At 34.3% G+C, this 41,913-nt stretch carries 33 protein-coding genes and 1 pseudogene (1 of these 34 cut by a window edge); 18 read left to right on the plus strand and 16 right to left on the minus strand.

The window, feature by feature from the left end:
• Nucleotides 1-1,956: the beginning of a glutamate synthase large subunit gene (gene gltB, locus Q5N74_RS14910; protein ID WP_304389748.1), read on the minus strand. Its footprint begins 2,559 nt before the window's first position; 1,956 of the gene's 4,515 nt are visible here — the first part of the coding sequence; its start codon is at nucleotides 1,954-1,956; its stop codon lies beyond the left edge, outside the window.
• 460 nt (nucleotides 1,957-2,416) lie between these two features.
• Here gltB and Q5N74_RS14915 point away from each other — a divergent pair, with 460 nt between their 5' ends.
• The 5 genes from Q5N74_RS14915 (at nucleotide 2,417) to Q5N74_RS14935 (ending at nucleotide 6,995) form a co-directional block, all read left to right on the plus strand.
• Nucleotides 2,417-3,427, plus strand: coding sequence for an outer membrane beta-barrel protein (locus tag Q5N74_RS14915; protein WP_304389749.1), 1,011 nt, complete (start codon nucleotides 2,417-2,419; stop codon nucleotides 3,425-3,427).
• 105 nt (nucleotides 3,428-3,532) lie between these two features.
• Nucleotides 3,533-4,816 carry an ammonium transporter gene (locus Q5N74_RS14920; protein ID WP_304389750.1) on the plus strand — a complete coding sequence of 428 codons (1,284 nt, stop codon included), beginning with the start codon at nucleotides 3,533-3,535 and terminating at the stop codon, nucleotides 4,814-4,816.
• 106 nt (nucleotides 4,817-4,922) lie between these two features.
• A complete protein-coding gene (locus tag Q5N74_RS14925) occupies nucleotides 4,923-5,261 on the plus strand; it encodes a P-II family nitrogen regulator (protein ID WP_304389751.1) in 339 nt (112 codons plus the stop codon).
• A 23-nt stretch (nucleotides 5,262-5,284) separates the two neighbouring features.
• The gene (locus Q5N74_RS14930; RefSeq protein ID WP_304389752.1) at nucleotides 5,285-6,508 is read left to right on the plus strand and encodes an ammonium transporter; all 1,224 of its coding nucleotides are present in this window, start codon (nucleotides 5,285-5,287) and stop codon (nucleotides 6,506-6,508) included.
• A gap of 148 nt (nucleotides 6,509-6,656) precedes the next feature.
• Entirely contained in the window at nucleotides 6,657-6,995 is a 339-nt protein-coding gene (locus tag Q5N74_RS14935; RefSeq protein WP_304389753.1) for a P-II family nitrogen regulator, read from the plus strand.
• 100 nt (nucleotides 6,996-7,095) lie between these two features.
• Here the strand turns inward: Q5N74_RS14935 and Q5N74_RS14940 are convergent, their stop codons facing one another.
• Nucleotides 7,096-9,684 carry a phosphoenolpyruvate carboxylase gene (locus tag Q5N74_RS14940; protein WP_304389754.1) on the minus strand — a complete coding sequence of 863 codons (2,589 nt, stop codon included), beginning with the start codon at nucleotides 9,682-9,684 and terminating at the stop codon, nucleotides 7,096-7,098.
• A gap of 561 nt (nucleotides 9,685-10,245) precedes the next feature.
• Here Q5N74_RS14940 and nadA point away from each other — a divergent pair.
• On the plus strand, nucleotides 10,246-11,172 hold the full coding sequence (nadA, locus tag Q5N74_RS14945; RefSeq protein WP_304389755.1) for a quinolinate synthase NadA: 927 nt from the start codon (nucleotides 10,246-10,248) through the stop codon (nucleotides 11,170-11,172).
• Between the two features lie 2 nt (nucleotides 11,173-11,174).
• Nucleotides 11,175-12,734: an L-aspartate oxidase gene (nadB, locus tag Q5N74_RS14950; RefSeq protein ID WP_304389756.1), complete on the plus strand. Its 1,560-nt coding sequence runs from the start codon at nucleotides 11,175-11,177 to the stop codon at nucleotides 12,732-12,734.
• On the opposite strand, the gene Q5N74_RS14955 is transcribed toward nadB, so the two are convergent.
• Together Q5N74_RS14955 and Q5N74_RS14960 are read right to left on the minus strand one after the other, a co-directional pair.
• Nucleotides 12,731-15,121 carry a 7TM diverse intracellular signaling domain-containing protein gene (locus tag Q5N74_RS14955; RefSeq protein WP_304389758.1) on the minus strand — a complete coding sequence of 797 codons (2,391 nt, stop codon included), beginning with the start codon at nucleotides 15,119-15,121 and terminating at the stop codon, nucleotides 12,731-12,733. The two genes, nadB and Q5N74_RS14955, sit on opposite strands and share 4 nt — an antisense overlap.
• 153 nt (nucleotides 15,122-15,274) lie before the next feature.
• Nucleotides 15,275-15,607, minus strand: a complete 333-nt coding sequence (locus tag Q5N74_RS14960; protein ID WP_304389759.1) for a single-stranded DNA-binding protein — start codon at nucleotides 15,605-15,607, stop codon at nucleotides 15,275-15,277.
• Between the two features lie 182 nt (nucleotides 15,608-15,789).
• Between Q5N74_RS14960 and Q5N74_RS14965 the strand changes: the two genes are divergently transcribed.
• Entirely contained in the window at nucleotides 15,790-16,140 is a 351-nt protein-coding gene (locus Q5N74_RS14965) for a hypothetical protein (RefSeq protein ID WP_304389760.1), read from the plus strand.
• Here Q5N74_RS14965 and Q5N74_RS14970 read toward each other — a convergent pair.
• Nucleotides 16,137-16,607: a CBS domain-containing protein gene (locus Q5N74_RS14970; protein WP_304389761.1), complete on the minus strand. Its 471-nt coding sequence runs from the start codon at nucleotides 16,605-16,607 to the stop codon at nucleotides 16,137-16,139. The two genes, Q5N74_RS14965 and Q5N74_RS14970, sit on opposite strands and share 4 nt — an antisense overlap.
• A 194-nt stretch (nucleotides 16,608-16,801) precedes the next feature.
• Between Q5N74_RS14970 and Q5N74_RS14975 the strand changes: the two genes are divergently transcribed.
• Entirely contained in the window at nucleotides 16,802-17,515 is a 714-nt protein-coding gene (locus tag Q5N74_RS14975; RefSeq protein WP_304389762.1) for a hypothetical protein, read from the plus strand.
• A gap of 75 nt (nucleotides 17,516-17,590) precedes the next feature.
• Here the strand turns inward: Q5N74_RS14975 and Q5N74_RS14980 are convergent, their stop codons facing one another.
• A complete protein-coding gene (locus Q5N74_RS14980) occupies nucleotides 17,591-18,103 on the minus strand; it encodes a hypothetical protein (protein WP_304389764.1) in 513 nt (170 codons plus the stop codon).
• A 161-nt stretch (nucleotides 18,104-18,264) separates the two neighbouring features.
• On the opposite strand from Q5N74_RS14980, the gene Q5N74_RS14985 reads away from it, so the two are divergent.
• From Q5N74_RS14985 to Q5N74_RS15000, 4 genes are all read left to right on the plus strand, one after another.
• On the plus strand, nucleotides 18,265-19,236 hold the full coding sequence (locus Q5N74_RS14985) for an NAD-dependent epimerase/dehydratase family protein (RefSeq protein WP_304389765.1): 972 nt from the start codon (nucleotides 18,265-18,267) through the stop codon (nucleotides 19,234-19,236).
• A 36-nt stretch (nucleotides 19,237-19,272) separates the two neighbouring features.
• Nucleotides 19,273-19,863, plus strand: a complete 591-nt coding sequence (locus Q5N74_RS14990) for a HupE/UreJ family protein (RefSeq protein ID WP_304389767.1) — start codon at nucleotides 19,273-19,275, stop codon at nucleotides 19,861-19,863.
• A 344-nt stretch (nucleotides 19,864-20,207) separates the two neighbouring features.
• The gene (locus Q5N74_RS14995) at nucleotides 20,208-20,639 is read left to right on the plus strand and encodes a dCMP deaminase family protein (protein WP_304389769.1); all 432 of its coding nucleotides are present in this window, start codon (nucleotides 20,208-20,210) and stop codon (nucleotides 20,637-20,639) included.
• The gene (locus Q5N74_RS15000) at nucleotides 20,639-22,231 is read left to right on the plus strand and encodes a S41 family peptidase (RefSeq protein ID WP_304389771.1); all 1,593 of its coding nucleotides are present in this window, start codon (nucleotides 20,639-20,641) and stop codon (nucleotides 22,229-22,231) included. Before Q5N74_RS14995 ends, Q5N74_RS15000 begins: the two co-directional genes overlap by 1 nt.
• A gap of 10 nt (nucleotides 22,232-22,241) precedes the next feature.
• Here the strand turns inward: Q5N74_RS15000 and Q5N74_RS15005 are convergent.
• From Q5N74_RS15005 to Q5N74_RS15015, 3 genes and pseudogenes are all read right to left on the minus strand, one after another.
• Nucleotides 22,242-22,850 (minus strand): annotated as a pseudogene (locus Q5N74_RS15005) (NAD(P)-binding domain-containing protein).
• On the minus strand, nucleotides 22,850-23,053 hold the full coding sequence (locus Q5N74_RS15010; RefSeq protein WP_304389772.1) for a hypothetical protein: 204 nt from the start codon (nucleotides 23,051-23,053) through the stop codon (nucleotides 22,850-22,852). The pseudogene Q5N74_RS15005 and the gene Q5N74_RS15010 overlap by 1 nt, the downstream one beginning before the upstream one ends.
• Nucleotides 23,054-23,064: 11 nt before the next feature.
• Complete coding sequence (locus Q5N74_RS15015) at nucleotides 23,065-23,652, minus strand: MarC family protein (protein WP_304389773.1); 588 nt, start codon at nucleotides 23,650-23,652, stop codon at nucleotides 23,065-23,067.
• A gap of 108 nt (nucleotides 23,653-23,760) precedes the next feature.
• Between Q5N74_RS15015 and Q5N74_RS15020 the strand changes: the two genes are divergently transcribed.
• The 3 genes from Q5N74_RS15020 (at nucleotide 23,761) to Q5N74_RS15030 (ending at nucleotide 28,295) form a co-directional block, all read left to right on the plus strand.
• Nucleotides 23,761-24,327: a DUF3109 family protein gene (locus Q5N74_RS15020; RefSeq protein ID WP_304389774.1), complete on the plus strand. Its 567-nt coding sequence runs from the start codon at nucleotides 23,761-23,763 to the stop codon at nucleotides 24,325-24,327.
• Between the two features lie 288 nt (nucleotides 24,328-24,615).
• Nucleotides 24,616-25,596 (plus strand): ribonucleotide-diphosphate reductase subunit beta, encoded by a 981-nt coding sequence (locus tag Q5N74_RS15025; RefSeq protein WP_304389775.1) that lies wholly within the window; start codon nucleotides 24,616-24,618, stop codon nucleotides 25,594-25,596.
• A gap of 221 nt (nucleotides 25,597-25,817) precedes the next feature.
• Nucleotides 25,818-28,295, plus strand: coding sequence for a ribonucleoside-diphosphate reductase subunit alpha (locus Q5N74_RS15030; RefSeq protein ID WP_304389776.1), 2,478 nt, complete (start codon nucleotides 25,818-25,820; stop codon nucleotides 28,293-28,295).
• 78 nt (nucleotides 28,296-28,373) lie between these two features.
• On the opposite strand, the gene Q5N74_RS15035 is transcribed toward Q5N74_RS15030, so the two are convergent.
• From Q5N74_RS15035 to Q5N74_RS15045, 3 genes are all read right to left on the minus strand, one after another.
• Complete coding sequence (locus tag Q5N74_RS15035) at nucleotides 28,374-28,655, minus strand: pyrimidine/purine nucleoside phosphorylase (RefSeq protein ID WP_304389777.1); 282 nt, start codon at nucleotides 28,653-28,655, stop codon at nucleotides 28,374-28,376.
• A gap of 100 nt (nucleotides 28,656-28,755) precedes the next feature.
• Nucleotides 28,756-31,065, minus strand: a complete 2,310-nt coding sequence (locus Q5N74_RS15040) for an inorganic phosphate transporter (protein WP_304389779.1) — start codon at nucleotides 31,063-31,065, stop codon at nucleotides 28,756-28,758.
• A gap of 74 nt (nucleotides 31,066-31,139) precedes the next feature.
• The gene (locus tag Q5N74_RS15045; protein ID WP_304389780.1) at nucleotides 31,140-32,333 is read right to left on the minus strand and encodes a porin; all 1,194 of its coding nucleotides are present in this window, start codon (nucleotides 32,331-32,333) and stop codon (nucleotides 31,140-31,142) included.
• Between the two features lie 385 nt (nucleotides 32,334-32,718).
• Between Q5N74_RS15045 and Q5N74_RS15050 the strand changes: the two genes are divergently transcribed.
• Nucleotides 32,719-33,054, plus strand: a complete 336-nt coding sequence (locus Q5N74_RS15050; protein WP_304389781.1) for a nicotinic acid mononucleotide adenyltransferase — start codon at nucleotides 32,719-32,721, stop codon at nucleotides 33,052-33,054.
• An 81-nt stretch (nucleotides 33,055-33,135) separates the two neighbouring features.
• On the opposite strand, the gene Q5N74_RS15055 is transcribed toward Q5N74_RS15050, so the two are convergent.
• From Q5N74_RS15055 to Q5N74_RS15065, 3 genes are all read right to left on the minus strand, one after another.
• Complete coding sequence (locus Q5N74_RS15055; protein ID WP_304389782.1) at nucleotides 33,136-34,248, minus strand: hypothetical protein; 1,113 nt, start codon at nucleotides 34,246-34,248, stop codon at nucleotides 33,136-33,138.
• Nucleotides 34,249-34,451: 203 nt separating this feature from the next.
• The gene (locus Q5N74_RS15060) at nucleotides 34,452-37,229 is read right to left on the minus strand and encodes a TonB-dependent receptor (RefSeq protein WP_304389784.1); all 2,778 of its coding nucleotides are present in this window, start codon (nucleotides 37,227-37,229) and stop codon (nucleotides 34,452-34,454) included.
• Between the two features lie 332 nt (nucleotides 37,230-37,561).
• Nucleotides 37,562-37,930 carry a carboxypeptidase-like regulatory domain-containing protein gene (locus Q5N74_RS15065; protein ID WP_304389785.1) on the minus strand — a complete coding sequence of 123 codons (369 nt, stop codon included), beginning with the start codon at nucleotides 37,928-37,930 and terminating at the stop codon, nucleotides 37,562-37,564.
• 160 nt (nucleotides 37,931-38,090) lie between these two features.
• On the opposite strand from Q5N74_RS15065, the gene dgt reads away from it, so the two are divergent.
• A complete protein-coding gene (gene dgt, locus Q5N74_RS15070; protein WP_304389786.1) occupies nucleotides 38,091-39,431 on the plus strand; it encodes a dGTP triphosphohydrolase in 1,341 nt (446 codons plus the stop codon).
• A 350-nt stretch (nucleotides 39,432-39,781) separates the two neighbouring features.
• On the opposite strand, the gene Q5N74_RS15075 is transcribed toward dgt, so the two are convergent.
• Nucleotides 39,782-41,770, minus strand: coding sequence for an ATP-binding protein (locus Q5N74_RS15075; RefSeq protein ID WP_304389787.1), 1,989 nt, complete (start codon nucleotides 41,768-41,770; stop codon nucleotides 39,782-39,784).
• Between the last annotated feature and the right edge of the window lie 143 nt (nucleotides 41,771-41,913).

Consider the following 41,913-nt stretch of genomic DNA (forward strand, 5'->3'; position numbering starts at 1 on the left):
ACGCTTACGTAAACGGTTCATTTGATGATTTACATAAGAACAGGCTAGTAAAGCAGGAATTGGTGCGAATTCTTTATTAACACCTCTATCTGAAAGGATGATGATGTTGGCACCTCTATCAATGGCTTTAGAAACTTGAATAATCATTTCTTCTAAAGCATCTTCTAAACCATTAAGCCCTTGTGCTTTTGGATATAAAATATGAATAGTTTCGGCTTTAAAAGCTTCAATTGAAATGCTTCTTATTTTTTCTAAATCGTCATTAGAAATAACAGGGTTTTGAATTCTTAATTTTCTACACTGTCTTTCTGTAATGCTGAAAATGTTTCTATCTTTTCCTAGATTTAAACTAATATCTGTTACAATTTCTTCACGAATACCATCCAAAGGTGGGTTGGTAACTTGCGCAAATAATTGTTTGAAGTAATTTGAGATTAATTGAGGTCTGTCTGATAATACAGCTAAAGGCGTATCGATTCCCATAGATCCTAATGCCTCTTTACCTGCAACCGCCATTGGCGTAATGACTTCTTGAATATCTTCGAACGTATAGTTGAATAAACGTTGTCTTGTTTTGATATCGATGGTTTCGATTGGGCATGTGTCATTCGTATAAGGCACATCTTTTAAATGTAATCTTGTTTTATCTAACCATTCTTTATAAGGTCTTTCAGAAACAATTTTACTTTTAATCTCTTCATCTTCAATAATGCGGCCTTTGTTCATGTCTACCAAGAACATTTTTCCTGGCTCTAATCTACCATGTCTTTCTACATCTTCTGGAGCAATTTCTACCACACCAATTTCTGAGGCCATGATTAATTTACCACTTTTTGTAATGGTATATCTTGAAGGTCTTAAACCATTTCTATCAAGTAATGCACCAATATAATCACCATCTGTAAATGGTACCGATGCTGGACCATCCCAAGCTTCCATAATACAAGCGTTGTATTCGTAAAATGCTTTACGTTCTGGAGACATGGTTTGGTGTTTTTCCCAAGCTTCAGGAATCATCATCATCATGATTTCTGGTAAAGATCTGTCAGTATGAGTTAATAACTCAACTACCATATCCATAGAAGCAGAATCTGATTTTCCTGGTAATATAATTGGGAATAATTTTTCTATTTGCGGACCGAAAACTTCACTTTTCATGATTTCTTCACGTACACGCATTCTACTTACGTTACCACGAAGTGTGTTTATCTCACCATTTTGACACATAAAACGGAATGGTTGTGCTAATTCCCAAGTAGGCATTGTGTTGGTAGAGAAACGTTGGTGCACTAGCGCCAAACGTGTAACTAAGTCGATTTGTTGTAAATCGGTATAATAAGGTCCGATATCTTCAGGCATGATAATACCTTTATAGATAAGGGTTGTTGTAGATAAACTTGGTAAGTAGAAATAACCACTTTCAGAAATTTTTGAGTTTCTAATAGTGTGTTCTGTAATTTTACGGGCAGCAAATAATTTAGCTTTAAATACAGCTTCTGTTATTTGTTCTGTTTTCCCAACAAAAAGTTGTTCAATATTAGGCTCAGAAGCAAGTGCAATTTCTCCTAATTGTGTAGAATCTACAGGAACTTTTCTCCATCCTAGAATAGCAAGTCCTTGTTCTTTTATTTCTTTTTCAAAAGTGTCTTTGCAAAATTGATATTGGTTAAGTACTTTGGGTAAAAATACCATACCTACCGCGTATTCCCTTTGTTCTGGAATACCAAAATCACATACGCGTTTAAAATAATCGTGAGGTATATCAATTAATAAACCAGCACCATCTCCGGTTTTTCCATCAGCACTTACACCACCACGGTGTTCTAACTTCACTAGAATTTCTAACGCGTCGTGGATAATTTGATTTGTTTTCTCTCCTTTAAGATTACAAATAAAACCTGCACCACAGTTTTCGTGTTCGAATTCAGGCAAATACATTCCTTGTTTCTTCAGCATAATCAACAAATATTGGTTTAAAACTTGAGTTGAAACGCTAAGATATGACCTTGTTCTTGAATAACAATAGGGGGCAATTCATTATTTCGATTTTAGAAGGGATGTTTGGCTAAAAATAATTATATGTTAATAATAAAGTGATTTTTTAATAAATATTCAACACCTATTATTAATGAATAAATAAAGAATAGTGAAATTATGTTAAGAATTGCTTGAATTAATAAGGATAAAACCAATAAATAACGGAAAATACTGACAATTATTCAATTTGGGTGTTTAGTAAAAAATCAAAATATTAAAAAAATCATGAGTCACCCTTTAAAAATTGGGGTTAAAATTGAAATATTCGTAAAAAGTAGACAAATAACCCTGTTTTTTATGGGGGGTAATAATTTTTAACATAGTTTTGGGTCATTCTTAAGGAACATAACCAAGATTAATAACTTAAAAATTACACATTATGAAAAAATTACTGACCCTTTCAATGCTTTTTATGGCAACTATATTATTTGCTCAAGAAGAAACACCTGCTCCTACATTTAGTTTTAGCGGAAGTGTTGATGCTTATTACAGAGCAAATTTATCAGGGCCACAATTGCAAGCACCAGGATCATCATTTGCTAATTTGCCAGGATTTGCTTTAGGTATGGCTAATGTAATAGCTTCTTACGAAGGTGAAAAAGTAGGTTTCGTTGCCGATTTAGTATTTGGCCCAAGAGGTACCGATGCTATTTTTGCTTCACCAATGTATTCTGCAACAGGAAATATAGTAAATCAATTATATGCTTACTGGAATGTGAGTGAAAGCGTTAAATTAACAATGGGTAACTTTAACACCTTTTTAGGGTATGAAGTAATTTCGCCTTCAGCTAACTTTAACTATAGTACATCTTATTTATTCTCTTACGGGCCATTTAGTCATACAGGTTTGAAAGCAGATTTTACTTTATCTGACGATTTCAGCTTAATGTTAGCAGTAATGAATGATACTGATTTAACAGAATTTAACCCAACGGGTGATTATGCTTTTGGAGCGCAATTAGGATACAAAGGACAATTCTTAAACTTATTAGTAGATCCTTCTTTTACTGAGATAGATTTTACTGGTGGTTTTGATGTAACAGATTCCTTCTTTTTTGGAATAAACGCAGCTTATTTAACACTTGAAAATAACGGTGGTGGTTTTGCTGGTGGTGCTTTGTATCCACAGGTTGCTTTAAACGAAACGTTCACACTTGGTTTAAGAGCTGAATATTTTGTTGAAGATGGTGCATTTGGTGCTATTGGTACTGGTGTTGCAGATTCTAGTGTATTTGCGACTACTTTAACAGGAAGCTTTGCTATTGATAATTTAACAATCAAACCAGAACTTCGTTTAGATTCTGCTTCAGATGATGCTTTCTTAGATAACAACTTAGCAGGAACAAAAAGCTTAAGCTCTTTTGTATTAGCTGCTATATATTCTTTCTAAAAGAAGATAAATATGAAATAACCAATCAATTAAAAGAAAATAGAGCAATGCCTTAACTCTCAAGGGGGCTCTATTTTCTTTACCAACCCTTAAAAATTTATTACTATGTCGATATTTAATACGTCTCTTTTAATTCAAGATACTGCCGCTATAGAAGGCGATATGGGAATGCTTTGGATGCTAATTTCTGGTATTCTAGTTTTCTTTATGCAAGCAGGATTTTTCTTAGTAGAATCTGGAATGACCGATTCTAAAAATGCAGTAAACATCGCCATGAAAAATTTCTTAGACATCGCAGTAGGCTCCTTGGCTTTCTGGTTTGTTGGATATTCTTTAATGTATGGTGCAGATGCTTCTGGTGGTTTTTTCCATTGGGGAGGTTTTACTTTCTCTCAAGGAGCAGCCGATTTATTTTTCCAAACGGTATTTGCCGCAACCGCCGCAACTATAGTTTCTGGAGCAATTGCTGGAAGAACGAAGTATACAACTTACGCTATTTTTAGTATCATGATGACGGCTCTTATCTACCCTATCGCTGGTGGATGGGAATGGAATGGAGGCTGGTTAAATAATACCGATGGCATTATGCCTGCAGAATTTATTGATTTTGCTGGATCTTCAATTGTACACTCTGTAGGAGGTTGGGCGGCATTAGTTGCTGCTTGGATGGTTGGACCACGAATTGGTAAATTCCTTAACGGGAAACCTGTTGAGATGCATGGTCACAATCAAATGTATGCTACTTTAGGTGTTTTTATCCTTTGGTTAGGTTGGTTTGGTTTTAATGGGGGGTCTCAATTAGCTTGGGGTGGTGATGATGCTACGGCAGCTGCTCAAGTGGTGCTTGTTACTAATTTAGCTGCTTCGGCTGGAGCCTTAGGTGCTTTATTCTTTACTTGGTTTAAAAACGGAAAACCAAATTTAGGAATGACTTTAAACGGGGCACTTGCTGGTCTTGTAAGTATTACGGCTGGTTGTGGTAACATGACAGAAGGTGGTGCTGTGTTAGCAGGATTAATAGGGGGATTACTTGTAGTGTTTTCAATAGGTTTTGTTGAGAAAACTTTAAAAATTGATGATGCTGTTGGTGCTATTTCCGTACACGGAGTTGCTGGTGCTTGGGGTACTTTAGTTATAGGTCTTTGGGGTGTAGATGGTGATGTTGGAATTGGACTTTTTAACGGTGGTGGTGCTGCTCAATTAGGTGCTCAAACTATAGGTGTATTAGCATATGCGGTATGGTCCATAGGTTTGTCATATATATTCTTGCTTATTTTGAAGAAGACTATTGGTTTAAGAGTTTCAGAGGCTGAGGAGATTGCAGGTCTTGATATTTCAGAACATGGTTCTTTAGCATACCCAGGAAAGAGACAAAGAGAAATAGAATAAGTTATTTAATAATAATTTAAAAGATGCCTTAAGCAATTAAGGCATCTTTTAAATAAGTAAAAATTAAACATAGGTTTATTTAGTACAACTAAACAATAATGATATTATGAAAAAAATAGAAGCAATAATTAGAAAATCCAAATACCGTGTGGTGAAAGAGGCACTGCAGGAAGTTGGTGTTAATTTTTTCTCATACTGGGATGTTACTGGTATAGGAAATGAAAAAGAAGGACATGTATATCGTGGTGTGTCATACAGCACAAGTGATATTCAACGCAGGCATATCGCCATTGTTGTAAATGATGATTTTGAAGATGTAACGGTACAAGCTATTCTTCGTTCTGCAGGAACGGGTGAGGTTGGAGATGGTAAAATCTTTGTATCTGACGTCAAAGAATGTTATAGAATAAGAACTGGAGAACAAGGTGGGGACACTTTAAAATAATAATGATCTAACAAAACAAAATTATGGAATTACTTACAACAAATAATGTATGGATGATGGTCTGTACAGCGCTCGTTTTCTTTATGCACACAGGATTTGCATTCTTAGAAATTGGGTTGACAAGACAGAAAAATACAATCAACATTTTATTTAAAAATATTTTTATTATTACCGTTGGATTATTATTGTACTACATTGTAGGGTTTAATTTAATGTACCCAGGAGATTTTAATGGGTTTTTAGGCTTTGCAGGCTTTGGTTTAGATGCGCCATTAACTGCTGAAGGTGCACTTGATTTAACATATAACGAAGGTTATACATATTGGACGGATTTCTTATTCCAAGGTATGTTTGCTGCTACCGCCGCAACTATTGTATCTGGAGCGGTTGCTGAACGTATGAAAATTGGAGCTTTCATGATCTTTGCCATTATCTACGTTGGTATCGTTTATCCAATCGCAGGTTCTTGGAAATGGGGTGGTGGATTCTTAGATCAACTAGGTTTTTACGATTTTGCAGGTTCTACGTTAGTACACTCTGTTGGTGGATGGGCAGCCTTAGTTGCTGTTTATTTATTAGGATCTCGTATTGGGAAATTTAAAGAAGGAAAACCTCAAGCAATTCCAGGTCACAATATTCCATTAGCAACTGCTGGTGTATTAATATTATGGTTAGGTTGGTTTGGATTTAATGGTGGTTCTGTTCTTTCTGCAGATCCAGAATTAACTTCAATTACTTTAGTTACAACATGTTTAGCTGCTGCTGCAGGTGGTGTGATTGCTGCTTTAGTGAATTTCTTAAAATATAAAAACCTAGATTTAACCATGTTCTTAAATGGAATACTAGGTGGTTTAGTGGGTATTACTGCTGGTGCCGATGTTATGACTCCGGAAAGTGCTATTATTATCGGTGCTATTGCTGGTGCATTAATTGTATTTGCTGTGGCATTTGTTGATGCTATAAAATTAGACGATCCTGTTGGAGCAATTGCAGTACACTTAATTTGTGGTATATGGGGAACGTTAGCTGTTGGTATATTTTCAACAAACCCAGAGCATACCTTTGTAGCTCAATTAATAGGTGTTGCTTGTTATGCAGTGTTCTGTATAGTTTGTTCATTTATTATCTTAATAATACTTAAGAAAACAGTAGGTATTAGAGTTCCTGAAAAAGAAGAATTAGAAGGTTTAGATGCACATGAACATGGTATGGATGCTTATCCAGACTTTAGGTTGAATGAGCACTAATCTATAAGTATAAAAGACGCAATGTTGGAAAAGAGATGTTTTACCGTTTGGTAAAGCGTCTCTTTTTTTTATACTATAAAATGAAGTAGTGTAAAAATACTGACAAAATTTTCTTTAATTTTGATAGAAACTATTAAATGAACTTATTATGAAGAAAATTGAGGCAATAATTCGAAAATCTAAATACCGTGTAGTCAAAGAGGCTTTGCATGAAATAGGCGTTAATTTTTTCTCTTATTGGGATGTTACGGGCGTTGGAAATGAAAAGCAGGGACATGTGTATCGTGGTGTTTCATATAGTACAAGTGATATTCAACGTAGGTATTTATCTATTGTTGTAAATGATGATTTTGAAGACATCACGATACAAACACTTCTGAAATCGGCGGCAACAGGCGAGGTAGGAGATGGTAAAATATTTGTATCAGATATTGGTGAAACTTATAGAATACGAACGGGCGAGAAAGGTGGTGATACCTTGAGGTAGTAGCAGTTTCTATTTACCAAGCTTCGAAATAAAACATAAAAAAAGGCTGTCTCGATTTTTCAAGACAGCCTTTTTACTTTGTATAGGGTTTTATTGTAAGTTACGCAGAGTTTCTACTAGCGTTAATATTTCCAAATAAAGAGCGTGTTACAATTTTCTCAAATATTTTAATTTGATCGACATCTTTAACCTCTTCTTTTTCTAATTCTTGAATCTTTTTAAGAGCATACTGTTGTATAGTAAGCAATGGTAAAACGATAGACTCTCTAACTTCAATAGAAGCTCTTCCAGAAGGTTCGTTTTCCATTAATTGCTCATAGCCCGTAAGTTTTAACAATAATGTTTTTGTGGTGTTATATTCGTCGTGAATAATATTCCAAAAAGCACCAAACTCTTCGTCTTTAGACATGTATTTGGTTAAATCGAAAAACGATTTTGTTAAACTCATCATACTGTTTTCTAACAGTGTTTTGAAGAATTTAGAGTTTTTGTAAAGTGCTTCTACTTTGTGGAATTCACCTTTCTCTTCATACTTTTTCAATGCTGTTCCAACACCAAAGAATCCAGGAACATTTTGTTTCAACTGGCTCCAAGACCCAACGAAAGGAATGGCTCTTAAGTCTGAAAAGACTAATTTATCTGAGTTTCCTCTTTTTGATGGTCTACTACCAATATTTGTTTTAGCATAGTATTTTAACGTACTCATGCGTTCTAAATACGGAATGAACATCGGGTGACTTTTAAAGTCTTTATAAGCAACGTAGCTAGTTTCAGCTAAATCGTTCATGACCTCTCTATCGGCATCAGCAAGTTCATGCTTCTCTTTTCCAAGACGGTTAAACATGCCTGAACTAATAAGTTGCTCTAAGTTGTATTGAGACGAATCTAAGGTTCCGAAATTAGAACTAATAGTTTGTCCTTGAATAGTAAGTTGTACTTCTTTGTCTTCAATTTTTGGACCTAATGAAGCGTAAAATTGATGTGTTTTTCCACCACCTCTTGCTGGCGGTCCACCACGACCGTCAAAAAATATGGCAGTAATACCGTATTTTCTAGACATTTCAGTAAGCATTTCTTTGGCAGTATAAATACCCCAGTTGGCCATTAAATAACCACCATCTTTCGTCCCGTCAGAGAAACCAAGCATGATTGTTTGTTTGTTGCCACGGGCGTTTAAGTGTGCCATGTAAGCTGGGTTCGTGTATAATTGCTCCATCACTGCTGGTGCATTTTCTAAATCGGTAATGGTTTCGAAAAGTGGCACAACATCTACAGGTAATTCTTCTTTAAAGGCTACAATTTTAAGCATGGCAAAAAGTTGCATCATGTTTAAAGCTGTTTGGTTGTTACTAATAATGTATCTATTAGCACCACGCTCACCGTTGCTTTCTTGTATATCCTTAAGAGCCTCAATAGTTTTTAATGTATTGTAAACCATTTCATCTTCAAATGCATCAACATCTACAGATACATTAGTAACTTCAGATAGGATTTTGATTTGTTCTACTTCCGATAAATCATGATAATTTTTCGGGAACGATGGGCTTCCTGTACTAATAATGTGGTCTATAACTGTTGTGAAAACCGAATGGTGAATACGGCTATCTTGTCTAATATCTAAAGTAGCAAAATGGTAACCGAATAAATGAATTCTGTTTATTAAGCTGTTTATTTCACTAACATATAATGCTTGGTGATCTGCAGTAACAAGATCTCTGATGCTTAATAATTCATCAAGAAATTCTTTTGCAGTTATAGCTTCAGCGTAATTTAGGTTAATGCTATAGTTGTAAAAAATAGTTTCTAAACGAATAATACGCTCTTCAACACCTCTAAAGGTAAGTTTGCGTCTTAAGTTTTTAAGGTCAGAATAATATTTCTTTAAAGCGGCTTGCTTAAGCTTTTTAGCCACACGTAATGTGGTGTCTGGCTTTACAAATGGGTTTCCGTCACGGTCACCACCTGGCCAAAAGCCAATATTAATTATTTCGTTATGTTTTTTGCCATCATCATAAATGTTCTGTTGGATGTAATTGTAAATTTCTCCAAAAGATTGATAGAAAACATTTTCTAAATACCAGATTAAACTTTTTGCTTCATCATAAGGTGTAGGCTTTTCATGTTTAAAGAAAGGTGTTTTTCCTAATTGAGCAAACAGATTGTTAATTTCAGACAAGTTATTTTTCTTAATAGCTTCTGTTAAATCTGTAATAATACCAAGTACAGAGCCTGGATAGAATTGTGTTGGGTGCGCTGTTAAAACGATACGTACTTTAAATTCTTCAAGGTAGTTTTGTAATTCTTCTAAGTTGTTACCAGAAACAGCCGATTCTTTAAGGTTTCTTAAAGTCCCAATACCTTCCATGTTGTTAACAATTGGGAAAGCAGCATCTTCTACAGCATCGAATAAAACCACTTGGCGTTCTATATATTGTATAAATCTAAAAAGCAGATTTATTTGGCTTTCTTTCGTGCGTCTTGCTTGGTATTTATTGAAAAAAGAATCTACTATGGTAGTAGGGTCTTCTCCGTTTTTAAAACCTTTTTCGCAGGTTTCATGAAATAAAGGAAGCAACGCTCCTGTTTTTGTAATTGCATCAAAAGGTAAGGTCATAAATATACTGTTGTATATTTGATATTTGGACAATACGTTTTGTTTAAACCGTGTTATTTTTGGCTCGACAGACATAAGATAGTTCTATTGAAAATTAACCATAAATGTAATGAAGCTATAATTAAAGAGCGACATCTTGTTGAAATTTTATGGATTTTTCTAGTTTTTTAAAGTCAAATTGAGAATAATTAAATAAATCATCTACTTAATAGATATCTTAATAATATAGGCTTGTAGCTAAATGTTTGCAAGTATGCTGATTTAATACAAATTAAGTTTTAAGCATAGAGAGGAAGTGTTAAATTTGCCTATATATGCTGCTCTTTTGTGATGGGCCAAAAACAAGAATATTATTGGCTTTTCGATAAAGGATTCAGTATATCCTAAATTCAAAGACCGAGTGATTGTTTAGTGTTTGGTGGTTCATGTGTTTAAAACAGCTTTCCTTTTTATTAAATAAATAAGCTTTTGGTTGTAAAGAATTTAAAGAATTAAGAAATATATAAAGTGTCCTTAATTCTGACTCATTTTTTTATGGAATCTCAGTTCAATACAATTATAATTAAGATATTTGTAAAATAATTGAATTATGCAAAAAGCTTTTTTTGTGTAAAATGTTGAAGACTCATAGAATTCATGGACTTAGTAAAAGAAATAAAGCGTCTAAAAGAGGAGAAAAATGCCGTAATACTTGCGCATTATTACCAAGTAGCAGAAATACAAGATATTGCAGACTATGTTGGTGATAGTTTACAGTTGTCGCAAAAGGCTGCTGAAACCGATGCAGACATTATCGTATTTGCGGGTGTTCACTTTATGGCAGAAACTGCTAAAATATTAAACCCATCTAAAATGGTGGTGTTGCCAGATTTAAAAGCAGGTTGTTCTTTGGCCGATTCTTGTCCGCCAGCAGATTTTGAGAAATTTACAAAAGCACACCCAGACCATGTGGTGATTACTTATGTAAACTGTTCGGCTGAAATTAAAGCATTGAGTGATATTGTTTGTACATCGTCTAACGCTATTAAAATAGTAGAATCGGTGCCGAAAGACACACCTATTATATTTGCTCCAGATAAAAATTTAGGCCATTATGTTGCTAAACAAACGGGTAGAGATTTATTGCTTTGGGACGGTAGTTGTATTGTGCATGAAGCTTTTTCAATTGATAAATTAATTGAGTTACATAAAAAGAATCCCGATCATAAAATTATAGCACATCCAGAATCTGAAGAGCATATTTTAAATACAGCGACCTATGTTGGGTCTACTTCTGGAATGATAAACTTCGTGAGAGAACATGCTAAAGAAAAGTTTATTGTCGCTACAGAAGCTGGTATTTTACATAAAATGCAGTTAGAAATGCCTAACACAGAATTAATTCCTGCACCTGCGGTGGATGATAATACCTGTGCGTGTAGCGAATGCCATTTTATGAAAATGAATACGCTTCAAAAATTACACGATTGTTTATTAAATGAATCACCTCAAATAGAGGTGCCAGAAGATATAAGAGTACGTGCGCTATTGCCTATAGAACGCATGTTAGAATTATCTAAATAAAAATGATTGAAGCAAATTATTTAGTTATTGGTTCAGGAATTGCTGGGTTAACTTTTTCGGTTAAAATAGCAGAAAAATTCCCTAACAGAAGTGTTGTTATTGTAACCAAAGCTAATGAAGACGAATCGAACACCAAGTATGCACAAGGTGGTGTTGCGGTTGTTTTAGATGCTGAAAAAGATTCTTTTAATAAACACATTGAAGACACACTAATTGCAGGCGATGGTTTATGCGATGCGGAGGTTGTTAAAATGGTTATTGAGGAAGGTCCCAAGCGATTGGAAGAACTCATGCTTTGGGGGGCGAATTTTGATTTAGATGCCAGCGGCGAATTTGATTTAGGAAAGGAAGGCGGGCATTCTGAATATCGCGTGGTACACCATAAGGATATCACGGGTTACGAAATAGAGCGTGCTTTACTTAAACGGGCACACCAATTACCTAATATTAGTATTTTACCACACCATTTTGCGATCGATTTGGTTACGAATCATCACATTACAAACAATACGTCAGAAGAATTATCGTGTTACGGCGCTTATGTGTTCGATCAAAAAACAGATAAAATCTTTACCATTAGAGCCAATAGTACCCTTTTAGCCTCGGGCGGGATTGGTTGTGTTTATGGGCATACTACCAACCCTGTTATTGCAACGGGAGATGGTATTGCTATGGCTTATAGAGCTAAGGCGAAAATTAAGGATATGGAATTTGTGCAATTTCATCCAACCGCTTTGTATGAAGCGAAAGGGGAGTCGTCTTTCTTAATTTCTGAAGCTGTTAGAGGTTCTGGAGCCTATTTGCGAAATAAATCGGGACACCGGTTTATGTTGGATTATGATGATCGGGCAGAACTCGCCTCAAGAGATATTGTATCCCAAAGTATTGATAACGAACTTAAAAAATCAGGAGAATCTCATGTGTATTTAGACTGTACCCATTTAGATATGGATGCGTTTAAAAACCATTTCCCCAACATATATAATAAGTGCTTAGAGCACCATATTAAAATTGATACCGATTGGATACCTGTGGTACCTGCATCTCATTATTTATGTGGCGGTATTGAAGTGAATAAAAAGGGAGAAACAAGCATTGCTAGTTTGTTTTCATGTGGTGAGTGTTCACGCACTGGTTTGCATGGTGCTAATAGGTTGGCGTCAAATTCGCTATTGGAAGCCTTGGTATACGCTCATAATATTTTTAAATACCACAGCGAAAACGACTATAAAGCGGTTGAGGTTGATATCCCAGATTGGAATGATGAGGGAACATCCATCCCTAAAGAGCATATTTTAGTGCAACATAATTTGAAGCAAATGCAAGCTTTAATGCGCGATTATGTGGGGATTGTTAGAAGTAATAAGCGTTTAAAACGCGCTATCAAACATTTAGATTTAATTCATAATGAAGTTGAAGAACTTTATAAAGAATCTAAAATAGCGACCTCGCTTTGTGAACTTAGAAATATGATTAATGTATCGCATTTGATAGTTGAACAATCATTACAAAGAACTGAAAACAAAGGCGGATATTATAACATTGATAATGTAAAGGATTAAGCTATTTTTAAACTTTCAGTGTCTTCGTTATCCAACTCTTCTTTATTAGTTTTATCAAAACTACAAGCGTATATTTTCTTAAATAACAGGTCTCTGTCTACAGGTTTGGTCATGTAGTCATTCATTCCTAAATCTAAAACACGTTTTCTGGTTTCTTGTAAGGCATCTGCTGTTACTGCAATTATTGGAATGTTATTTATAGTGCTTCCTAATTCACCACTTCTAATGATGCGTGTGGCTTCGTAACCATCCATAATAGGCATTTGTAAATCCATTAAAACAAGATCGTAAACGTCTCTTTTTAAAGTGTCAAGTGCTTCTTGACCATTATTGGCAACCGCAAAAGTAACATTTGGCAGACTGCTTAATATTTTCCGCATAATCATCTGGTTCAGCTTATTGTCTTCAACAATTAAAATATGCAACGGGATATCGTTGGTGGTTTGTTGGGTGATAATAATGCGTTCTTCCGCGGTGCTTTTTACTGTTAAATCGATAAAAACATCTGTGCCTTTATTGGGGTTGCTTTCAATATGTATCGTGCCTTCAAAAAGTTTTACGATGTGTTTAACAATAGTAAGCCCTAAACCTATACCTCCAAATTGCCTTTTATGGTCTTGTTTCATTTGGTTAAAACTATCAAAAATAGTTTCTTTGGCTTCTGGAGGAATACCAATTCCTGTATCCGATATTTGAAAAGAAAAACGGCACAAATCATTCGGTTGTTTGGTGCAGCTAAGTTTAAATAATACACCACCTGTTTCGGTGTATTTTACCGCATTCGATAATACATTATTTACTATTTGAATAAAACGTTCTGCATCAGCGTTTATAGTTGCTGGGATTTCTGCATCCATTTCAAAAGTATATTCTAAGCCTTTGCGTTGTGCTTCTGCTTTCCAATTATTACTTATTTGATTTAATTTTATCGAAGGATTAAAATCGTCTGGGCACAATTGAAGCTCATTATTTTCAATTTTTTCAAAATCGATAATATCGTTAACGTTACTAAGCAAGCTTAATGAGGCGTTTTTTATAATCTCGTAGGGTTTTCTGTTTTCGTTGTTTTGTTGGGTGGCTAATTCATGTTCGGCAATACCCATAATGGCATTAATGGGCGTTCTTAACTCATGACTCATGTTAGACATGAAATAGGTTTTTAGCTCACTTATTTCTTCGGATTTTTTTAATGCTTCTAGTTGCGATTCTTCTTTTTCTAAACGTAATAACCTAATAAGATTGGTCATGGATAATGATAGGAAGATGACCTCAAACCCAGATCCGAATTTCGCACTGTTAAGTGTTAAAAAATTATTAGGTAATAAGCTTAGATTGTTCATTACAAAGCCTAATAAACCTATTACTAAGAATAAAATACCAAATGAGAAGTATGGGTCAATTGTTATGCGTCTATAACGCATGGTGAATATGGTTGCTAATATTAATAGTAAACTAAAAAGACCATTCAAGTTACTTATAGGGTATGCTATTTTTAATGTAGCAGGACTTATGAAAAGCATTATGAAAAGAACGGCAATTATACCATATATAACATTGAAGCCTTTTAATACAGGTTTTAGAAGTTGACGTACACGTAAAAAGTGTTCGCAATATTTTAATAAAAAGAAATTTGAAAGTAGGGCGGTTATAAGTACAGCTCTGTCGTTAAAATAGCCCGCATTAGGAAACATAAATTCATGAAGAAAACCATCTAAAGCCGCTTGCATGAAACCTATTGAAAACACATAAAAACCGTAGTATAAAAACGATTTTTCTTTAAGACTGGAATAAAAGAATAAATAAATAATACCGCCTAGAAATAGTAAGCCATAAAACAAACCTAAAAAGAGTTGTTGTTTATAGTTCATCAATAGAAAGCCCGATTCCGAATAAAGTTTTAAAGGTAAGTTGATCGTTTCGCCATCACTTTTTAAGTGAATATAAATTTGTTGTGTTTCTTGAGGTGGTAATGTGAGTTTAAATACAGTAGACCTGTGGTTTACTTGTTTGCTTTCAAAAGGGATCTTGTCTCCGCTTTTAAAGTGTTGTATGGATTCCTTGCTTATTTGAAAGAGATTTGCAATATCGGTAATAGGTCTTGCTGTTTCTAAGTAGTAAACGCTGGTGTTTTCTGAACTGTTTTTTATTTTAAACCGAAGCCAGTAATTATCGGTGGTAAAACCAACACTGTGGTTGTCCGACTCTAAAGGTTCATACCTTAGTTTGGAGTCATTAATTATGTCTTGAATATCAAAATCCAGACTACCTGCATTGGCATATTCGGCAAATGTATAAAGATTGTCTTTGTCGTTTTTGGTTTCAAAAATGCTGTTTTGGGCGTATAAACAGCTGCTTAGAATATATACAAAAAGTAGTAAGTGTTTCATTTTTATTAAGTTGGGGCATGTCAAACATAAGTAAAATATTTCATAAAGTTTGGTTTTTATGCGAAAAATATGCTTTTCATCTTGTAAATAATACACTTAATCGATTAAATTGAAAAAACGGCAATGGTTTATTGCCGTTTTTGAACTATACTATTATTTACCAAGCATTAATAATTCATTACAAACTATTTCTGTTATGTAACGTTTGTTGCCTTCTTTATCATCGTAGCTTCGGGAAGTGAGCTTGCCTTCTATAGCGACTTCTTTTCCTTTAGTTACATATTTTTCAATTATTTGCGCTGTTTTTCCCCAGGCTACAATGTTATGCCATTGGGTATCTGTGATTTTTTCACCTTTAGTGTTGGTGTAGCTTTCGTTTGTTGCAATTGTGAATTTTGCGAGTGTTTTTCCAGTTTCTAAATTAATAATTTCTGGATCGTTACCTAAGTTTCCAATCAACTGTACTTTGTTTCTAAGTGTGCTCATGATGTTATTTTTTAATTGTTAAACAGTTAATACTATCGAGTTGTTATGTTTCGACATGGCAAAGTTGCAGCAGTTGGGAAAAGGGAGTCGGTTTATAAATGTTTAAATTCGTTTGTAAATGTTTGTAGTCGTTTGTAAACGGATGCTATTTTTGATTATATTTACCTAAAAGACAAATATATATGGCCAAAGAATGTTTAGAGTGTGGTGAAAAAATTGTTGGAAGAATTGATAAAAAATTCTGTAGTGATGGCTGTAGAAACGCCTATAACAACAATGTAAATAAGGATAATAAAAATTTAATAAGAAATACGAATAATAGGCTTCGGAAAAATTATCGCATTTTAGAAGCACTAAACCCTGAGCAAAAAACAAAAACATCGAGAGCCAAACTTATAGAAGCTGGCTTCGATTTTAATTATTTCACAAGTATATATACCACAAAAGTAGGTACGGTATATTACTTCGTGTACGATCAAGGTTATTTACCTATAGAGAACGGTTACTATGCGTTGGTAAAAAGAGAAAGTTAACTATTCCAGGTGTGTCCTTTCAAAGCAATAGCTGCTTTTAGTATATCTTTTTGGCTTATTTGACCTATCAATTTTCCGTCTTCAACAATTGGAAAACGTCTGCGTTTTGATTCCAGAAATTTATTAGCGGCGTCAAAAATATTCATATTACCATCAATAGTTTCAACATTCTTAGCCATACATTTTTCAACGGTATTGTTTTCCATTGGTAAATTATGGTATCTGCTTTCGCTAATTTGTTTAATACAATCCCCTTCAGATATGATGCCAACCAATTCATGCTCATCATTCACAACGGGACCGCCAGAAATTCTGTTTTTAATTAAGGAATCAATAACATTCTCCATAAGTTCTTCAGATTTGAAGGTAATCAGGTTTGTGGTCATGTAATCACTAACCTTAATTGGCAAATCTGCACTCGATTTTTGTTGATTTTTTCTAGCGCCCAAAAAACTTTTAATTCCCATAATTTTAATTTTTGTTAACCTAAAGTACTTATTTTTTTTATACTTTCCTAATAATGAGTTTTTCACCACATAGTTAATGTGTGCAGTTCCCTGGCTGAAATTACAGATTAGTTAATAACTTAAATAATTAATATACTTTTAAGAGTTTAAATGTTAATTTTTTATAGTTTTAGCACTTTAAATTATTATAAACAATGAAAAAATTATTTGTACTCGGGTTATTATTAAGTGGTTTTGCCATAAATGCACAGAGTAATTCCGATTTATTAAAACATTATGAAGCTTATTATAAGCAAATGAAGAAACAGGGTGATGTGCAGGGTATCATAAATGCCATGACACATTTAAATGTGTTGGCTCCATCTGTTGCAAGAATGGATACGTTGGCTTATATATATATGACTGAAGATAAGTACATGCAAGCCTTAAATACTATTGGTTATGAACGCATCTTGGACGATTCTGATATTGCTATTGAAGTAAAGGCGATTTCCTTAAAAGCGGTGAAACAACCCGATTTGGCTATTGCGCAATTTGAAGAAATGTTTAAGCGTAACCCTAATGCTTTAGTGGCTTATGAGTTGGCAGAGCTTTATTTGCAAACGCAAAAGTATCCAGAAGCAGATAAACATATTACTTATGGAATTGCAAATTCTAAAGAGGATATGAAAAAGGCTTTTTATGAAACACAAAACCCGTATGAGGTATCTTTAAAATCGGCTTTTATGTATTTAAACGCGTTGTCTACATATAATAAAGACAAAAAATTAAATATTGATAAGGCTGTTGATATTTTGGATGCCACCTTGAAAGTGTCTCCAAATTTTAATTTAATTCAGTTAACAAAAACCGAATTATTAAGACAGAAACAAGTGTTACAAGCGCAAGAGGCGCAGGCTAAAAAGTAGATGGTATTTTTAATAAAAACAGCCGCCAATATTTTATAATATTGGCGGCTGTTTTTTGTTTTAAGTGGTGCTATTTTAGGGTTTTTCAATAATTATATGGTCGTTTTCAACCTTCTTATTCATTTGTAAGTTTAAATTAGAATAAGCTACCAAAACATCTTGAATATTATTAAGTAATTCGGTTTTACTGGTAGTCGATAAATTCGTTAAACTTTCTAGTTTTAAAATCTTAGTTTCAAGGGCCGATATTCTTGCTAAAATAGACGGGCTATTCACATTTTCTGGGATGTTTAATTTTAAGTTAGAAATTAATTCCTTAACTTCTTTAGCGTTGTTGTTGAAGAAACTTAAATCGGCAGCCTTTATTTTGCTTATAACTTCTGTAAGTTGGTTATATGCTTTCCAGTTTATGGTGAAATCTTCAGTTTTGCTATCTAAAATATAATCGGTGTATTTAATTTTCGAAATGTCTGCGGCCTTTACCAATAGGCTGTCGTTGGTTGTAGTCGTTGTAATGGCGCTTGTTTCTTCACTTTTTTTACAAGAAAAGGCGATAACCAAAACACATAAAATGCTTAATAACTTCATATTCATAACTAAAATGTATCATTAAGAAGCAAAGATATAAGTTTCGTTTCTTTTTTCTATTAGATAGTTAGTAATCATATTCTGAATATTTCAGTTTTAAAATACGATATTATCAATAAAAACTTATTATTTTTGGCAAATCTTTATAATTACAACTTTAAATGAAGTCTAAAATATTAATAATTGGTGCTTGTGGGCAAATTGGGTCTGAATTAACATTTAAACTTAGGGAGTTGCATGGCGATGAAAATGTTATTGCAAGTGATATAAGTTATAGCAATTTAGATATTGTTAATTCAGGAATTTTCGAAATTGTAGATGCTCAAAATTACGCAAGTGTTAAAGTGTGTGTTGAAAAACATAAAATAGATACCGTGTATTTAATGGCCGCTATTTTAAGTGCAACTGGTGAGAAGTACCCTATGAAGGCCTGGGATTTGAATATGGAATCTTTATTTCATGTGTTAAATTTAGCCCGTGCCAAATTTATAAAAAAAGTGTTTTGGCCATCAAGCATTGCGGTGTTTGGTACCACAACGCCCAAAGAATATACACCGCAGTATACCACTATGGAGCCTACTACCGTTTATGGAATTACCAAGCAAGTGGGTGAGCGTTGGTGTGAATATTACCATAACAAATATGGTGTCGATGTGCGTAGTTTGCGTTACCCAGGTATTATTAGTTGGAAAACCTTGCCGGGTGGTGGCACAACAGATTATGCGGTGGAAATTTACCATAAAGCCATTACCGATGGTATATATGATTCCTTTTTAGCTGAAGACACCGAGTTGCCTATGATGTTTATGGACGATGCTATAAAAGCAACCGTCGATATCATGAAAGCTAAAAAAGATACTATTAAAATACGCTCTTCTTATAATTTAGCAGCCATTAGTTTTACACCAAAAGAGGTGGCGGAATCTATAAAAAAGCAATTACCAGATTTTAAAATCACTTATAATCCCGATTATAGGCAAGAGATTGCTAATAGTTGGCCTCAAAGTATAAACGATTCGTACGCAAGGCAAGATTGGAAGTGGAAGCATCAGTTTAACCTTGAAGACATTACTAAAGAAATGCTTTTGCAGCTTGATAAAAAATATAAAGCAGCGTTAAACAATTCTAAATAATTGTATATTTGGGTAACCCTAAATTCTATTGGTATTATGTTCGATAATTTCATGTTTAACGTTCAATATGGCATCAACCACGTACTTGATATAAAAGCTTACGACCACGTATTATTTCTTATAGTTTTAACCGTGCCTTATATGTTTAAAGATTGGAAACGTGTGTTCCTACTCGTATCCATGTTTACATTAGGGCATACACTATCGCTTGTTTTAGCGGTTTATGGTATTATTAGCGTTCAAGCCTCTATGGTCGAGTTTCTAATACCAATTACCATATTGGTTGTGGCACTGTTTAATGTGTTCACTTCTGGTAAAGGGGCTCAAAAGGAAAAAGTAGGCATCTTATTTTTATCTACCCTGTTTTTTGGACTTATACACGGTTTAGGTTTTGCGCGCGAGTTTAAAATGTTATTAAGCGATTCCGATAGTAAATTAGTACTCTTACTAGAGTTTGCTTTAGGTATCGAGTTGGCTCAAATAATTATTGTCTTTGCTGTTTTATTACTAGGTTACATTATGCAAACCGTATTTAGGTTTAACAAACGCGATTGGATTATGGTAATTTCAGCCATTGTTGTTGGGTTGGTAATTCCTATGATATTAAATAGTCCGTTTTTAGGTTAATTTCTAATTTGGGCGTTACCCTGTCGGGTCGGGCTGTTCGCTGCAAGTCCTCGCTCGTACCTCGCTGTGGGCTTTACGCTACCATCCCTAACGCAATCAGCGTTTCATAGTAAATCTTGTTGTTATTTTCACAAACTTTTCACAAACTTTTACGAACTTGCGTTCTAATTAAAATACGAACCAAGTATCTTCGTTATATTGTTTTGCGTTAGGGATAGTAGTGAAAATCCTTTTGCTTTTTGGCAAAAGATTGTAACGTATAGCCCGACCCGAATAGGTCTGAACATTATTGTTTGAAACTTGAACATGGAATGAGGGTAACGCGCAAATTATAATTAGAATTAATGTCAGAAAAGAAACAGCTTAAATACGATAAAGCCTACTTAAGAATTGCACAAGAATGGGGAAAATTATCCTTCTGTAAACGCAGGCAAGTAGGGGCACTTATTGTAAAAGATAGAATGATTATATCAGATGGGTACAATGGTACACCATCAGGTTTCGAGAATTTTTGTGAAGATGATGAAGGGTATACAAAATGGTATGTGTTGCATGCCGAGGCGAATGCGATTTTAAAAGTAGCGGCTTCAACACAATCCTGCAAAGGTGCTACCTTGTATATTACCATGTCACCTTGTAAAGATTGCAGCAAGCTTATCCACCAAGCGGGTATTGTGAAAGTTGTTTATCACGAAGGTTATAAAGATGATTCTGGTTTAAAGTTCTTAGAAAAAGCGGGTATTGAATTAAAACAAATTGAAGAATTAGAAGCCTAATGCCATATAGAAAAAAATATTTACCCTTAATAATAGGCGTAGCTATTGCTGCGGGCATTTTTGTTGGAGGCAAGCTGAACTTTAGCGATGTGCCCGATAAATTATTTTCAAAAAACAGTAAAAAAGATAAACTTAACAGGCTTATAGATTACATTGATTACGATTATGTAGACGATGTGAATACGGATAGTATTGTAGATGTTACGGTAAATGGTATTTTAGAAAACCTAGACCCACATTCGGTATACATTCCTAAAGAAGAAATGCAAAGTGTTGCCGAAAACATGAAAGGCGACTTTGTGGGTATTGGTATTAGTTTTTATCCGTACCGCGATTCTATAGCGGTAATACGCTCTATTGAAGGTGGTCCAAGTGCTAAAGCGGGCATAAGAGGTGGTGATCGTATTGTGATGGCAGATGGTGATACCCTTTTTGGTAATACCTTAAACGATGGCCAGTTGGTAAACAAATTAAAAGGGCCGTTAAATAGTAAAGTCAACCTTAAAGTATTTAGAAAAGGAGAACCGAAATTATTAGATTTCACTGTAAAGCGCTCGTACATTCCAATAAAAAGTGTAGATGCTGCTTATATGCTGACAAGTAAATTGGGATATATAAAAATTAACCGTTTTGCAGAAAGTACTTATAAAGAATTTAAAAAGAGTTTAGATAAATTGCTCGATTTAGGTGCTACCGAATTAGCACTCGATTTACGTGATAACCCAGGTGGTTTTTTAGGTATTGCAGAACAAATTGTAGATGAGTTTTTAGAAGATGATAAACTGATTTTGTTTACCAAAAATAAACGCGGTAACATCGAGAAAAGTTATGCTACCGATAAAGGTGATTTTGAAAAAGGTAAGTTATTTGTGCTTATAAACGAAAACTCAGCTTCAGCGAGTGAGATTGTTGCAGGTGCATTGCAGGATAATGATAAAGGGACTATTATTGGACGTCGCTCTTACGGTAAGGGCTTGGTGCAACGTGAAATGGATTTGGGAGATGGCAGTGCAGTACGTTTAACGGTGTCCAGATATTATACGCCAACAGGGCGCTCTATTCAGCGTCCATACGCTAAAGGAAATAAAGATTATTACGACGAGTATTTTGAACGACTTGATAGTGGTGAACTTCTAGATCCAGAAAAAATACAAGTAGCCGATTCTTTAAAATATAAAACACCGAAAGGGAAAATTGTATATGGCGGCGGCGGTATTATACCAGATGTGTTTGTGCCTATAGATAATAGTATGCAAAATGAAACACTTACCTTTTTACAGCGTCGTGGTTTTATTGGTTATTTTGTATTTGAAAGTTTAGAAAAAGACAGGAAGCTTTATAATGGTATTAAAAGACAAGCGTTTATAGATACCTATGAAGTGCCAGAGAAAATGGTTTACGCATTTCAAGAATATTTGAATATAAGAACTGAATCGCAATTAACCTTCGTGGCTTATCATGAAGAGGTGAAGCAATATATAAAAGCAACATTGGCAGACCAGCTTTATGGTGTTGGTGCTTTTGAGGAAGTTTTTAATCAACGTGATATTATGATTGAAGAAGTTGTTGAGCTGAGTAATGGCAAGAAATAGCCTTTTGGTTTTAAATTTCAATTTTATCATGCACTTTCACGTGCTTTCCATCATTCCAAAGTGTTAAAATATCGGTAGCAACATGGGCGCCACTACCTGCGCAAATAGCAAACTGACTGCGCCAACCAGCTAAAGAACCTGCAACATATTAATTGTCTTCAATTAAGTGGTCTGTGTTTTTTAACCAAATACGGTCTTTTTCAATCGCAGCTCTAGGGTGTGGTTCCGTAAAGGGTTCTAAACCTTTAATGGTCATTAAATTGGTGTAACCAACCGCTATGACTACTGTTTTGGCTTTGTGGGTATGCTTGTTGGTTTTTACATTAAAAATTCCGTCTTGTTTTGAAATCTCTAAAACTTTTTCGTTTTCAATGTGTTCAACTTGTGGGTATAAGGCTTTCAATTGTTCTTTGCCTTCATTTAAAATAGATTCACCCGTAGTTCCTGGTGCTAAACCAAGTACATTATTAAAGAGTGCTGTTTGTAGGTGCGATGTTTTTTGGTGTACAATAATACCAATATGTTTGTTTTCGGCAAAAGGCTTGTTTTTTGCTGATCCTAAAATTAAAGCGCATTGTAATCCTGCTGCACCACCACCTATTATTAAAGCGTCGAACATTATCTGCGTCCTTTTACTTTAGCTTCAATACGTTTTGATACTCTTAAAATAAGCATCATGAGAATGGTGCAAAGTCCAGCAAGAATAGTGATTAAGGCAATCATGCTTTCGCCTTCAAAAGGTGCTTCAAAATTTATTTGAGTAACGTTGAATCCTATAAGCGCTAAAGCAAGCACGCTAATTACAATAGTTATAATCTTCATCTGTATGTGTGTTATATAATTTCAAATAAGGCTTTAATATTATGTGCAAAAAGTTTAACCGCAATGGCAAGTAGAATCACACCAAATACTTTTCTAACAATGCTAATCCCGTTCTGTCCTAAAAAGCGTTCAATGGTTTTTGATGTTTTCAAAACAATAAAAATAACAATTACGTTTAGTATGATGGCTACTATAATGTTTTCGGTTTTAAATTCAGCTCGTAATGATAAAAGCGTGGTTAAACTACCAGGTCCTGCAATAAGTGGGAATGCTAAAGGAAACACAGAAGCGGTATCTGCAGTATGCTCTTCGTGCTTGTAAAGGGTGATTCCTAAAATCATTTCTAATGCAATAAAAAATAAAATAAACGATCCGGCAACGGCAAACGAATTCACATCAATGCCAATAAGGGTTAAAATGCTTTTTCCTAAAAACAAGAACGCGACCATGATGATTCCAGAGATAATGGCTGCCTTTCTGCTGTTAATTTCGCCTACTTTTTTGCGTAAATCTATTATAATAGGAATATTTCCAATAATATCTACCACGGCAAATAATATCATAAAAGCAGTAAATATTTCTTTAAAATTAAGTTGCATTTTTGCGGTTTTTACATTTTGTTACAAAAGTATAGGATTGTTGGCAATAACTATGGTATTAAAAGCTAAAGTTTAGCTATTTTTGCCCCTTACTATTAATTAGAGGATATGTTTCAATTAGGAAAAACCATCGTTTCAGAAGAAATTATTGAGAAGGATTTTATGTGCAATTTATCGGCGTGTAAAGGTGCTTGTTGTATTGACGGCGATGCGGGTGCTCCTTTAGATAAAGAGGAGGGCGATATTTTAAAAGAAATATACCCTAAAGTAAAGCCTTTTTTGAGAAAAGAAGGTATTAAAGCCATCGAAGAACAAGGTGTTTTTATAACAACGGAAGATGGTGATTTAGAAACGCCTTTAATTAATGGAGCCGATTGTGCTTATGTGATTTTCGATAAAAAGAAAGTGGCATTGTGTGCTATTGAAGAAGCTTATAATCAAGGGGAGATTTCTTGGAAAAAACCAGTATCCTGTCATTTATATCCAGTAAGAGTTCAAGAATACACAGAATTTTCGGCAGTGAATTATAATAAGTGGGAAATTTGCGACGACGCCTGTACGCTTGGAAAAGAATTGCAAATTCCAGTATATAAATTTGTTAAAGAAGCGTTGATTAGAAAGTTTGGAGCGGACTGGTATTCGGAGTTAGAGAAGGTTGCTAACAAGTCTAAATAACTAAAAAAAAACCGCCAAAACACCTTTAAAATAAGGCGTTTAAAACTAAAAAACTTATTTTTTCCTGTAAACTTTTTGAAAATCCAAAAAGTCTAATTTATTGAAAAACAGAAATTTAACACTTTTTTTTTGTAAACTTCGTTTTGTTTATAAAATGTTTAATTGTTAAAAACTTGTTGACAATGTTTATAACTATAGCTTTCATTATCTATAGCATTTTTCAATCTTTGTTGTTCCCAAAATCGACATCGATTTTCGTCTAATATTTAATTAAAAAAAACCAAAAAAATGTCTCAGACCATAGAACCCATTCTTCAAGAAAACAAAGATCGTTTTGTTATTTTTCCTATCCAACATCATGATATTTGGGAATGGTATAAAAAATCGGAGGCTAGTTTCTGGACTGCAGAAGAAATTGATTTACATCAAGATCTTACCGACTGGAAAAACAAATTAAATGATGATGAGCGTTATTTTATAAAACACATCTTAGCATTTTTTGCAGCTAGTGATGGTATTGTAAATGAAAACTTAGCAGAAAACTTTGTAAACGAAGTACAGTATAGTGAAGCGAAATTCTTCTACGGGTTTCAAATCATGATGGAAAACATCCATAGTGAAACCTATTCGCTTTTAATTGATACTTATGTAAAAGACGAAAAAGAAAAAGACCTATTGTTTAATGCTATTGATAATTTTCCTGCTATTAAGAAAAAAGCAGATTGGGCATTAAAATGGATTGATTCTCCAAGTTTTGCAGAGCGTTTAATTGCCTTTGCAGCGGTAGAAGGTATTTTCTTTTCAGGTGCATTTTGTTCTATTTTCTGGTTAAAGAAAAGAGGTTTAATGCCAGGTTTAACTTTTTCTAACGAATTGATTTCTCGTGATGAAGGTGTTCATGCCGATTTTGCAGTGCACTTACATAACAAACACTTAATTAATAAAGTACCAAAAGAACGTATTAGAGAAATTTTGGTTGATGCTTTAAATATTGAGCGTGAGTTTATTACCGAGTCTTTACCCGCTAGTTTAATTGGTATGAATGCGAAATTAATGTCTCAGTATTTAGAATTTGTAACCGATAGATTGTTAAGCGAATTAGATTGTGAAAAAGAATACAACACAAGCAATCCTTTCGATTTTATGGATATGATTTCGTTACAAGGAAAAACCAATTTCTTTGAAAAACGTGTGTCTGAATACCAAAAAGCTGGTGTTCTTAATAAAGAAGAAGATAAAGATAAATTTACTTTTGATGCCGATTTCTAAATATTAGAATCCGTTAAAAGATAAGCTTACTAAAATTTATAAAAGTGTTTTCTCATGCGCTTTTGCTGAAGTGATTTCAGTGAAATGAGAGTTTAAGAAATTTTTATTAATCCAACTAAACCACTAAGTACTAGGCTATTTACTAATTAGCCCGTATTTGGAATAATCAACTAACCGTTTTTCTGAAGGTGTATCAGAAAAACTTAAAAACAGTGTAAAGTATGTATGTAGTAAAAAGAGATGGCAGAAAAGAACAGATTATGTTCGACAAAATTACCGCAAGGGTACGTAAATTATGTTACGGGTTAAACGAATTAGTCGACCCATTAAAAGTAACTATGCGCGTTATTGAAGGTTTATACGATGGTGTTACCACCAGCGAACTTGATAACTTAGCTGCTGAAATTGCTGCAACCATGACTACGGCGCATCCAGATTATGCGCGTTTAGCGGCAAGAATTTCTGTTTCTAACTTACATAAAAACACTAAAAAGACCTTTAGTGAGGTTATGCATGATTTATACACATACGTAAACCCGAGAACGGGTAAAGACGCATCGCTTTTGGCTGATGATGTTTACGAAATGATCATGAAAAATAAAGATGTTTTAGATTCTACCATCATTTATAACCGTGATTTTGGTTATGATTATTTTGGATTTAAAACTTTGGAACGTTCGTATTTATTGAAGTTAAACGGTAAAATTGCTGAGCGTCCACAACACATGTTAATGCGTGTAGCCGTAGGGATTCATTTAAACGACATCGAGTCGGTTATTGAAACTTACGAGCTTATGTCTAAAAAATATTTTACACACGCTACACCTACACTTTTTAACTCAGGTACACCAAAACCACAAATGTCGTCATGTTTCTTATTAACCATGAAAGATGATAGTATTGATGGTATTTACGATACATTAAAACAAACAGCCAAAATTTCCCAATCTGCAGGAGGTATTGGTTTAGCGATACACAACATTCGTGCTACAGGAAGTTACATTGCTGGTACAAACGGAACATCAAACGGTATTGTGCCTATGCTAAAAGTATTTAACGATACGGCACGTTATGTAGATCAAGGTGGCGGAAAACGTAAAGGAAGTTTTGCAATGTATATTGAAACATGGCATGCTGATATTATGGATTTCTTAGACCTAAAGAAAAACCATGGTAAAGAAGAAATGCGTGCGCGTGATTTATTTTATGCGATGTGGATTTCAGATTTGTTCATGGAACGTGTGCAAGAAGATGGTCTATGGACTTTAATGTGCCCGAATGAGTGCCCTGGTTTAGATGAGGTGCATAGTGCGGTTTTTGAAGCTTTATATTTAAAATACGAAGCGGAAGGAAAAGGACGTAAAACAATCAAGGCACGTGAACTTTGGGAGAAAATATTAGAATCTCAAATTGAAACAGGTACGCCATACATGTTGTATAAAGATGCGGCTAACCGTAAATCGAATCAACAAAATTTAGGAACCATCCGTTCTTCAAATTTATGTACAGAGATTATGGAGTACACATCTCCAGATGAGGTTGCTGTATGTAATTTGGCATCTATCGCATTACCTATGTTTGTTAAAAATGGTGAGTTCGACCATAAAGAATTGTTCCGTATCACAAAACGTGTTACAAAAAACTTAAACAGAGTTATTGATAGAAATTACTACCCAGTAATTGAAGCTGAAAACTCTAACATGCGTCACAGACCAATTGGTTTAGGGGTGCAAGGATTGGCAGATACGTTTATTCTATTGCGTATGCCTTTTACAAGTGATGAAGCTAAAAAATTAAATAAAGATATTTTTGAAACGCTTTATTTTGCAGCAGTTACTGCAAGTATGGAAGAAGCGAAGGCCGATGGTGCTTACCAAACTTATGAAGGTTCTCCAATAAGTAAAGGGGAATTCCAATACAACCTTTGGGGCTTGAAAGATGAAGAATTAAGCGGCAGATGGGAATGGGCAAAATTACGTAAGCAAGTATTAAAGCATGGTGTGCGTAACTCGCTTTTAGTAGCGCCCATGCCAACAGCTTCTACATCTCAAATTTTAGGAAATAATGAGTGTTTTGAACCTTATACATCTAACATTTATACACGTCGTGTATTATCTGGAGAGTTTATTGTTGTAAACAAGCATTTATTAGAAGATTTAGTAGACTTAGGTTTGTGGGATGATAACTTGAAACAAGACATTATGAGAGCGAATGGATCTGTTCAAGGTATTGACATCATTCCTCAGGACATTAAAGACCTATACAAAACTGTTTGGGAATTAAGCATGAAAGATATTATTGATATGAGTCGCCATAGAGGATACTTTATCGATCAGTCACAATCGCTTAACTTATTTATGGAAGGTGCTACCATGGCTAAATTAACGTCTATGCACTTTTACGCATGGAAAAGCGGCTTAAAAACTGGTATGTATTATTTACGTACTAAGAGTGCTGTAGATGCTATTAAATTCACCTTAAAGACGTCTAAAAAAGAAGAGTCGTTACCAGAAGCGGTTGAAGTAGTAAACCAAGCCGTTGCAACCGAAGAGAAAAAGCAAGTAGCAGAACAAACAGCTGCGAAGTTAGCAAAAACACAAGCTCCGGAAATTGAGCCTATGAGTGCTGAAGAAATGAAAGCATTAATAGCGCAAGCAAAAGAAGCAGAAGGAGATGATTGTTTAATGTGTGGCTCTTAATTGGCACATATTTCAAATAATACATAAAAAAAAGCACCTCGATTGAGGTGCTTTTTTTATACTATAGTTTCAATACTATTATTTGTATTGACACAGATATGATGTTTGTACAGATACTTTAACTTGAAATTTTTGGTTAGCATCTATTTCATAAGCTTCACCAGCTTTATAAGTAACCCACTCGCTGTTTCCTGGTAACTTAACAGTCATTTCTCCTTCAATCACATTCATAGTCTCGTGTTTAGAAGTTCCAAATTCATATTCTCCAGGATTCATAACGCCTAAGGTAGAATTACCTGTTGCCGATGTGTAGCCTAAAGATTTTACATTACTATCAAAATACTCGTTTGCTGAAATCATTATATTTAATTTAAATTTATACAAAAGTAAATAATTTATAGAAACAACAAAGCCATCTTGAATAAGATGGCTTTGTTGTTTCTATTTAAAGAACCTTAACTTATTTAGATTCTGTTGGGTTTTGTACCAAAGTGGCTGGTTTAACCGAACTATCGTGGGCGTTATGATATTCTTCTAAAAGATTCATAGTCGCGTTTAATAAATCTTTAGTTTCTAATAATAAACTAAAATAAAGCGTGGTGTTTTTAGGACTCGACTCTTCCGTACGGGTACGTTCCACTTGCTTTTGAATTTTAGAAGTTACTAAGCCTAAAATTTCTTGTTTTCTTCCTAAAATAATACCTATTTCTTCAAAAGAACTAGAATTAAATGCTTTTTGCGTGTTATTAAAGAAAGTTTCAAAACGCTCATCAACTTCTTTCAATTCTTTTATTTGATTGAATTTAAGTTTCTTGTGATTGTTTTGAACGTGTTTATGACTCACCTTCGTAATATACTCTAAAGATTGAGTCATATCTTGAAGGTATCCTAAAATGTGAATGTAAAAATTACTAGCACCTAAACTAGATTCATCTAAATTCTTAATAAAATAGAAGATGTTATCACGCAATTCATCTACTTCGTCAGATAATTTTACAATTTGTTTTTTATTCTTTTTCAATAAAGCTAAATCTTGCTTCGCCAATCCATTAATAGCATTGGTGTATATTTTATTACCACGTTTTACAACATTAGCAATGTTTTTAGCACTTTCATAAATCACACCTTGAATAGAGCTGCTTTCCGCTTTTGTTAAGCTGTCTTCCGCTTTTGCTTCTTTAGATTTTTTTCTGTGTGAAATATAGTTTCTAACCAATAATAAGGCTGCTACTAATAATAATACCGGAACCATAACTTCTACGTTCCAATTTAATAAATAAGCGATAACTGCTGCTGCAACAAAGGCGATAATAGCTGTGAAAAACCAACCACCAATAACATTTAAAACACCTGCAACTCTGTAAACCGCACTTTCTGCACCCCAAGCTCTATCGGCCAAAGAAGATCCCATAGCAACCATGAACGTTACGTATGTTGTAGATAATGGCAATTTCATAGAGGTTGCGATTGATATAAGAATGGCAGCAACCATTAAATTTACCGCTGCACGTACCATATCGAAAGCTGGTAATTCGTGTGTTTTAGATTTTGCTAAATTGATAACAGGTTTTTCAAACTGTTTTTCAATTTTATCTTGCCAAGTTTTTGGTAATATATAAGAAGACATTTCTGAAAGACCTAATGCCAATCTCACAAAACCACGAGATAAAAAGTTAGGTTGAAAACGTTCTTTTCCGTCACCTTCTCTTGATAAGTTAATTTCAGTTTCCGTCACATTTTTTGCTTTTTTAGAAAACCATAAGGTAGCAACCATTACGAAACCAGCAATAACTAATAAAATAGTAGGTGTTGGTACTTTATCGGCAAGGAAGCCCATGCTAAATGCTTCTGGAGCAATACCAGATCCAGCCCAAGCTGTATAAGATTGCCATCCAGCAATAGGAACACCAATAAAATTAACTAAATCATTTCCTGCAAATGCTAATGCCAATGCAAAGGTACCAATGATGATAATTAATTTGTAAATGTTTGTTTTTGTAAAAGTGATTAAAGCATAAGAAAGAGAAGACCATAAAGCAAGACTACAAAGAATAATGAAAGCCACTTGGTTTTCTAAAAATTCTTTAATAGTTGACCCTCCAATAATATCAAAACTTTGTTTTGCAAATGCGGTACCACCAATACCTTTCATGAAGATGAAATAGGTGATAGATGTAATGGCAAAACCTCCAAAAAGAGCACCTACCCAATTGGCTTTCTTTTCAAAATTGTATGATAATAATAGCCTAGTAACCCACTGAATTAAAGCACCCACAGAGAATGCGACGACGACCGAGAGCAGAATACCAAAAATAATTTCGGTTGCTTTGGACGTGTTTATATAACTAACTACATCGCTAAATGTACCACCATCATGACCAATTTTAATAAGGGCCATTGCGACAGACGCTCCTAATAATTCGAAAACAATGGAAACGGTTGTAGAAGTAGGCATCCCTACGGTGTTGAAGAAATCTAATAATAGAATGTCTGTTATCATAACCGCCATGAAAATAATCATGATCTCGTTAAACATGAATTCATGCGGGTTGAAAATACCTTTTCGGGCTACTTCCATCATTCCGCTAGAAAATACAGCTCCAACGGCAACACCAACACTGGCCACTATCATAATAGTTTTAAATGAAACACCTTTGGAACCAATGGCAGAATTCAAGAAGTTAACAGCATCGTTACTAACACCAACTACTAAGTCGGCTATAGCTAATACCGCTAGGGCAATTATCATCAATAAGTAAATATTATCCATAATTATATATAAAAATAAGTTTGCAAATATCTTATGTATTTTAGTTTGCTAAGTTACGTAATTGTTATGTTTTATTAGAAGTGAATGTCAAATTGTAATCTGTACATCAGTTTGTCATTAGCTCCAAAATCTAAATAACTGATATCTGATTGTACCTTAAGCTTATGCCCAACGATATATCTTGAAACTCCTACAGTATATTGAGTCTCTATATCGCGTCCTGTTATGATTTTGTTGTAAGCAATGTTTGTGTAACGGCCAGCAACTTCCCAATTGTTTTTAAATAAATACCCTGCTTGCAGGTTTAAACCGTTCCCTACTTGAACTTCAGCTCCAGTTAAAGAACCGTCTGTGTTTTTTGCATAAGCGTCTTTAGCGTCTCTTTTTGCGTATTCACCCATAAAAGAAAAACCATGGTATTTAAACATACCATCTACATACAATGTGTTTATATTGGTTTCGAAAAAACCTGCGTCGTTTACCATGTAAGAGCCTTGGTTACTACGGCTTTTAACAGCGTTGTTATTAAAGTCGTAAGCAACTGCTAAGGCAAGTTTTGGTGTTTCTTCTCTTTTTAAGTCACTACCAGAATAATCGCCTTCACTTTTAAATTCGCCAAAAGGTAATAATTCAACACGCGTGGTGTATTGGTGGCCACCTAAATTTCCTGTGGTAATATTTCGCCCTTCACCTTGAGCTAAAGAGAAAATTTCTTTTACAACAAATTGATCTGTTAAGTTAAACTGGTGTAATAATTGGAAACCCATATCTCGGTCTATGGTAAAACGGCTGTTAAGTAACGAGCGGTCTACAAATTGCATGTTTCCAGAAGAAATAACACGTTCTCTATTTCCAGGTAGTTTTGTTTGGCCAAACCATAATTGAAAGTTTTTAGCGAAATGCCATTTTACCACCGCATCGAGTATGTATCTTGGTGCGTTTCCTGTGTAAACAGACCCACCAGATAAATCGTCGTTAGAAAGGCCTAATTCTAATTTGTATTCTAATTTTGGAGAGTATGCAAAGCCTTCAAACTTTAATCGTGCTCTTCTTACTGTAAATTCAGATTGAGGGTCAATGTATTTTCCATCTTGATTGTCCCAATCTACTACAGTTAAAAATTGCATTCTTGCCGCGACTTTCATGGTCCAAGAACTGTCTTTACCTACTAGATTAAAAATTCCTTTTCCGAATTTGGGTGCTTCAATTTCTTGAGCGTTCATTGTAAAAGCCGTTAGAATGGCTAGTGCTACTAATCGTAATTTCATGTTGCTATTAATTTTTGTCGGTGCAAATAACCAACTTCAATGTTAACTGAATGTTTCCTGATTATTAACTTTATAACAAAAAAAAAGCTGCCTCGGCCAAAGGCAGCTCATTAGAAATCATGATAATGTAGTCGACAAAAACTAATAGATTATATGAAAAACTAATTGTTTTGTCTTAAGACACTGCGAATATCTAGGTTTAAGATGAGTTCATTGTAATATTAATATTAACTAATTATTAATAATCCCAATGTTAAATTTAACATTAGGAATTAGTTGATAATCAGATGTTTATAATATCAATGTTACCATAACGTTAAGAACGTGTTGTTTTAAGGTTACCAAATTTGTATATTTGGTATATAATGTTAAAACCCCCATAATTATGAAGAAATTTATTTTATTTTTTGCCTTTTTAATTACTGTGGTTTCTTTTGGACAACAAAAGAGAGATTTAAAACTTAACAAAGACACTAATTTAATTGAAGTGGTTTATTATCATGACAATGATGTTGTAAGTCAAACTGGAACTTACACAACAGATGGTAAATTACAAGGTGAGTGGTTGAGTTTTGACACAGCAGGCAAAAAAATTGTTTCTGGAAATTATGATAATGGAAAAAAAGTCGGCAAATGGTTTTATTACACAAATGAAACCATTAAAGAAGTAGATTACAGCGCTAATGCTATAGCGAGTTTAAAAGAGTCTCAAATTAATTAAGAGATTGTTTAAATGAAATAACTAAATAGAAAAGCATCCCAATTAGGGATGCTTTTTTTGTTACTAAGTGTTTTATATAAACTATTGTTTTTGAATTTTTGTTGCCCAAGATGGTAAAGTAGCACCGTTCCCTGCACCAGTTTCAGAAGTTACGTAAGCAGCAGTTGTGTTGCTTGTGCTTACAAAGTTAGATCCGTTTACTTTAAAGTCGCCCGCATCAATTCTTGCAGTGGCACCAGAACCAGAATCTAACTTAGCGAATGTATCAATTCCAGAAACAAATAAGTTAGTGTAAGTTTGTTTTCCACCACCTTCTTTAAAGTTGATTGCTTGTTCTGAAGCTGTAAATTTAGCATCTGCACCTTTTACAATCGTTACATTGATTAGTTTAGCATCTGTCATAGGTATTGCAACATCGTTATCGCCGTTGTTTGAACCTTCAATACCAGCTTTTGTGATTCCTGAAATGTAAACATTGGTAATAGTTCCTTGAAAACCATCAGCAAAATCTAAAGAATCATCATAAGAATTGATAATTACTAAGTTTGAAGCATTTACAGCACCACCAAAAAACTCGATACCATCATCACCACTTTCATAGGTATAAATATTAGAAACTTCAGTTCCGCTACCAACACCAAAGAAAGAAACACCGTTAAATTCTTTAGAAGGAGAAAATTTAGAGCCTGTATATTCAATTCTTAAGAAATTTATTTTTCCTGAAGAATCGGCATTGTTGTTTCCGCCGTAGCTTAAACCTCCAACTTCAGATGTTCCGTTATCGCCTGTGTTTACTTTCGCGTCACCACAAATAATTAAACCTCCCCAATCACTTTCTTTAGGGTCTGCTTTACCAGATGTCATAACCACAGGGTTGTTAGATTCACCATTAATGTTAATAGTAGCACCTCTTTCTACTGCAATATATAAAGCAGTTTCGGCTACAGTCACATCGGTTTTAATAGTTGTTCCAGCAGGAATGGTTAAAGTAGCGCCAGATCTTACCACCAATGCACCAGATAAAGTATAGGTTTGTGATGGGTCTAAAGTTACCGAGCCATCATTAATGTCGCCTTTTAAATCATCTACTTTTAACTCGAAAGTACTTTTTGGAGTCGATGGGTTGTTGTCATCAGTACAACTTGTAAAAGCAAGTGTTACGATTGCTGCTATTGCTAAAATTGATTTTTTCATTTTGAATATTTTTGTTTTATTTTATGTGGCAAAGAAAGCGACATACTGTTTTTAAGGAGTTAAGCATGTATTACCTTGTTGTTAAGTATTCCTACTAAAAACAGGGCTTAGTTAACATAAAATTTACATGAATGAGTGCAAAAAATAAAAAGGTGATTGATACGAAATCAATCACCTTTTTTTCACTTTAAATATGGGGCTTTTTAAAACTTATACTCTAGTGATATTTTGAAATTTGAACCAACTTGGTACGAACTCACTAAAACATCTGGCGTTGTACTACCTGATACTTTGCTTTGTTCTAAAATACGTTTGTAAGTTGGGTTTAAAATGTTTTTATAAGACAGACCTAGTTTTAGATTTTCAGATAAATTAGACTTTATAATGAAGTCTAATTTATTGATGGATTTATCAACCATGTTACCTTTGCTTTGTGTTCCAATAACTGCTAGTTTATCTGAAAAATACGCATAGGCTAAGGTGGCTGTAATGTCTTTGTTTTCTGAAAACTCTTTTAAAAAGGTGATATCAGCATTTGCTAACATATCTGAAGCGCCCGATAATTTTGCGTCATCAAACGTGAAGTTCGCACCAAATCCGTTTTCTTGAAATACTTTATCAGGGTCTAAATCTTGGTTGTGATAAATGTACGATCCGTTAATCCCAAAAGATAATTTGTCTTTTAAATCGTTGTCTTTTTCAACTTCAAAAATATTTTTTCTTAATTCTAATTCAATACCCACGGCGATGGCCATTTCTCCTGTATTGGCATAGGTGATGTTACCTGAAGATGAATTGGTAAACATTTCGTTTATGGGGTTTTGAATTAATTTTCCGAAAGCAGTAGCCGAAACCAGTTCGCCGTTACTCGGGAAATATTCCCAGCCTAAATCGGCATTGTAGTTAGTTGAAGCATACAAGTTCGGGTTTCCTTCATAATCTTGAGTTACTTCCTGGAACAGTAATTTCACCTTTTCTTTAAATTGAGGCAGGGTGTAAGTTTTACTTGCTGCGAACTTTAAATTTTGAGTATCGTTTAACTTGTATTTCGCGGTTAAGCTAGGTAAAAAGTTTACAGGTGCATAGTTGGACGTACCGCCATTTGGAACCAATGACGTTTCATAATAAACATTTTGGTTTAACTGTTCAAATCGTGCGCCAACAATGGCGGATAGTTTTTCGGTTACTTGATATTGTAAAGTTCCGTATAGCGCATGTACATCTAAATTACCCGTGTAAAGTTGTGGGATCTCACTCGATCTATCACCCGTAGACGTATTGAAATACGCATTTCCTAAATAGGTGTCCACATCATGAATGCCATCAACGGGGAACGTAATTTTGTTTGCTACTGGGAAATAGGCATATTGTTGTGAATTGAAATTGATATCTTTCATTTTACCAGAATAGCCTAAAGTGAATTTTCCTTTAAAGTTGTCATCTTCATCTTTTTGAAAATTATAAGAAGCGGAAACATTTGCAGACAACTCCTTTTCTTCCAAATCTTGAAAATAACGGTGGTTGTGAATACTAGAATCTGTAAAGAATGTGTAGTTTGATGAGCCATCACGCGCAGGAATAAATGTGTTTTGCATGCGGTCTGGAATCACGTTGTTTAATATGCTATAACCAACAGCCCAATTAGCTTCCCACTGTTCGTTAAAGTTGTGTTCACCAATTAATTGGTTTACAAATAACTTTGTTTTATCAAAGGTGCCACGTTTAATAAATCCAGAAATATCACCAGCTCCAGGTGCACCACCATCAAAATTTTGATTTTCACCTTCGTATTCGCTGTAATCTTGTGAACTTGAGTTTAAAAATAACGAAGTGAATAATATAGAGTTACTATTGTTTATTTTATAATCGGCAGAACCCATTACCGTGGTATTGGTGTTGTGCTTATATGATTTTTTGTAGAAGTCTGAATTGATAGTTCCTTGGGCCGTAATACTTCCTCTATCAACACCTTCAATGTATGTGTTATCAGCATCAAATGAAGCCGTAATGAAAGTGCTTAATCGGCTTTCATCACCCAAACTGAATTTTTTTCCACCAGATAATGAATAACTATTGTTTAGTGTATTTTTGCTCGTTGTTCTGTCCCAACTTGTTGCGTAATTGTATGGTAATAATGGGTTGCTTGGTGCGCTTCCAGAGTTAAATCCAAAATACGAAGGGCCATCTTGTAAATAAAAATCATCTACTTTTAAAACATTGCTGTTAGCACCTAAACCAACACCTAAAGTAATGTAAGGGGCGCCCGTGAATTTTTTAGAGTGAATATCAATATTAGCACCACCAAAATCGGCATAATTTTGAGCTTCGAATGTTTTACTAATGGCAACATATTCTACAATATCTGTAGAAAAAATATCTAAATTAATATTTTTGTTTGATGGGTTGTTCGATGGTAATGGTAAACCATTTAAGGTTGTAATGTTATAGCGGTCACCCAAACCTCTCACAAAAATACTACCCGTGCCTTCTTGTTTAGAAATACCACTTATTTTGGTGACTGCGGTAGCGACATCGCTAACCCCTTTTCTTGAAAGTTCATCGGCACCAATAGAGGCTTTAAAACTCACGGCTTTCTTTTGGTCTAGTAACAAAGCTGTTTCGCTTTCTCTTTTTGTGGTGGTGGTAATAACAACTTCCGCTAAAGATGCGGCACTAGCAGCCATAGGGACATTCACTTCCGTTGTTTTATTTGCTATAATAGTGACAGGGATTTGCTGTGTTTCGTAACCAACAAAACTAACGAATAAGGTATAAGCGCCTGCTTCTAAATTTTCGATGCGGTAGGTGCCATCAATGTCAGATGTGGTTCCTTTGGTCGTACCTTTTATTAATACGTTTGCAAAAGCCAAAGGCTCATCATTATATTCTTTGTCGGTTAATATTCCAACCACAGCACCCGTGTTTTGACTGTATGATATTGTTGCTATAAATAGCAGAAACAATAGGGGTAATCTTTTCATTTTTTCTTAGTTTTTATCTGGTGCAAAGAACGAAACACAAAATGAATAGGGTGTTATGTGTAAGTTAAACAACGGTAACAAAAGGGTTATCTAAACGTTACCGAATCGTTGATTTATAAACCTTAATTTAACATTGATTTTTTTAAAATGAAAAGGGATGAGCTCTAATATAATAGGGGATTCAATTTCTATTGAAAACAAAAAAATCTATCCGTTTAAGAATAGATGGTATGAAGTAGAAAGTGTTGTTGTTTTACGTTATTGCGAGGTACGAAGCAATCTGTAAGTCGTTAATAATTAATCAATAATTTATTTCACTGCGTTCGTAACACCTATTTCTCATCCACATTTGCCATACTAGTAAGCATCGCTAATTCATCCAATGAAATTGTGCTTGCAGATAGAGATACTTTAATTTCAGTCGCTTCTAAATCAGTTACATGTACGTTAATTTCTTTGGTTTCGTAACCCGCAAAACTGCAAACCAGGGTGTAATCGCCGGCTTTTAGGTTTTCAAAAATAAACAAACCCGTTAAATCGGTGTTTAAGGTTGTCGCAGTTCCTTTAATAGAAACATTTGCAAGTACCAAAGGCGCATTGTTTACTTCGTTGTCTAAAACCTTACCAATTATGAAACCTGTATTTTGACCAAAAGATAAAGCGGTAAAAAGTAAAAGAGCGGTGTAAATTAGTTGTTTCATAATGCGTTTCTATTTAACAATGCAAAAAAAGTGAAACGGCTTCAATGCTGTGTTATCTAAACATTAAACAACAGTCATTAAAATGTTATCTTAATGTTACCAGATTTTCAATTCTAGTTTTGCCGAATTTAGTTATCTTGCCCGTGCTTAAAATTTAACAATGAACTGGGAACAATTACTATCTTTAAAACGCTTTGGCGACACGAATAAACGCATACGAAAAGAACAAGACGAAACCCGTTTGGGATTTGAAGTCGATTACGATCGTGTTATTTTTTCGTCGGAATTTAGAAGCTTACAAGATAAAACCCAGGTGATTCCCTTATCTGAAACCGATTTTGTACACACCCGTTTAACCCACAGTTTAGAAGTAAGCGTTGTGGGGCGTTCTTTAGGGCGTTTGGTTGGAAAAAAATTATTGGAAAAACACCCGCATTTACAAAGCGTACATGGTTACCAAGCGAACGATTTCGGAGCGATTGTGGCTTCCGCAGCATTGGCGCACGATATTGGAAACCCGCCTTTTGGACATTCCGGAGAAAAAGCCATTGGCGAATTCTTTAAAACAGGACTAGGTAAACAGTATAAAAGCCAATTAACAGACAAGGAATATCAAGATTTATGCGATTTTGAAGGAAACGCGAACGGTTTTAAAATTTTAACCGAAAGTAGAGTAGGTAGAAGCGGTGGTTTACGCCTTAGTTATGCTACTCTTGGGGCTTTTACCAAGTACCCAAAAGAATCTTTGCCTAAAAAACCAACCTCTCATATAGCCGATAAAAAATATGGCTTTTTCCAAAGTGAAAAAGAGGCTTATGAGGATATTGCGAACGAACTAGGTTTATTAAAACGTAGCGATAAACACCTGAGTTACGCACGCCATCCACTTGCTTTTTTAGTAGAAGCTGCCGATGATATTTGTTACACCATCATCGATTTTGAAGATGGCATCAACTTAGGTTTAATACAAGAGGAATTTGCTCTAGAATACCTGTCTAAAATAATACGCCACAACATCAAGCCCGAAAATTATTATGCGCTTTCTACTAAAGAAGACCGCATTGGGTATTTACGTGCTTTGGCTATAGGTAGCCTAATAAACGAGGCGGTTGATATTTTCATGACTCACGAAGAAGCCATTTTAAGCGGCGATTTCGATTGTGCCTTGTTAGATAAAAGTAAATACGATGCACAAATAAAAGATATTATTAAAATAAGTATCGAAAACATTTACCAATCTACCGAAGTAATTGATAAAGAAATTGCGGGTTATGGGGTTATTAACACGCTATTGAATACCTACACCAACGCGGTTAATAATACCTTTGAAGGTGTGGCATCCAACTACGATAAACTTATTTTAAAAGGCTTACCAAAAAACATTAAAGCAAGCGATTCTAGTTTGTACAATAGGCTTTCAAGCGTGTGTTATCACATCTCATTGCTTACAGATAGCAAAGCCATATTAGAGTATAAAAAAATAAAAGGGATTAGTTTTTAAATAATTTGGGCGTTACCCGAAGGGTCGCGCTTTCCGCTAAATCTTTTTAAAACGTCATTGCGAGGACAAAGGACGAAGCAATCTGTCGAATTTCAGCTCTAACAAACATAGTTGCAATCTGGTTTTAAAAAGGATACCGCTTCAATCGCTAACGCGGAAGTTTGGGGAGGGAATAGGGGGTGTTCGTTTAAGGCCTCGTTTATGAGCTGAAAATAAGCGATAATTTTCGGATAATACACAAGCCGAATTTTTAAATTTTATTAATTATTTTGTTTTTGGAAAGTTGCCAAATTTAAAAATTTGGCGACTTTCCAAAAATGCCTAAGCCTTTGTGTTAGTAACGATTTGCGCTATTTTTTAAATACACTGCTATGTGCTGGCTTTTTCAGTTCGTTTGGTAAATATTCGCTGTATTTTGATTTTAAATAGTCCAAATTTTGTTGGTTGTCCATTAAATTCAGATTCAATTTTTCTTTTATAAACTCGTATCTAGTTCTAGCCTCATTAAGTATATGACCCCAGGTCAAAACGTAAACATCATATGAATTAGTAGCAACTACGTGACCATATTTTCTGTCGGTTTGTTCTAACTCTGATTCAATATCTTGTTTGATGTCTTTAGTTACTAAAAGGAATTTCCATTTGGTTTTTTCTTTTGGAAACCTTTTGTCATTACAGATTCTAGATGCATAAAGTTTTATTTGCATTAGTTCTTCAGCTCCTGCATCAACTTTTGGCTTTTTTAATTCAATTATCAAATTTGTTTTGTGTCCTGGAAGTCCTTGTGGAAATTGTCGCCAAAGACAAACATCTGGAATAATTTGTAGTTCAGTATTTGATTCACTAGCTACAATTTCTTCAAAATCTGTTCTTCCTAAATGATTTAAATATTCTTTTAAAACATTTTTGAGAGTAATATCATCGACTCCATAAGTATATTCATCTCCGAACAACCAAGTTTCATTAACAAGTATCTTATGCAAATGCTTTCTTTCTAAAACATTTTTGTTTAATTCTTTGTTATAAATCAATTCTTCAAGACCATTAATAAAACGTAATCTATTTTTAATCTCTGTCATAGTATCTATAATACTTGACAAAGAGGTTTCTTCTAAAATCTCAACAAGCTCATCTCTTTTTTCATCTGGCAATTCAATTACCTCTGTTAAAATTCTTTGAAGAGAAGAAGAATCCTTTTCTAATGCCTCTTTGATTAATGAGAGTGTGAATTTTTTACTTTTATCATCTTGATTTTCAAAGTCTGGTAAGTATTCGTTGACTTGAAGCGCAACAATGTCAAACACTTGCCTTTTGCTTTCCTCCACAATTGAATCGGCTTTCTCTTTGTAAGGATAAAGACCTTTTGACTTTAATTCGTTAATGAACTCTCCAGAATATAAATGAAGTCGTTTTCTAACATATTCACGGGCAAATTTTTTCGCTTCTCCATAAGCACTTTGAAGTATATCATCAAAATTTTCTAAATCAATTAGATTTTCTCTATGCAACTTTTCTACATAAATTGACTGTATAAAAATTGAAATAGGAATTGTTGACCTAATTCCAAGATTCAATTCTTTGAATGGTACTCCTTTGGTGTTACATAAGTATGTTTTCTTTTTTATGTCAAAACTCCATTCGATTACTTTAATTACAAAACGATAGGATAATTCTCCGTCTTCTACAAGAAAGTCTGTTTCGTCTGTATTTTTTATTAAAGATTCAAATTCTAGTTTGTTGCCATTAAAGTAAATATTGAAGTCATTATAGTTTATCCAATAAGAAGCGAACCTTTGCTCTATTTCTTTTCTGAGTTTAACATCTAGTGCTTGATTTACGTTCTCTTGGTTAACATTTTGAATTTCGACTTTAAAACCTGTTTCTGTATTTCCCTTTGGAAGTGTTTTTAAATCACTAAAATTTGAATGAGATAAATTATTACGGTCAAATGTTACCGTGAATTCTTTTAATGACTCTCCATTTTGATAAACACTCGTGAATTTAACTAAATCTCCTAACGCAAGTGATTTATACCTTCCTTTTCCCTCTTTTCCGTGATAATGTCGTCCGTTTGGACTTTTGTTTGTATGTTTTTTTTCTGAACCACCTAATCTGCCAAATACGTCTTGAGCTTTTGCATACTCAATTCCAAGTCCGTTATCAATAATCATAAGATTTTCATATCCTCCGAGTTTATTTTTAGCGTATTCGATTTTAATTTCTGTTGCGTCAGCATCAAGAGAATTCCATATAAGTTCAGAAATTGCTGTTATTCCACTCGCTCTCGTTAAAGATTCGATATGGTCTTGCTCAACTCCAACATCAATAATTTTTGGCATATTCTATGTTTTTTTCAGCTTGCACATTATGCAAAGATAAAGTTCCGTTTTAATGAACTGTATCGGTTGTGCCTGTTGCACAAGTTAAGAAAAAGCTTTGATGAGATTGTATAAAAAAGGGAAATTTCTTATCTTTATATATG

The organism is Mariniflexile sp. AS56 (assembly GCF_030552475.1).
Classification (GTDB): Bacteria; Bacteroidota; Bacteroidia; order Flavobacteriales; family Flavobacteriaceae; genus Mariniflexile.

Excerpts from the sequence above, each read along its gene's own strand:
- Q5N74_RS14915 (WP_304389749.1), top strand. The coding sequence starts at position 2,417 with ATGAAAAAATTACTGACCCTTTCAATGCTTTTTATGGCAACTATATTA.
- Q5N74_RS14920 (WP_304389750.1), top strand. The coding sequence starts at position 3,533 with ATGTCGATATTTAATACGTCTCTTTTAATTCAAGATACTGCCGCTATA.
- Q5N74_RS14925 (WP_304389751.1), top strand. The coding sequence starts at position 4,923 with ATGAAAAAAATAGAAGCAATAATTAGAAAATCCAAATACCGTGTGGTG.
- Q5N74_RS14930 (WP_304389752.1), top strand. The coding sequence starts at position 5,285 with ATGGAATTACTTACAACAAATAATGTATGGATGATGGTCTGTACAGCG.
- Q5N74_RS14935 (WP_304389753.1), top strand. The coding sequence starts at position 6,657 with ATGAAGAAAATTGAGGCAATAATTCGAAAATCTAAATACCGTGTAGTC.
- Q5N74_RS14940 (WP_304389754.1), bottom strand. The coding sequence starts at position 9,684 with ATGTCTGTCGAGCCAAAAATAACACGGTTTAAACAAAACGTATTGTCC.
- nadA (WP_304389755.1), top strand. The coding sequence starts at position 10,246 with ATGGACTTAGTAAAAGAAATAAAGCGTCTAAAAGAGGAGAAAAATGCC.
- nadB (WP_304389756.1), top strand. The coding sequence starts at position 11,175 with ATGATTGAAGCAAATTATTTAGTTATTGGTTCAGGAATTGCTGGGTTA.
- Q5N74_RS14955 (WP_304389758.1), bottom strand. The coding sequence starts at position 15,121 with ATGAAACACTTACTACTTTTTGTATATATTCTAAGCAGCTGTTTATAC.
- Q5N74_RS14960 (WP_304389759.1), bottom strand. The coding sequence starts at position 15,607 with ATGAGCACACTTAGAAACAAAGTACAGTTGATTGGAAACTTAGGTAAC.
- Q5N74_RS14965 (WP_304389760.1), top strand. The coding sequence starts at position 15,790 with ATGGCCAAAGAATGTTTAGAGTGTGGTGAAAAAATTGTTGGAAGAATT.
- Q5N74_RS14970 (WP_304389761.1), bottom strand. The coding sequence starts at position 16,607 with ATGGGAATTAAAAGTTTTTTGGGCGCTAGAAAAAATCAACAAAAATCG.
- Q5N74_RS14975 (WP_304389762.1), top strand. The coding sequence starts at position 16,802 with ATGAAAAAATTATTTGTACTCGGGTTATTATTAAGTGGTTTTGCCATA.
- Q5N74_RS14980 (WP_304389764.1), bottom strand. The coding sequence starts at position 18,103 with ATGAAGTTATTAAGCATTTTATGTGTTTTGGTTATCGCCTTTTCTTGT.
- Q5N74_RS14985 (WP_304389765.1), top strand. The coding sequence starts at position 18,265 with ATGAAGTCTAAAATATTAATAATTGGTGCTTGTGGGCAAATTGGGTCT.
- Q5N74_RS14990 (WP_304389767.1), top strand. The coding sequence starts at position 19,273 with ATGTTCGATAATTTCATGTTTAACGTTCAATATGGCATCAACCACGTA.
- Q5N74_RS14995 (WP_304389769.1), top strand. The coding sequence starts at position 20,208 with ATGTCAGAAAAGAAACAGCTTAAATACGATAAAGCCTACTTAAGAATT.
- Q5N74_RS15000 (WP_304389771.1), top strand. The coding sequence starts at position 20,639 with ATGCCATATAGAAAAAAATATTTACCCTTAATAATAGGCGTAGCTATT.
- Q5N74_RS15010 (WP_304389772.1), bottom strand. The coding sequence starts at position 23,053 with ATGAAGATTATAACTATTGTAATTAGCGTGCTTGCTTTAGCGCTTATA.
- Q5N74_RS15015 (WP_304389773.1), bottom strand. The coding sequence starts at position 23,652 with ATGCAACTTAATTTTAAAGAAATATTTACTGCTTTTATGATATTATTT.
- Q5N74_RS15020 (WP_304389774.1), top strand. The coding sequence starts at position 23,761 with ATGTTTCAATTAGGAAAAACCATCGTTTCAGAAGAAATTATTGAGAAG.
- Q5N74_RS15025 (WP_304389775.1), top strand. The coding sequence starts at position 24,616 with ATGTCTCAGACCATAGAACCCATTCTTCAAGAAAACAAAGATCGTTTT.
- Q5N74_RS15030 (WP_304389776.1), top strand. The coding sequence starts at position 25,818 with ATGTATGTAGTAAAAAGAGATGGCAGAAAAGAACAGATTATGTTCGAC.
- Q5N74_RS15035 (WP_304389777.1), bottom strand. The coding sequence starts at position 28,655 with ATGATTTCAGCAAACGAGTATTTTGATAGTAATGTAAAATCTTTAGGC.
- Q5N74_RS15040 (WP_304389779.1), bottom strand. The coding sequence starts at position 31,065 with ATGGATAATATTTACTTATTGATGATAATTGCCCTAGCGGTATTAGCT.
- Q5N74_RS15045 (WP_304389780.1), bottom strand. The coding sequence starts at position 32,333 with ATGAAATTACGATTAGTAGCACTAGCCATTCTAACGGCTTTTACAATG.
- Q5N74_RS15050 (WP_304389781.1), top strand. The coding sequence starts at position 32,719 with ATGAAGAAATTTATTTTATTTTTTGCCTTTTTAATTACTGTGGTTTCT.
- Q5N74_RS15055 (WP_304389782.1), bottom strand. The coding sequence starts at position 34,248 with ATGAAAAAATCAATTTTAGCAATAGCAGCAATCGTAACACTTGCTTTT.
- Q5N74_RS15060 (WP_304389784.1), bottom strand. The coding sequence starts at position 37,229 with ATGAAAAGATTACCCCTATTGTTTCTGCTATTTATAGCAACAATATCA.
- Q5N74_RS15065 (WP_304389785.1), bottom strand. The coding sequence starts at position 37,930 with ATGAAACAACTAATTTACACCGCTCTTTTACTTTTTACCGCTTTATCT.
- dgt (WP_304389786.1), top strand. The coding sequence starts at position 38,091 with ATGAACTGGGAACAATTACTATCTTTAAAACGCTTTGGCGACACGAAT.
- Q5N74_RS15075 (WP_304389787.1), bottom strand. The coding sequence starts at position 41,770 with ATGCCAAAAATTATTGATGTTGGAGTTGAGCAAGACCATATCGAATCT.